The organism is Rhizorhapis sp. (assembly GCF_035276005.1).
Classification (GTDB): domain Bacteria; phylum Pseudomonadota; class Alphaproteobacteria; order Sphingomonadales; family Sphingomonadaceae; genus Rhizorhapis.
The window spans coordinates 1-55,921 of record NZ_DATEMB010000006.1; the positions used below are offsets into that span (position 1 = coordinate 1).

Genomic DNA, 55,921 nt, shown 5'->3' on the forward strand with positions numbered 1-55,921 from the left:
ATCAAGTCGAATGCTTCTTCAACAAACTCAAACGCTTCCGACGCATCGCCCTGCGGTGCGAAAAAACTCTCACCGCCTTCATGGGCTTCGTCCATCTCGCCTGCGCCATGATCTGGCTACGCTGAATGCAGACAGCACCTAAAGTGTCGGACGTGCCTTATTATTCGTCATTCGTGAAGGCGGAAAGCCATCCATCCGCTTGGCCTTAGGTCTGAATGGGAGACGTTGGATCCCCGCTTTCCCGGGGATGACGGTTTTTTTGTTGAATCCACACTGATCATCCCGGGATCAGCAACTCCAGATACCGCTCCGCCGACCGCTTGGTAGTGAACTGCTCCAGCCAGGATTTGGGCACAGGCTCGGGCCGCTGGCGCAGGCTCGCCAGCATCGCGTCCGCCAGCCGCCGGGCGTCGCCGACCGGAACCAGCCTGCCATATTCGCCTGCATTCAGCACTTCGGTCGGGCCGAAGGGACAATCGGTCGAAACCACCGGCGTTCCCAACGCAATCGCCTCCACCAGCACATTGGATAGGCCTTCGCAGATGGAGGAAGCAGCCAGCAGCGCGGCCTTTGCCGTATAGGCATGCGGGTTCGGCACGAAATGACGAAGCTGGACGCAATCGGAAAGCTCCAGCGTCGCCACCAGCTCCTCCAGCATCTCCCGCTCCGACCCATCGCCGAAAATCACCAGCCGGCAGGCCATCTCCTCCCGCACCAGTGCAAAAGCGCGCAGCAGGAGCGCGAAATTCTTTTCTGGCTCCAGCCGTCCAAGGCCGAGGATCACCGGCACGTTGCTATCGGTAAACCAGGGATCGTCCACCGTCTGCTGCGACTGTTCGAAAAGCCCGCCATTCACGATCGGATTGTAGATGCACCGCACCCGTACCCGTTCGATCCCGATCGCGTCGGCAAGGTCCCCGGCAGTGCCATTGGACACTGCGACGACGGCATCGGCCTGGGGATAGAAAAGCCGCGCGAACAGCAGGAACCATCGCCGCGCCTGCCATGGGGAGGCGAGCTGCCGGTTGATTGTTGGCGTATTATGCTCCGTCACCACCACGCGCATATCGACGCCGGAGAGGCGCCGCGCGATGATCGCGAAGATATTGGGAAAGAAACCTGCGCAAAGAAGCGACTTCGGCTGCTCCTGCTTCAGGAAATGATAAAGCTTGGTGAGCCGCGCCCAGGGGCTGTGCGCGCCAAGCACTACATAGCGCACCTGCTCCGGGAACCGGCTGCGATAGGGCGAATAGACATTGTCGAAATCGACCGCCAGCGCGACGCTGCGTCCCCCGGCCAGGAACTCCTCCACCAGGTTCAGCATCACCTGATCCGTCCCGCCATTATAGAGGGCCCTGACATAGACCACCACATCGGTCCGCTTTCCTGCACTCATGGCGGCCTCAGGCGCAGTCGATGACGGCTTCGGCGACGTGGTCCACGTCCCCATCCGTCAGGTTGGAATGCAGTGGCAGGCGAAGCAGGCAGGCCGTGAAGCGGTCGCTGTTGGGCAGCATCCTGCCGTCATGGCGGCTATGGAAGAACTGGCTGCGATGCAGGCCGGCATAATGGGTAGCGGTCTGTATGCCGCGGCCTTTCAGTGCCTCGATGAGGTCCGATCGGTGCTCGGCGCTACGGCACACGAGGTAGAAGGCATGGCCATTGCCGCAACATTCCGCAGGGACATCCGGTACGGCTATGTCCCGTTCCTCCATCGAGCTGCGCAGCCAGGCCATATAGCGGCGGAAGATCGCACGCCGCCGCGCCTGCACATCCTTCACCGTCTCAAGCTGCGCCCACAGGAAGGCGGCGTTAAGCTCGGAAGGCAGGAAGGATGACCCGATGTCCACCCAGCCATAGCGGTCGATCTCACCACGGATGAAGGCTGAACGATTGGTTCCCTTCTCCCGGATGATCTCTGCCCGATGTGCATATTCTGCATCGTTGACGACGATCATCCCGCCTTCGCCGCAATTGATGTTCTTCGTCTCATGAAAGGAGAAAGCGGCAAAGGTGCCGAAGCTGCCTGCTGGCCGGCCCCTGTAGGTGGCGTCAAGCGCCTGTGCCGCATCCTCGATCAGCATCGCGCCCGCATGTGCCGCGATGTCCCGCAGCCGATCCATTTCGCATAATATGCCGGCATAGTGCACGGCCACGATTGCGCGGGTGCGGGGACCGATCAGCGCTTCCACCTGTTCCGGGTCGATATTGGGATTGTCGGGCTGGCTGTCGGCGAACACCAGCTTCGCCCCCCGCAGGGCAAAGGCATTGGCCGAAGAAACGAAAGTATAGGCGGGCACGATCACCTCATCACCCGGCCGGATGTCGGCAAGGATGCCGCTCATCTCCAGCGCATCGGTACAGGATGTCGTCAGCAGCACCTTGCCATAGCCATAGCATTCCTCGAAAAATCGCTGGCAGCGCTTGGTATACGGGCCGTCGCCCGCCAGCTTCCTGCTATGGATGGCGGCCGCGATATGGCCCTGTTCGCCGCCGGAGATATTGGGTTCGTTGAAGGCGATATGATTGGCCCGGACTGGCGGGGTGTATGGATTGAGGATGGACGCCATCACAAGGCCCTTTCCATGCTGGAGACGCCCTGGCGCTCGCTCACCACTTGTTCGAGGATCTCGATGATCCGCCGGGCTTTGCTGTCCCAGCCGAAATAGCCCTCCAGCACTCGCCGCCTTGCACCCTCCCCAAGCGAGCGGCGCAGCGCGGGGGAGGCGGCCATCAGGCGCATGGCCTCCGTAAAGCCGTTCACCATGAACTCTTCCGAACAGGGGGCGATCAGGAAAGCGCAGCTATCGTCCAGATATTCGCCGGGCCCCATCCAGTTGGTGGCGACGATCGGCAACCCTATCGCCATCGCCTCCAGCAAGGCCAGGCCGCCGCATTCCCGGAGCGAGGGCATCACATAGACATCCGCCTTGCGCAGCAGGCTGATATAGCTTTCCAGCGGCACACGCCCGTGCAGTCTGACGCTTTCTCCAATGCCTTCGGATTCCACCAGCAGGCGGATGGTCTCGAACAGTTCGCCATCGCCGATCAGGTCAAGCTGAACGCCACCCTCCCGCGCCAGCGGCGCGAATGCCTTGACGATATATTCGGCGCCCTTCCAGTCGACCAGGCGGCCGCAAAAAAGGAAACGGGTGACCTGCGGGTCGGCGCATGGCTGGTCATAATCCTTGGGGTCCCAACGCTCGATGTCGACGCCGCTTTCGACCACTTCATGAATCTGCCCCCGCACGCCCGGCGGTAGGGCCCGCGCGGTCCGCTGATTGCCCACGACGAGCGCGTCGGCACGGAGCTTTCCCGGAATGAAGCGGTGCAGCATCACCGCCAGCTTGCGCACGGCGCTGATCGTCCAACCGACCATAGCGCCGTCCATATGCCTAAAGGCCGGCGGCAACTCCAGGCCGCCGCACATGGGGCCGATCACCACGGGCACGGGAAAACCGTACATGAAGCTCAGCGCCTTGGGCGAGATCGGCACCGGCTCGAAAACAACATCGCTCTCATGCTCGTCGATCACGCGCCGCGCGACTTTCCGAAGCCGCATCTGCGTCAGCACATGGATCGCCTGATTGAAGACAAGATCCTCGATCCGGTACGGGACATATTTCCCTGCCGCGAAAATCAGCTTCTGCAGCCAGCCATCCTCAATGAAATGGACGCGCTGGAACAGCTCGGGGGCCATGTCCTCCTTCAGCTGCTCGCGCACACGCGCATGGCAGATCGCCTGCACCTCAAGTCCCCGCCGGACGAAATGCTCCAGATAATAGAAAGGCACGCTGGTCTCGCCGCTTTGGCGAAGCGAGATATTCTCCGCCACCATCAGCACGCGCAGCGGCCTTTTTCTCCGTTCCGGCTCGGTCCTGGCCGCCGTCCCGCTCCCTTGGGCCGAAGATTGCTGCCGGGCCGCAACGGCGGAATCGCTCCACATGGATGGGCCTCCCATTTGCCCCGGATTTCCGGGGGATCGGATCTTACAAGGGCAAGAATATCAAAGCGGAAGCTGCCCCCGATATTGGTTGAATCCCGCTGGTAAGAGAGCCCTGCGGCATTCCGGGTCAGGGCAGGAGCGTTGCCTTCCGAGGGGCTGCTACAGCCGCAGTCGCCGCTGCAGTACCGGCGGGGCCCATTCCCGCAGCAGATGGTCAAGCATCACTTCCCAATCCCGCTTGTCCGCGCTGTTGGGGCGTGGACGGAAATTTGTCGTGCGGTCGGGCGCTTTCCACGCCCCATCGGGCACCGCATAATAATAGGTGGCGATGGAACGCCGCGAACGGTCCTCCGGACAGGTCAGCGGATCAGGATGGCCGTGATAGCTGTTGAGATCCGTCGTGAAGATGACGGCGCGGCCGAGCGCCGGCAGCACCTTTTGCCGGCAAGCCGCCATGTCCCTGTCCCACAGTTCAAGCGCGCCGCCATAGGATTCCTCCCAATCCTCATTAAGGTAGATAAGAAGGTTCAAGCGCCGTTCGACATTCATGACGTGGTGGCGGTTGAAATCGGCATGAATGCTTAAATGCCCGCCGCGCTTGGTCTCATGCAGGCCCGCGCCGCTGAAATAGGGATCGGCGATCAGCCCCCCTATGCCTGTCATCTCCGTAAGGAATGTCAGAAAGGCTTGCGAATTCAGTTCCGCAAACAGGTTCCGCACGGCAAGCCCCGTGCATTCCTGGGGATGGAACTGATATTTGAGCCGTTCCTGATCGCGCATGAAATGGAATTTGCCCGCGCTCTCTGGAAAGTCGCGGATGATCTGCCGCAGCAGTCCTGCGTCCAGGAAATCGTTGATCACGATATGCGGAAAAGGATCTGCATTGCGGTAGCGCTCGGCGCAGCTCCTGCCCGCCTCCCGGCATTGCGCCTCATCCAGGCTCAAATATCCGCCGCTATTGCTCAGGTTCAGAAAAGCCATGCGAGCTGCCTCCCGCGGGCGATTAAGCGCCTTTGCAGGCTTGGCGGTCAAGGCGATGAAATACCCTCCCATTTTCCCTGATCGACAGCACTGGGAGCGGAAACGATAATCTTGCTCAAATTGGCCGATTTTTGCTGAGGACGCCTGCATGCATGTCGCCTATCTGTCTCCCACCTGGCCGCCCGCGGGCGCTGCCAATGGCGTTGTCACCTATGTATCGGCGATGCGAAGCTATCTGCTTTCGCAGGGGCACAAGGTGTCGATCCTCTCGCAAGGCAAGCTTTTTGCCAGCGACGGCAGTGTTCGTGACTTCGATGCGGAAAGGGGTCGCTATGCCCGGTACATGGCCCGGATCCGGGCCAGGATCGACAGTCACTTGGGTCATCGGCCTGGGTCGGCAAGCGCGATCGCCGCTCAGTTCAACCGGGCCTGCAATATGGCACCCATCGACCTTATAGAGATGGAGGAAAGCTTCGGCTGGTCCCGCGCGGCGCAGCGGCGGCTCGATATACCAGTGGTGACACGGCTGCACGGCCCCCATGCGTTGATGCCGAAATTCCCCACGCCCGCGGCAGAAGCCCGGCGGTCCCGCCATCGCATATCAGCAGAAGGCCGCGCCATCAGGGGAGCGGCCGCGCTTACAGCGCCATCGCAAAGCGTCATGGACGCCGCTTGCTCGCTCTATGGCCGCCCCGCCTTCCGGGGAGAGGTGATTCCAAACCCCGTGGCTGTCGCCGATGCGGGAAAACGCTGGCAGGTGCAAGAGTGCGAGAAAGACCTCATTCTCTTTGTCGGCCGTTTTGACCGTCTGAAAGGAGCCGACATGGTATTGGCGGCTTTCCAGCGTCTCGTCGAAAAACGACCGGCGGCGCGGCTGGTGATGGCAGGCCCGGATTATGGGCTGACGCTGGACGACGGGCGCACTCTCGGTTGGAATGCCTATGCTTCCGAATATCTAAGCCCCGAAGCGCGGGCGGGCATCAGCTATCTCGGTGTCCAGACACCCGAGGAGATCGCCATTCTTCGCCGCAGAGCCAATGTCACGATCGTTGCGTCCCGGTGGGAGAATTTCCCCTATGCCGCCATCGAGGCAATGGCCGTGGGCAGCCCGCTCATCTCGACCGACTGGCCTGGCAGCGCCGACCTTGTCGTTCATGGCCAAACCGGCTGGCGCACGCCCCTTGGCCGTCCCGAACTGATGGCGGACCGCATCTGTTGGCTTCTTGCCAATCCCGCTGCCGCGAGCAGGGCTGGCGCTGCCGCCTGGAACCAGTGCCGCCGGGCCTATTCTATAGAAAGCGTGGGCGCGCGCACCTTGCATTTCTACGAAGAGATACTGTCTAGGCGCTGCCGGCGTGACTGACGCGCGGGCATTAGGGCCGGTCGAAGGTTCGAGGCGTATCGGCGGGCTGCTGGAACAGGCGCTCGCCTTTGCGAAGCGGGACACCAATGTGGTCATCGCCACGGTGGTCATAGCGAACCTGCTCCGCGCCGTCAGCACGGTCCTGCTGACCCGGCTTCTCGTTCCCGAGGCCTTTGGCATCGCGGGGATCATCGGGATCATCGCCTTTATCATGGCGATGATGTCCGATCTGGGCTTTCAGGCCTTTGTGGTGCGCCATGCCGACGGAGACAGGCAGGAATTTCGCGACGTCGTATGGACGATCCGTCTTGGACGGTCGGTAGTGCTGACCTTGCTGATGATGGCGCTTGCCGAACCCCTCGCGCTCGCAGCCGGTAAGCCTGAGATAGGCCCTGCCATTGCCGTCTCTGCGCTCATGTTCCTGATCGATGGTTGCTCGGCGCTGACGGTTATTACCGCCTTGCGCGAACGGCTCCTCCTCCGGCTGAGTACGGTCGAGACATTGGCGGCGATCGTTCAGCTCGCGGTGGCGGTGGTGCTTGCCTTTGCATGGCAAAGCTATTGGGCGATCGTGATTGCCCCGCTGATCGGCGGCCTCGCCAAATCGGTCCTCAGCTATCTTTGTTTCAACGATGCGCGCCGCCGCTTCCGCTTTGACACGCGCTACGCCCTGGAGCTCTGGAACTTCGCGCGCTTCGTGATCGGGTCCAGCATCATCAGCATGTTGCTCACCCAATGCGACAAGATCATATTGGCGCGGCTCTTCACGCTCGACATGCTCGGCTATTATATGCTGGCAACCAATCTGGCGTTGGCGCCGCTCGCCTTTACCACGGCCTATAGCAGCCGTGTTCTCTATCCTAATCTCGCTCGCGCCTGGCGCGAGAATCCGGGGGAACTCCAGTCAGTATTTTACGGCAGCAGGCGGCGCATCTCCTGTCTCTATATGCTGGCGGCGGGCGGCCTTGCCGGAACGGCTCAACTCGTCATCGCCATTCTGTACGACGACCGCTACGCGGACGCCGCTACCTTCCTGCAACTGCTTGCCATCTCTCCCCTGCTGGCCCTCAGCAGCGGCAGTGCGAATGAGGCCTTGACGGCCTCGGGGCGAGTGCATGTGACATTTCATGCCAATATCGCAAAACTGTTGTGGCTGGGACTTGCCGGACCCGCCGCCCTCCTGGTCTTCGGTCCCATCGGGCTGGTTGCTGCGGTGGGGAGCATGGAAGCACCTGCATTATTCTATAGCTGGTGGCAGCTTTGGCGCGCTGACCTGCTCCGGGTGACAGAAGAGCTTGCCTATCTGGCTGTTGGGGGCGCAGGCATTCTTCTGGGACTCGCCCTCGAGGCAGCTTTATTGCCCTATCTGTGACGGTCTTGCGGTCACGGGAACAGCTGCGCTCAACTTGGCCGGCATCGGCCGACTGGCGCCGCGCATGCCGTAGATCGCAGCGGAAAATCCGAAGAAAAGGAACAGAAACACGGCCGGCCGGCCGCCAAAAGAAGTGAAGAACAGCATCTCCATCATGCTGGCGAGCCCGCCGCAGATCAGAGCAGCGGGCGCCAGATCGGCCGGAGAGCGCCTCAGCAGAGGCAGGCGCATCCACAAAAGGCCAATGAAGATTGCAAAGCCGCCGGTGAAAATGATGAGGCCGATCACCCCTGAAATAAGGGCGATGAAGATATAGGTGTTCACAAAGTCGACAATGCCCTCGCCCTGACGAAGGTCATCCAGCCTGATCATCGCCTCCGGCAAGGAATAGCCGACGATCGGGCTTTCCTTGAACTCTTCCATGCCCCGTTCAAAGAGTCTTTCGCGATAATCGACCGTGTCCATGGACCCGCCGCTCAGGCCCATAGTCTCGGATATATAAGAACTATTGTGAGCCAGCGTGAGCAAAATCCCCCCCGCCAAAGCCACAAGAACGCAGCGCCGAAACAGAAGGTAGATGCGGCCGCGATAAAGGTCCGCCACCAGGAAGGCGATCAGCAGTCCAATCCAAGCCCCCCGAGACTGGGGAGCCGACAGACCGGCAAGCAGCAGCAACAATATTGCCAGATAATGCAGCTTTGACCGGAAGGCCGGCCGGGACAGCCACGCAGCCAGGAAGCAGAAAACCAGCACCATGGCCATGGACGTCGACTCCAGGAACGGCCCCCCAGCGCGCAATACACCGCCCCGCATCTTCACCAGCAGCAGCGTCATGATGCCATGCCTGTCGTACAGGCTGTTGTACATGGGCCAGCCGGTTCTCACCTCGTAAAGCAATATCACAGAGATGATGACGGCCGCGCAGGCGAGCCAGACCATGCACAGCCGGACATCATCCATCGTCCTCACGCTGCGGCTGATCACGAAATAGGGGACGGCATAGTCGAGCCCAATGTTGATCAGCACGCGGACGAAATTCGTGACCGTCGTGTCCCGCGCAAGACCGGTCACCAACAGCAACAGCACCAGCAGCACCGGAATGTCGAGCGGCCGGAAGCCCTCCACTTTTCCGTCCGTGAAAAGCAATAGCCTCAGCAAGGCGCCAACCGTCAGCGCGTCATGCACTCCGAACTCGAACAGCTTTACGCCGCCCAGCATCATGGATGTGTCGAGCCCCGGAAGCAGCAGCAGGCTGAACAGGTACAAGGGCGCAACCTCTGCCGCCCTTCGCGCAAAAAGAGGTACCATCCCCAGCATGATGGCATAAAGGGCCCAGATATTGGGCACCCCCCAGGCGGCCAGCGGCATGGCAAGCGCCACGATGATCGGGCGGTATCCCAGCGTCCGCTTCATGACGGGGCTCAGGCAATAGTAGAAGATGGCGAAGGCCATTGCTGAAAGGAGGGCCAGGAAAAGCGCCGTTTTAATGAAGGCATAGGAAAGAAGCGCCGCCAGCAGCGCCAGGACCGTCAACATGGCGGATGCCACGCCCTGCGTCATTGGCCAAGCTCCTTCAGGAACTGCCGCACTGCCCGTTCCTTGGGCGCTTGCGCCAATGGCTGCCCGGCATATTCCCTGAGGCCCCAGGAGCCATATTCGCTGATGGGGGTTGTTGACGCATAAAGCATCAGGAGATCGCCAACACGGGACTTCCAGCCCGTCAGGTAGCGGTCATAGACGGCAGCCATCCTTGGGTCGCGCTGGACGCGATAGGCAAGTTCCATGTTCGTGGTGACAAGGTGCTGGCCGCCCTCATAGGTGATGAACCGCTTGCCATAGCTTGCCGCGATCGCCCTGTTCTGGGCCGCCCAGCCGATCGTCTCGTCGACCGCCGCGCCGAGCCTGGAAAAGACCCAGTCCACATCATCTGCATCGCGGCCATCAAGATCGAGATGGATATAAGGGGCGGTCGCCAGCGCATCGACATAACGCGCTGTGTCCTCATATTCGAGGATCATCTTCGCCAGATCAGGGTAGACGTTCAGACTGGATACCACCCGCACCAGCTTCCCTGGCCGGTCCGCGAATATGCGGGTCCATATCTGAAGCGCATTGCGTGATTTCTGCGCATAGCGGCGCATCTGCGCCTTGGTCGGGTCGCCGTCCGGGTCGAGCCGGAACTTCAGTCCTTCCTCCCGCGCCTGCTCCGCCGCCTCGAACATGTCATTCCAGACTTCATTGCCCAGCTCGACATAGACGGTGCGCTCGGGCGCGATCCTGTCGTGCACCAGACGGGCGAAATTCTCGATATAGCTGTTATCGGCATTGTAGGGCATCAGGAACCAGGGATCGACCCGCGCCTCGTTGGCAAGGGCGATCATGTTCTCTATCGCGACGCCTTCCTTGGCGATCTGCGAGGAGTCCGTGGCGCCGGTTCGCCGCGACCAGTCGCCCCCGCGATTGCCATTGGTTTGTTGCCAGTCGAGAAAGCGGATCACCGAAAAGCCCTGCAGGAAGCCGATGAATTCGGGATGGTAGAGTTGCGTCGCCGGACGGTCCTTTTCGCGGCAGTCGATATTGCGCAGCGGATCGGCGGGATCGGTACGGTCAAGCTGGATCCAGGCGCCCTCATCCTCTCTGCCCTGGGAGACCAGGTCGAACTCGACAAACTGGGTTCCCCTGTCCGTTTCCTCCGCGATCCCGCCGACGGAAATTTCTCCCTTGCCAAGGAAATTGCAGCGCACGGCGATGCGATGGAAGGGCGAGGGCGGCAGGATCAACGGGCGCGGCGCGGCTTGGCCGGGCTTCAGATATTTGATCCAGCCATTGGCGTCGAGCTGGCCGTCGTCCATCCGGCTCCAGCCATCTCCCTCCGCCGTGAACCATTCGCTCTGCGCGATCAGATTGGCGAAAACCTGCTGCCGGTTGAAGGTCTCCGGTCCGAACAGGTTTACGCCGACGCGCGTGGGGGGAACCGCGCCGGGGGGTGTGACTGAAGCGGAAAGCGACGATGGCTGTGGCGCCGCGGCAAGGATCAGCGTTCCTGTCGTCACAAGCACCGGAAGGACCATCGCCACCGCCCGCGCTTTCGGACGGGCTCGGGCGATCCTGGGCCCCGGCTGTTGCGTCAGGCTGTGCACCAGTCCGCGCAGCCGGCGCTGGATGGGCTGGTCCACCCAAAAGAAGACGAGCACCGACAGGATGATGCAGCCCGTCGATAGCAACAGCGCGAGCGCGACCTCCCAACTGACGGGCCATTCTCCCGGCAGCAAGCGGTCGCCAAGCTGCTTTGCGAAGGTGATGACTGGCCTGTGCGTCAGATAGAGCGCGAAGGACGCTTCGCCGAGTATTACAAGCCAGCGCCGCTGCAATGCCCGCGATACGGCGCCCCCGCCTTGAGCGAACACCAGCACGAGAGCGGCCATGGCGGGAAGATAGGCGAGCTGCCAGCGGAAGGGCATCGGCAGATCGGCCTGATGCAAAAGGATCATCAAGGACGGGATCAGCAGGGCAAGGGCCACTTCCATGAAAGTGCCCGAAAAGCGCGGGAACGTCCCGGCTCTTGCCGCCCGGTAAATCAGCATCCCCACCATGAAATCGATGAGCCGGGTAGGCGGATTAAGGTAGAAGAACCATTCCGCCATGGCCGACGGTTGGTTGCCCTTCGCCACCCAAAAGGCTGCGGCTGCGCCCACAATGGCTATGCCCGACACTGCCAGCACGGCCAATATGCGCGTGCGGAGCACCACCAGGAGCGGAAACATCAGATAGAAGAAAATCTCGCAGGAAAGGCTCCAGCTCGGCGCATTCAGTGAATAGTGAACGCTTGGCTCCGGCACAAAGGCTTGCAGCAGCGACAGGTTCAGCAGAACGGCCGGCCAGGGCGGCGCATCATTTTTGATGACGAGCAGCCAGACGAGAAAGGGCAGGGCGACAAGCCAATGGAGGGGCAGGATGCGCACCATCCGATAGGCGAAATAGGCGCGCGCGCTGATCTGCCGCTCATATATCCTGTCGCCATAAGCGTGCGAAATGATGAAGCCCGACAGAATGTAGAAGAAGGACACTCCGACATAGCCTTCGTGGAACAGGCCGTCATAAAGCGCCTTGACCGTCCTGTTCTGACTTTCGCCAAGAAACGCCAGATGCGACAGAAGGACTGCGAGTGCCGCGAAAAAGCGCAGCGAGGTCAATTGGCCGATCGCGCGCGGGCTTTCTACCGTCGGCATGTCGTCCGGGGAGGTTGCACCCCGCACCTTACGACTCTCCCGCGCGAAGGAGCGGATTGGCCTGTCCCTTTTGCCGGAACAGGCGCGGCCACTGCGCCCGGAAACGGGCCCATCGCACCCAGGTCCAAAGCGACCCGTCCTGACTCAATCCCAGGTCCCGCAGATAATTGAGGTAGATGGGAACGAAGGTTTCGCTGACATAGCGGCTGCAGCTCTCAGGGTCGGGAGCACGGTAATTTTGCAAGTATCGCTTTGTAAACCCCCATGCTTGCTGCTGGAGGACCGCGGCGGTGTCTGGCGCCATTTCGGGGGGGAACCATGCCTGCAGGGGTGGACTGCGATAGAGGAAAGCGTAGCTCACCAGGGCCACATAATAGCTGCCAGCCGGGGTCAGATGCACATCGTCGCGGAACAGACGTTCCATGGTCGCCTGGGAGTTGGCTCCACTCAAAGGCTTGAGGCCCCCGTCGGTGGTCGCCCGATCCACAAGCTCTGCAAGCGCCAGCCCGGCGGGGAGCGGAAGGATACGGCCCGGATAGCCCTCGTCGGCAAGCGAATGGTTGACCCCCTCGGCAAGACATGCCCAGACGGGGGATGCGGCCCGCTCATAGGATATCCAGCGGCCCGGATCGTTCCGATCCATCACGCCCAGCCAGGACTGATAGAGAAAGGTTTGCGCGGAAGGATTTGCTTCAACCGCCCGCCTATGAAAGCTGCGCAGATGCGCGGCGGTGTCGTTCCAGACCAGGTTGTCGAGCAGCGTATGCTGCTCCGTTACCAGCCATGTGTCATAGGGTTGTGGCTGCCTGACTGCGCGGGCCATATCTACCGGCGCCCCATCGCGGTCCATGCCCAGCCGGTGGTTTTCGACCCGTTCCTTCAGCGTTGAGCCAAACTGATTCTGCACGTTCCAGTGGAGAGAATGGCCGAGGCTTTCCGCTATGGCCGCAAGCTGCTGCGGAAAAGGCGCGTCGGTCAGGCTGTGGCCGGAAATGAAGAGGCGCTTTGGCGGCCTGGAAAAGGCGGGCAGGGCGCGGCTGGCTTTCAAGGTCTCGGCAGATGCAAGGACTTCTGCGCGCATGGGATGGGAACTCCCCGCTATTGCCAGCGTGATCATCATGACCGCCACCAGCATGATGCCTCTGTAACTTCGCCCCCTTGCGTCCCTCACCGCTTGTACCGCGCATGATAGGGGCAAAGGTGCCGGGGCTCCCGCCGGCGGTCGCTCTTTTCGCGCCAGGCGTTGAAGATCGGCAGGATCAGCGGCCCGTCCACCAGATAGCGGCGCCACAGCCGCTGCGGATTGGACAGCAGGCGGAACAGCCATTCCAGGGCAAGCTGCTGAAGCCAGCGGGGCGCGCGCTGCTGATCGCCGCTCAGGAACTGAAGGCTGGCGCCGATGCAAAGCGCAATGCCCGTGGCCTCGCCAGACCGGGCAATGCGATAGGCCAATATTTCCTGCTGGGGCGAACCAACCGCGAGAAACGTGTAGCGCGCATGAGCGTCGATGGCGAACCGCGCGGCCTGCTCAAGAGCGAGCGGATCGGACGCAAATCCCATGGGCGGATTGTGGTGGACCAGGTTCCTGAGGCCATAATTCTGCCGCACGCTTTCGATCATGACCGGATCGCCGCCCACCACGGCGATCCGGTCATCCGGGCGAACGACCTGCTGCAGAAGATCTGCCGTAAGGTCGCTTCCCGGAATGGGTAGAAGCGAGCGCCCGGTCCAGGAGGCGAGGAGGGCCAGAATCCGGCTGTCGCACAGATTGAGCCAGGCGGACCGGTACATCGGCCAGAGGTCGGACCTCAGCCTCTGGATACGCACAATATGGTCGACATTGGGCGTCACCACATAGGCAAAGGGAGCGCCAGCCGGACGTTCAGCCAGGATCTTGAGGACCTGCGACTTCGCCAGCGGAGAGAAGTCCATATCCAGGAAATCCGTGCCGCCCGCATTTTTGCTTGAAGCAGAGGCCGCCGCCGATCGAGTCGCCGCAGCCAATTGCCTGTCCGCCCTTCGGACAAGGCCCTCCGCAACTGGAGCCGATGTAGCCACCACGCCCTCCGTCTTTTCAGAAATGGCCTTCGCTGGAGCCCCTCCGCTCTTGCCCGAAGGAAAGTTTCGTACCTCAGCTTAAGCGGACGCCCCGCCAAAATCATTTCGACAAAGCACCAATCAAAATTCCGTGGGTGGGTTTGCCTTCTCCGGCACTGCCGGAATTGGCCTTGGCGTCAGGAGGGGCGGGGATACCCAAGTTGAGTAGGAGAAATCACCACGCAAGAATTGGGCCTGTCCTTTCCGACTGCTCCGCAACCCCCTGATGAAGCTAAACTAAGCGCCTGCTTATTAGGGGATGGGCAATGAACAAGTTGAACCAATTCGACCTTTCGGTGAAACTCGCCTTATGCTGCGCAGTCGCGTTGCCGGGACATCTGTCTGCCCAGGCACTGCCCGCCGCCGTGCAAAGCGCGCCGGAAAGCGAATATCGCATCAATGTGGGTGACGAGCTGGAAGTGCTCGTCTGGGGCGAGGACCGGATGCAACGCATGGTCCGGGTGCAGCCCGACGGCAGCTTCGCCTTTCCGTTGGCAGGAACCATCATTGCCGCCGGACTCACGACGCAAGATGTCCGCATGGAAATCCAGCGCCAGCTTGCCGACAAATATCGCAACGGTCCGCCCGACGTCACCGTCACGGTGCGCGAAGCGGCGGGTATGCGCTTCTATGTCGTGGGCAAGGTTCGAACGCCCGGCAGCTATGCGGCAGGCGGGGAAATCAACATCCTTCAGGCGCTCAGCCTTGCCGGCGGCCTTGCCGAATTTGCCGACGTGAAGGGCGCGGTGATCCTGCGCAAGACGCCGCAGGGCCAGGTCATCGAACGTGTCCAATTGGCTCGGGTCCTGAAGGGAAGCCGGCGCCTTGATCCTGGTACGCTTGCGACGCCGCTGCCAGTGCTCAGGAGCGGTGATGTTCTCGTCATTCCCTGATTGGAGCTTGGGGGGCTTGCACCGGGGGGCCGGGCGGCGGGGAGGGCTGGTGGTGCTCGTGGGCGCACTATTCCATGCCTCCCCCGCCATGGCCGAGGTGGAACCGCGCCTGACCGTCGATGCCAGCGTCTTCCTCTCGTCCAATCCCTTCCTGATCGCGGGTTCGAACCTTGACACCGCTATCGGCGAGGCGTCCGCCCGCCCGGCGGTCCGCATCACCTCTGATAGAGGCTCCTCGCTGGAGCTGTCGGGGGTCCTCACCCAACGCATCTACAGCCGCAAGCGGTACAAGGATGTCCTGATCGGCAATGCCCTTGCCGACGGCACCTATCGCCATAGCGAACGGCTTTCCGTTCTGGCCTCGGCAGGATTTGACCGGGGCATATTGGCCGACCAGTTGACCTCCGGCGTCGATGCTGCATCGGGCGGCCAGGGATTGAGGGAAGACGTTACCGCTCGGTTCGGCCTTGAGTGGCAGCCCAACCGCCATCTCCAGATCTATCCGGAGGTAACTTACGTCAAGACGGACTATACGGGTTCGGCCACCGCTTTCCTGCGGGATACCAGCATCATCACCCCACGCCTGACCCTCTGGCGGCGAACGAGCCCCTACACCAGGTTGGGCGGGCGCGTGCAGGTGGAATTCAATTCCCCTGAACATGAGGCCCGGTTCAAGACCGTCTCAGCCTTGGTGACCCTGGATCAGCGCCTTGCTGAGCATTGGCAACTGACCGCCGAAGCTGGCGCCGAACGTGTCGAGGCCCACAACCTTACCTTTCCTGGACTTCCGCCCATAAGGGAAAGGGCGCGCACGCGCTTTGCCGGCAGGGTGGACCTTTGCCATGAAGGACAGAGGCTTACCTTATGCGCCAATGCGTCGCTCGCTTCCGAACCAAGCGGATTTGGCGGGTCCGAACGGCGGCTGGCGGGGTCGCTGTCCGCCACGCACCGGGTTAGCGAGCGAGTGACGCTTGTTGCGATCGGCGAATATCAGCATGCGCGGCTGCAGGGGGCGGATTTGTCCTCTCTTGATGCCATGCGCGCTGAAGCGCGTGTCGAATGGAATGCGGCGCGCAACTTCCGCATTGCAGGCGTTGCCGAATATCGGCGGCAGGACCTGCTCACCGGCGAACGGGTCAAGGCTGGCTTTGTCGGTTTGCGGCTAAGCTATGATTGGAGGAGGAGGCCATGAGCGAAGAAGTTGGCGACATGCCCACCAGCTTTGTCACGCCAAGTGAGCTGCTGGCTATTTTGTACAGGCGCTTCTGGTGGATTACCACTCCTGCGCTGCTTGGCACGGCCGCAGCAGGCGCAATGACCTTGTTCATCGAGCCGCAATATCAGTCGACCGCCAATCTCCTGATCGCGTCGCAGGAAGTGCCAACCACGCTGGTGGCCTCGCCCTTTGATACCTATGCTGACGAGCGCATCGCGAAGATACGCCAGCAGATTTTGAGCCGGGCCAATGTCGTCCGGCTGATCAAGGACCTGAACCTCTATCCCGAAGAGCGCGAGGCGCTGCCGAGCGAAGAGGTGCAGAACAGGATGCGCAGCGCGGTCGGCGTGAATCTGGTGAGCGCCAGCGACACCAATAATGCGGGCCAGGGCGCCAGGACCACCATCGCCTTCAGCCTTTCCTTCACTTATGGCGACCCTGCCACCGCTCAGGCCGTCGCCGACCGGCTGACCCACATGTTCATTGGGGAGGATAAGCGGCAGCGCATCGAGCAGGCATCGGACACGGCTCATTTCCTTGCCCGGCGTGGCAATGAGCTTCGGGACCGACTGGTGGAGCTGGATCAGAAGCGGCGCGAGATTCAGGCCCGCTATAGCGGCGCTCTGCCAGATCAGGTCGCATTGAGCGCCCAGTCCAGTTCTGCTTTGAGGGCGGAGATTTCCCGCATGGATGCCGAAGCCCAAGGCATCATGCAGCAGAACAGCATATTGGCGGCGCGCGGCGCGGAACTGACGACTACGGCCAACGCAACGCCGGAGTCGGTCCGGCGGGCCGAAGACAGGCTGCTTCAGCTTACGTCGGTCTACACGGACGAGCACCCGGACGTGATGGCTGCACGCGCAGCACTCGCCGCCGAGCGTGCTGGCCGCCGCCGGAATGCCGCGCCGCAGGGCGTGGCCGTCATTTCCTCCGAAATCGCTGCGGGACGGAACCGCGTTACCTCGCTCAGCCAGCGCCGGGCACATCTGATTGCCACGGTGGGAGAGATCGACCGCATCAGCGCGCTTGCGCCGCAGGCGGCTTATGAGCTCAACAATCTGGAACGCGATTATGATAATCTGAAGCAGCAATATCAGGACATCCGGGAAAAGCAGCTCGAAGCCCAGGTTGCCGCAAATCTTCAGCGGGAGGGCAAGGGAGAGCATTTCTCGATCGTCGACCCGGCCAACTGGCCCTTGCGCCCTATCAGTCCCAATCCCAAGCATCTTGTCGTGCTCGGGCTGGCCGGTGGTCTGGCGCTCGGCGCCGGTCTGGTCCTCATCCTCGAAATGCTCGGCGGGCTTATCAATGGGCAGGCAGCGATCCAGCGCCTTACGGGCGTCCGCCCCCTCGCAGTCGTGCCGATGCTGAGCGCCGACGGGCCGGCGGGAATAATTGCACTTCTGCGCAGACTACTGCCCGGCGGGGCCAAGATATAGGAGCAAAGCAATGGCGACCGGACTGAACAGGATCCTGACCTCCACCTTGTCCTCCACCGACGAGCTTCAGGGGCGGACCGATGGGGAAGGCTGGCGGCGCCACACAGTGCGGCTCGACCGCGCGCGGCTGGTCGAAAATGGCATTTTCGGTTTCGACAATCTCGATCCCAGGGCACAGAGCTTTGTCTTCCTGCGGTGGCAGTTGCTGAACGGGTTCGTCCGCTCGGGCGGCCGCGTGCTGGCGATCACCTCTACCCGTCCCGCTGACGGCAAGACCTTCATCACCACCAACCTCGTTGCGGCGCTCAGCCGGGTGCGGCCGACGATATTGCTGGACCTCGACCTGCGCCGCCCTGCGGTGGGCTGGCGCTTCGGCCTGTCTGTGCAACGCGGCATGGACGATTATCTCGCCGGAGAGGCCGAGCCCTGGGACGTGCTGCAAAATGTCGAGGACCTCAATCTCGGCATCGTGCCGGTTCGGGTGCCCCAGCCCCAGTCGCCCGACCTGCTGGGCAGGGAGGCTTTGCCGCAACTGCTTTCCACCCTGCGCGCCCGCGGGGACGATCCGATCATCATAATCGATACGCCGCCGGTGCTGGTGGTGGACGACATCCTGCTCTTTGCCCAGCATTTGGACGGCGTCGCGATGGTCGTCGAGGAAGGCAAGACCCGCGCAGAGGAAGTGCGGGAGGCGCTGCGGCTGATGGAGGCGATCCCGCTTGTCGGGACCGTGCTCAACAGGTCGATCTTCAGCGGGCGGAGAAGGGATTTCGACCAGTCCTACTATTACAGGTGAGGGGCCACCTGGAACAGGAATCGTCCCGGCGGGTTCCTTCGGAGCAAGCAGGAAGGAAACTGACATGGACATGGTGGAACGCATCGCCCGCGTCCTTGCGGGCCAGCATTTCAGCCGCAATGCGGAGGGTGCCGCGCCTCCCGGAACCGCAGTGGCCGAGATTGTCGACAAGCAGTGGCCCGGCTATGTCGATGATGCCGTCGCCGTTCTGAAGACGATGCGGGAGCCTGACGCCGCCATGCGCGCGGTGGATTTTGCCCCCAATGGGACCTGGGAAAGGATGATCCAGACGGCGCTCGGCCGTCACGCCTGAGGCGTTCGGGATCGCGTATGTTCGCCGCAGGCACCCAACCGCTATTCCGCCGCTTTCACCTTCAGCGAACGGACAGCGGCCAGCGTATTCTTCACATGATCCGCCGGATTCATGTCGCTATGGACATAGACGACCCGGCCGCTGGGCGAAATTACATAGGAGGTACGGTTGGACATCCCCTCCCGCTGTGGCAGTGTCACATCATAGGCCTTGATGACCGCAGGCGAGGCGGATGCCACCGCAAATTTGTTGCGGCACGCCTCGATCGAAAATTTCTGAAGCTTTTCAATCGGATCGGCAGAAAGGCCGACCACCCTCGCGCCCGCCTTGCGGAAGGCGTCGCTCGCCTCGGCAAATTCATGCGCCTCGACCGTACATCCCGGCGTGAACGCGGCCGGGAAGAAATAGAGCACGACCGGTCCCTTGCGCAGCTCGCTCGACAGGTTCAGCTTGAAGGTCTTTCCCGCAAGCGCACCCTGCGTGGTGAAGTCGGGCGCCTTGGCGCCCATGGCGAGCGAGGCGAACGCCTGCGCTGGCAGCAACAGTGCGGAAATGGCGAGCAGGCCGGTCAGCTTCTTCATCGGGTCCTCCTGGCGCCAGCATAGCCATGCTCCAGCGACGCTGTCCAGGCCTCGCGCTCTGCCCCCGTCAGGGGGCGGTTGGAAATTGCCTTACCAGATGGTCGCAGACCGCCGGATGGAGAGGAACCGTAAAGGCGCAGCCATAGGTGAAGCCCTCATGCCATTTGATCTCTGCCTCCAGCCCCTGAAAGCCGGGGACATTCAGCCATAGCCGCGTCCCTGCATGCATGGAGAAAGGAGTTTCGAAGCGAAAGCCGCTGATTGAAAGATCGATGACATCGACATTGAAGCGGACTTGCCGGTGGCCGCGAATGCTGGCCTCGATCTGCACCTTCCGGCGCTCGGCCCATCTCACTCCCCGATCCTGATTATGCGGCAAACGCGCCATGTACCCCGGCCCTTGTGATTCGGAGGAAAGATGGCCCAAATCCTTTAAGTTGAGGTAAAATGAGCATCTTTCTTACCCGGTTAGAACCGCTTGGGCCGCCAACCGGCCCGTCTGCGCCGCGCCGTTCATATAGCCAGGACAGGCATCGGACAGATGTTCGCCGGCAAAGATGAGGGGCCCCGCCGACGCCCGCTGCGTTGCCTGCCCCTCTTCCTCCACCCAGAACAGGCCGGCGAAGCGGGTAAGCTGGCCGGGACGAAAACAGGAATAGGCCCCGCGCGCGAAGGGATCGCTGGCCCAGTCCGTCCGCCGTTGCCATGGTGCCGCCGCGCCGGAAAGTTCCGGCAGCGCATCTGCCACCGACGCTTCGAAGGAGCGGCGCAGAGCGGCCACGTCCGCCTCCCTTGCCGCCGCACATTGGCCTGCGCCCATGAACCAGGTGAGCAGGCCCGTCTCGCCCTCTCCGGCGGTCGCGTCCCAGACTTCGGAAAAACCGCCTGGCAAGGGCCAGCAATCGCCTGTAGCGCCCATCTGCTGCCATGGCTGCCCCTGATAGGCCGCATTCAGTTTTTCATTGCGGCCTAGATCCATTTCAGCGGCAAAGGCCCGCCAGGGCGCGGGCAGCAGTCCGCCAAAATCAATGCCTCGCAACAGCGGCGGGGGGACGGTCAGGATCACCCGGTCCGCTTCGTCATATTCGCCATTGGCAAAGCGCAGCTTCACCCGATCGCCGTTCATCTCCAGCGCGGCAAGCGCATGTCCCGTGCGTATTCGCGCCATGAGATCGCGGCTGAGCGCCTGCACCAGACCGCCCGAACCGCCGCGCAGCACGAAACGCTCGTCGCTGGCCCCGATCAGCTCGACATGCTGGCCGTCGGCCACCGGAAGGTTGAAGATCAGCTCAAGCGCCGATGCGTCGCCCGGTTCCTGCCCATATTCCGTCCGCACCGTCGCCTCGAGCAGGGCACGGACATAGGGCTTGGCAAGCGCGTCCGTATGCCGGTCGAGATATTGCGCAACCGACAAGGCATCGAGCGCAGGCGCTGCGGCCCCATAGTCCGCGTCGAGCGCTGCGGCATCGGCGCTGATGCGGGAGGCGAGGGGCCTCAGATCCTGCACCAGTTCAGCCTCCGGCACCAGCCGCCCTCCATCAAGGATCAGGGTGCGGCCCTTCAGCCCGGAACGGTCGATCAGCGGCAGGTCATAGTGCCGGGCGAGCGCCAGCATGTCCGCATGATCGCCATTGATGAACTGCCCGCCATCGTCGGAGGGCACCGGCCCGCTGCTGGAAGTAAAGACCCGGCCGCCAAGCCGCCCCCGTGCCTCATAAAGCCGCGCCGGGACGCCGGCAGCCGTCAGCTCCTTGAGCGCGACAAGGCCGGAAAGGCCGCCGCCGATGATCGCCACGCGCATATCGGTTCTGGCGCGAGCCCCGGCTGGCGCGAGAAGCGGCACCGCCGCGCCCGCCGCCATTCCGGCGAGCAGTTTCCGGCGGCTGATCCCGCCCGATCCCCGGACGGGCGAAGGCATGGCCTTGTCGGAAAGGTTGGCGCGCCGCGCCGCTTCCATTGCTCGCCACAATCCGCTGCCCGTCCGCATATCGCCCCCCGCCCTTGTTCTTGCCGGTTTTCAATCCTAAAGCGCGTGCATGACAAAACCGCAACCCAAAGACTGGATTCTCGGCATTTCCCCCTATGTGCCGGGCAAGGCCGCCAGCGATGACGGGCGCAAGCTGGTGAAGCTGTCCGCCAATGAAAATCCCCTAGGCACCAGCCCCCGGGCGCGAGAGGCATTTCTCGCCGCCACCGCTGACCTTGCCACCTACCCGGATCCCGGCGCCGCGCTGCTGCGGGAGGCGATTGCCGCGCAATATGGGCTGGACGCCGGCCGGGTGATCTACGGCACGGGCTCGGACGAGCTGCTGCATCTGGCCGCCAGCGCCTATGCGGGTCCGGGCGATGAAGTGCTGTATGTGCGCTACGGTTTTTCGGTTTACGACATTGCGGCACGGCGCGTGGGGGCCATCCCGGTCGTCGCGCCGGACAAGGATTATGCCACCGACGTGGATGCGCTGCTTGGCTGCGTGACGGAACGGACGAGGGTGGTCTTCCTTGCCAATCCGAACAACCCGACCGGCACATTTTCTCCGCGCGAAGAAATCGCCCGGCTGCACGCGGCCCTGCCGCCCCATGTGCTGCTGGTCATTGACCAGGCCTATGCCGAGTATCTGGACCCGGAGGAGGATGATCTGGGGCTGGAGCTTGCCCAAAGCGCCCCCAATGTCTTTGTCACCCGCACCTTCTCCAAAATCTACGGACTGGCGGCGGAGCGGATCGGATGGGGCTATGCGTCGGCGGAGGTGATCGGCGCGCTGCACCGCATCCGCGCGCCTTTCAACGTCACCACTGCCGGACAGGCTGCGGCGGCGGCGGCGGTGGGCGACATCGAATGGGTGGAGGCCAGCCGGGCGCACAACCGCGAATGGCGCGAATGGCTTGCGGGCGAAGTGGAAGCGCTTGGCAATCACGGGCTGAAGGTGGTGCCCAGCAAGGCCAATTTCCTGCTGCTGCTGTTTGAGGGCAAGCTGAGCGCCGAAGCCGCCTATCAGGGCTTGATGGAGGCAGGCTATGCCACCCGCTGGCTGCCGGGTCAGGGGCTTCCCGGCGCGCTGCGCATCACCATCGGCACAGAGGCGCAGACCCGCGACATCGCCCGCCTGCTTCGCGGCATGGCGGAGGGACAGGGCTGATGCTTCCCTTCTCGCGCGTCGCGATCATCGGTCTTGGCCTCATCGGCTCTTCCCTGGCGCGCGCCATCGAGGCGCAGATGCCGAGCGTGCGGGTCACAGGACATGATGCGAGCGCCGAGGTGCGGGAGATCGCCGGGCGGATCAAGCTGTGCGATGATGTGACCGACACGCCGGGCGCCGCCGTGATCGACGCCGATCTGGTCATCCTGTGCGTTCCGGTGGGCGCGATGGGCACGGCAGCGGCGGAGATTGCCGCAGACCTGCCCGCAGGCGCGGTGGTGAGCGATGTGGGATCGTGCAAGGCAGAGATATTGGCCGCGCTGGAGCAGGCCCTGCCCGGCCGCACCATCATACCTGCGCATCCCGTCGCGGGGACCGAGAACAGCGGACCAGAGGCCGGTTTCGCGAGCCTCTTCAAGGGGCGCTGGTGCATCATCACCCCTCCGGCCGCAGCCGATCCCTTGCCGGTCGAGCGTCTGTCCGAATTCTGGCGGCGGCTGGGCGCCAATGTGGAGACCATGGACGCCGGGCATCATGACCTGGTGCTGGCGGTTACAAGCCATTTGCCGCACCTTATTGCCTATACCATCGTCGGCACGGCGAGTGATCTGGAAGACGTCACCCGGTCGGAAGTCATCAAATATTCGGCAGGCGGCTTTCGCGATTTCACCCGCATCGCGGCCAGCGACCCCACCATGTGGCGCGACGTGTTCCTGGCCAACAAGGAAGCCGTGCTCGAAATGCTGCAACGTTTCTCGGAAGACCTGTCCGCCTTGCAGCGCGCCATCCGCTGGAATGACGGCGACGCCCTCTTCAACCTATTCACCCGCACCCGCGCCATCCGCCGCTCGATCATCGAGGAAGGCCAGGATGATGCCGCGCCCGATTTCGGGCGCACGCATGAGTGAGGGGGATTCCTGACGATGAGTTAGGCGCGTCAGACGAGAAAGGCGGACTGATGGCTTGGTAGCAATGCGCAACTTCACGCCGTTTAGTTGAACTTTCCGTGCACTTGAAAGCGGACATTGGCGTAAGCACCCCTCATAGGATGCAGCGATCCGGCGCCGTGGATGCCCTCAAGGCTGCGACCTTCGCAAAACATCCACGCTTGCCCTGAACGCGGTGGGACGTCTCTATATTGGATCGCCAAAATCAGATGCCGTCCGCATCGTGATCCAAAAGAAGCCACGATGAAGATGTTCAAACTGGCATTCAATCAGCGGTGACAAGACAGCATTCACGGGCTAGGTTTCCATTGGGGGAGCAGCATCATGGACTTTCGCAATATCGTTATCGTCGGGCTACTGGCCTGTCTTGTATGGTTCGGCAGCGCGATTATCCGACTTGAGCAGTTCCATTATGCTGCGATGTTGGAAGCTTGCCCCCTCATGCAGAATGAGCTTGATCGGGTGAAGTGGATCACTTGCCTTGAGCGCAAGAAAGATCTCCGCGCATCGCCCCTCTATGACCTCGCATATGGCTTGGACATTCTCTGATGGCAGATGAGGACACGCATTTGATCCTAAGGATCGAGACGAAGACGCCAATCGATTTAAATGACTTCGTCGCTGCTTTCGTTGGATTCGGAAATCAGTTCGAGCGCTTCCATGACGGCGAATATCCTACCGAACAGGGTAACGCTCGCTTCTACGTGCGTGAGGTTCGGGCAGGTTCCATCATCGCAGAACTCGTGCCCTATATTGGCGTCACTGCCCCGGTTCTTATCGGTGGTGGGCTGGCTGGCATCAAGCACGCCAATGACCTCGCCAAGTTCGTAGAAACCTACGGCGGCAAACTCCGCAACTACTTCAAGAAGGGTGGCCGCGAACCGAAAGCCTCCAAGGGAGATCTGGCTGACTGGCTGCGCACCGTTGAGGCAGTCGCACATGATGCTGATGGCTCGCTGTCATTGGCGGTCTATGAGAATGGCGAGCAGCGAGCGGCATTCGTCTTCGACACGAAACAAGCACGAGAGGCTGAACAAAACCTCCTTGAACACAAAATGGAACTCGATAAGACCACCGACGCGGATCACACCCGCGTGATGATGGTGTTCACGAGGACGAACGTAGCTCATGCAAAGACCGGTAAGCGTTCAGGCGAGTTGGTGCAGATCGACAAGATCCATCCTCGTCCCCTACCGATCGTCTACGCCTCCACATTGGCGGAAGAACGCATAAGGCATGAGATCGCGGACGCTGATGAGAACGTCTACAAGAAAGCCTTCGATGTCGATGTTAACGTGGAGATGAGATCGGACAGACCGATCGCTTACCGACTCATTGCAGTGCATGATGTGATCGATCTGCCGGATGAAGAGGGTTACTAAGGCATGGAATGTCCGACTTTAGTCGGCACCTGCCCGCTGAATTGTGTGCTGACAAACCGCAGCTATCCTGCCTTCTCCTTTCCAAACCCGCCTGTCCGGATACGGCAACAAAGCCGACATCAAGCGGGATGAGGGTAGGGAATGATCCGTCATTTCCTCTGCGCGTCTGCGCGAGAAATCCTGCGTGCCTTTGTTCGCGCTGACGCGCAGGGGGCGCAAGGGCCGCAAGCACAATATCCTCTCCGCGCTTCCGCCTCTCCACGTGGCCGTGAAGATGCCGTCTTGAACGGCTGCACCGGCCTTAGCCCCGGTAATGGTTGGTTGGGTGAAAGGTGGCCGTGAAGCTCCCTCTCTCCTTCAGGGGAGAGGGTTGGGGAGAGGGGACTGTAAACAGTCCCAAAATGGTGGGAGGCTCTATTCCCCACTCCCGGCTCAACTCCACTTCGCCGCCCTCTCCCCCGAAGGAGAGGGGGCCGAAGCGGCCCAAAGGTATCCACAAACAAAATGGCCCAAAGAAAAAGGGCGGAGCCGGTGGCTCCGCCCTTATCGGCGAACTCCGCTGACCTAAAGGTCAGAAGGAGCCATATTGCTCATTGCCGATGAAGCCCAGCTTCGTCACGCCGCTGCGCTTGATCTCCGCAAGCACCTGGTCGACGATGACATAGCGGGTCTGCGCGTCCGGCTGGAACTGCAGTTCGGGCTCCGGCACCATTTTCACGGTCTGGTCGAGATACTGGCGCACGGTCACCAGATCGACCGGCGAGCCGTTCCAGGTGATGACGCCAGCAGCGTCGATCGCCAGCTTGTTCTTGACGGGATCCACGACATTCTGCGGAGGATTGACCGATTCCTGGGGAAGGTCGATCTTCACCGCGTGGGTCTGGATCGGGATGGTGATGATGAACATGATGAGGAGAACGAGCATGACGTCGATCAACGGCGTCGTGTTCATTTCCATCATCGGTTCGCCGTCATCGCGGCCGCCACTCATGGCCATGATCTATACTCCTGAACTTCTTAGAGCCGCATGCGGTTGGCGCCGGGTTCAGGTTCTGAGATGAACCCTACCTTGGCGAAACCAGCGCGCTGCATGGTGTAGACGGTGCCGCCGATGCAGCGATAAGGCGTATTGATGTCGCCGCGGATATGCACTTCGGGCATGTCCTCTGGCGTCATGTTCTCAACACCGCCCGCCTTTTCAATGTCGGCCGTCAGCTTGGCGACCGCACGATCCAGCAGCTCTGACGAGTTGACCCGGGTCATGTTCCAATAGACCGCACAGGCGCCATTGGATTCTGTCGTTATGGAAAGCGACACATTTTCGGGCTTCGTCGACGTGGGTTCAAAAGCTACCTTGGGCAGCTGAAGATCGACCGTCTGGATAACGACCGGGACCGCGATGAGGAAGATGATGAGCAACACCAGCATGACGTCCACAAGGGGCGTCGTGTTGATGTCGGACATCGGGGTTTCATCGCCGCCTTCGGATCCAACGCTCATTGCCATTGATCAAATTCCTAACTCTTCCAGCATTCTTCGCCTGCGCACGGGCCTTTTCGGCTTATGTGCGGGATTGGCGGAGAGGGCCGGCTTTGCACCGGCCCTCCCGAACAATCAGGCTTTCTTGGCGGCAGCAGCGGGAGCCGCAACTGCGGGCTTCGCGGCGGCAACCGTGCCGGTGTTGGTCGGCTTCACCTGACCGCCCGACACCATGTAGCCAAGGACGTCAACGGAGAAGGCGTTGAGGTTCTCGGAGATCGACTTGTTGCGGCGCTGCAGCCAGTTGTAGGCAAGCACCGCGGGAACGGCCACGGCCAGACCAAGTGCGGTCATGATGAGCGCTTCACCGACGGGACCCGCAACGGCGTCGATCGATGCCTGGCCAGCCGCACCGATCTTGATCAGCGCGCGGTAGATGCCGATAACCGTACCGAACAGACCGATGAACGGAGCGGTCGCGCCGACGGTCGCGAGGAACGCAAGGCCGGTGTTCAGTTTCGAGTTGATCGCCGCTTCCGAACGGGCGAGCGAACCGTGCAGCCAGTCATGCGCTTCGACGGGATCGGTCAGCTTGGTGTACTGTTCCTGGGCAGCGATGCCGTCGTCGACCAGCTGCTTGTAGGCGCTGTTCTTTTCCAGCTTGGCTGCGCCTTCCTTCAGGCTGGCATTGCGCCAGAAGGTCTGACGGACCTTCTTCGCCTGGTTGATGATCTTCTGCTGCTCGATGAGCTTGGTGAACAGAATGTAGAAGGACGCGACGGACATGCCGCAAAGGATGATGAACACGGTCCAGGCAATGACGCCGCCCTGCTCAAGGGCTTCCATCAGGCCATAGGGATTCTCAGCGGCCGGGGCGGCGGCTGCAGCTGCAAACTGGATGAACATTTTCAGTAACTTCCTCTAACAATATGTTGGGCAAAAAGGCCGGCCCGGAGAAAAGTCCGCCAGACCGGCCTTCGAAATCAACGTGGTATCTGCCAAACCACGCGGCTGGCGTAGCTGCTCGGCATGGGATTGCCTTGGGTGTCCTCGGCGGGCTTGAAGCGTGCACGGCGCATCAGCATCTTGCAGGCTTCGGCATCGAGGTCGCCATGACCGCTCGACGAGGTGATCTGACAGTCAGTCACCTTGCCGCCGGCATCGATCGCCAAGCGGAATCCGGTGGTACCCGCCCGTTCCTCGCGCAGAGCACGGGAAGGATAGTCGTCCGGCGTCACCCACGATCCGGGATTGCCACGCGGGGTGGCACCCTTTGCAGCCTGCTTGGGCGGCGGCGGCGGGGGCGGGGCAGCGACCGGCGCGGGCGTGAACACCGGCGGCGGCGTCCGGACGGTCGTCACGGGCGGCGGCGGAGACGGTGTCTGCACGATGGGCGGCGGCGCTACGACGGGCGGCGGCTCGATCGGCTGATCAGGCGGCGGCGGCGGCGGCGGCTCCTCAGGTGGCGGCGGCTCTTCCTCCACATCGATCACATTAAGCTGCTCGGCCGCCTTTTTGACATATTTCATGCCAAGGCCTGTAACAAACGCATAACCGAGGACAGCATGGATAAGGGCAACGATGACGATCGAGGCCGCGCGGCTCGAACTCATCGAGTGGTCAGCATAAGCCATTCAGAAACGACACTCCTTAACTCTGCTTCCAAAAAAAGTGAGTGCCTCTTGAAAGGTGAAGCGGGAGAACCACATCCATCTTTCGCCGTGCACCAGAAAATTTTGTTAGATTATTTTTTTAATCCTCTATCGCGCCCCGGCCTGGTACGCAAACGCTTTATCGACGCGCACGCTTCCACGGCCGAGGGCTAGCGGCTAGGAGAATTGTGTGACAGTTTGATGCCCCTGGCAAGTCTCAAGAGTAACCATGATCCAAAAACTCCTGACCGCATGTTCGATTTTTGGCCTGATTTTCGCCGCAATTCCCGGAAATGCGCAGGTTTCTGCCGCCGGGGGGCTGTCTTATGCCGATCTGGCCGATCTCGCAGCGGACACCCCGCTGGTGATCGAGGCAGAGGTGCGGAAGGTCGCAAGGGTGAAGGCCGAACGGGCGGCCGGACTGGCGCAGGGGCACCTGCGTTTCTATGTCGAGGCACGGGTTCAAAAGCTCGTCCGGGGCCGCAACGGCATCGGCCGCGACATCAGCTACATTGTTGATTTGCCACTTGATTCCAGGGGCAAGGCGCCCAAGCTGAAGAAGCGCCATGTGCTGCTGTTCGCCCGTCCTGTGAGTGGGCGGCCGAGCTTCGTGCAACTGGTCGCACCCGATGCACAGATCGACTGGTCGCCCCAAAAAGAGGCGATGGTGAAGGCCATTCTGGTTCAGGCTGTTGCGCCGGATGCGCCTCCGCGAATCACTGGCGTCGGCGGTGCTTTCTATTCCGCGGGCTCCATTCCAGGCGAGGGCGAAACCCAGATATTCCTGAAGACGGCGACGGGTGATCCGGTGTCGCTGTCGATTCTCCGCCGGCCTGGGCAGGACCCCCGATGGGCGGTGGCGCTGGGCGAAATTGTCGACGAATCGGCCAGTATTCCGGCCCCAGGAAGCTTGCTTTGGTACCGTCTTGCCTGTTCCCTTCCGCGACAGTTGCCTGAGCAGTCGCTCGCCAATCTTCCCCCCGACGACGCCCAAATGGCGCGGGCCGATTATGGCGTCGTGATCAGCGGCCTCGGCCCCTGCGGCCGGACCCGCGGCGCAACCCAGCCAAGTTCCGGCGCATCTCAATCATAGCCTTGGATTTCGGGCCCTGCGCGGCTATCAGCGCCGCCATGGATTTATGAGCGGGGATCGAATGTCTGGTGAAAATGCATTGCGGATTGCAATCGTGGGCCTTGGCACTGTGGGCGGCGGCGTCATTCGCCTGCTGGAAACGAACCGGAACCTGATTGCAAGGCGTGCGGGCCGGCCCATTATCATCACGGCCGTTTCCGCTAGAGACAAAACAAAGGACCGCGGTGTCGACATTTCTGCCTATGAATGGGTGGACGATATGGGCAGTCTTGCCGCCCGGGACGACATTGACGCCGTTGTGGAGTTGATCGGCGGCGCGGACGGACCTGCGCTGACGCTGGCGCGGCAGTGTCTGGCGGCGAACAAACCCTTTGTCACCGCCAACAAGGCAATGATCGCGCACCATGGCCTGGATCTTGCCCAGGGTGCGGAAAGAGCAGGCGTGGCGTTGAAATATGAAGCCGCGGTGGCGGGCGGCATTCCGGTGATCAAGGGGCTGCGCGAAGGCGCGGCGGCCAATGAGATCAGCCGGGTCTATGGCATATTGAACGGCACCTGCAATTACATCCTCACCACGATGGAAAAGGAGGGCCGCGCTTTCGCCGACGTGCTGAAGGACGCACAGGAGCTTGGCTATGCCGAGGCCGATCCCACCTTCGACATTGACGGGATAGACGCAGCGCATAAGCTTTCCATCCTGGCGAGCCTGGCCTTCGGCACGGCGCTCGATTTCGACAATGTCAACGTGACCGGCATCCGCCATGTCATCGCCGCCGATATCGCCGAAGCGGCGGCTCTCGGCTTTCGCATTCGCCTTGTCGGCATGGCCGAAACGGGTGCCGACGGGCTGTTCCAGCAGGTGCATCCCATGCTGGTGCCGGCAAATCATCCGCTGGCCCATGTGGACGGATCCTTGAACGCGGTCGTCGCCGAGGGCAATTTCGTCGGCCGCCTGTTCTTCCAGGGCGCGGGCGCGGGCGACGGCCCGACGGCGTCAGCGGTGGTCGCAGACCTTATCGACGTGGCGCGTGGCGAATATGGCCCTGCCTTTGCCATGCCGGTCAATTCGCTCGACCGCATGGCGAAGGCTGATGCCGGGAAACGGACTGGCCGCGTCTATCTGCGCTTCAAGGTTGAGGACCGGCCGGGCGTCCTTGCAGAGATCGCGGCTGCGACGCGCGATGCCGGTGTTTCGATCGAAAGCATGATCCAGCGCGGCGAAAGCAGCAATGGCGGCGTCATGGTTGCGATCGTCACGCATGTCGGCGAACTCGCCTGCATCAGCGACACGCTGGAGCGGCTGAGCGGCTCGGAAAGCCTGCTCGACCAGCCGATGTTGATGCACATATTGGACTGAACGGCGGTAGGTTCCAAACTCCGTCATTCCCGCGAAAGGATGGATTTCCGCGTTCGCGGGAATGACGGAGAAGAGGAGTCCTTGCTGTCCTCAGCCGAAGGCGACGCTTTCGAACCGGACTGCTTCACCGACTGCTTGGTTGGCGAGCTGGTCTTCCCACATCACCCGGTGACCCCGCACGAAAGTTCCCACTGGCTTGCCGGTAAGTTCCATGCCGGTAAAGGGCGACCAGCCGCAGCGTGAGGCAAGCCAGTCCTCCGTCACAGTCCAGCGCCGCTTCAAATCCACAACGCTGAAATCCGCGTCATAGCCTGCCGCGATCCGACCCTTGGTCACAAGGCCAAAGACGCGCTGAGGACCGGCGCTGGTCAATTCGATGACGCGCTGCAAGCTGGTTCTGCCGGCTGCGACATGGTCAAGGAGGAGGGGAAGCAATGTCTGGACCCCTGGCATGCCGCTGGGGGAGGCAGGGTAGGCCTTTGCCTTTTCTTCCCGTGTATGGGGCGCATGGTCGGAACCGATCACATCGGGCACCCCCTGGTTGAGCCAGTGCCAGAGACCGTCGCGATGCGCAGCCGAACGGATGGGCGGATTCATCTGCGCGAGGCTGCCAAGGCGCGGATAGGCATCTTCCCCGGCGAGCGTCAGATGCTGCGGCGTTACCTCGCAGGTGGCAATATCCTTGTGCTGCGCGATCAATTGAAGCTCGTCGGGCGTGGTGACATGCAGGATATGGATCCGCCTTCCGGCGGCACGCGCGAGCCGCAGGATGCGCTGGGTCGCGAGCATCGCGCTTTCATCGTCGCGCCAGACGGGATGGGAGGAAGGATCGCCTTCGATCCTCAAATCCTTGCGGGTATTCATCCGGCCTTCATCCTCGGCATGAACGGCGACCCGCCGCTTGCCAGATGCAAGGACCGCTGCCAAAGCCCCATCCTCCGCGACCAGCAGGCTCCCGGTCGATGCGCCCATGAAGATCTTGACGCCCGCAGCCCCCGGCAGCCGTTCAAGCTCCGCAAGTTCCGAAGCATTGGCGGTCGTCGCGCCCACATAAAAGGCATGGTCGCACCACATGCGATGGTGGCCCCGCTTCACCTTGTCCTCGAGCCGGCCGGCGCTGTCGGTATTGGGGCTGGTGTTGGGCATTTCGAAAACGGCCGTGACGCCCCCCAGCACTGCGGCGCGGCTGCCCGATTCAAGGTCTTCCTTATGCTCCAGTCCAGGCTCGCGGAAATGCACCTGGCTGTCGATGACGCCGGGCAGGATGTCGAGGCCGGTGCAGTCGATGATGTCGCCCGCATCGCCAAGCGCGGACCCAAGGGCCGCGATCTTGCCATTGCGCACTCCGATGCTGATTTCGGCCGGGCCGCCGGGCGTGTGCACGATGCCGTTCTTGAGGATGAGGTCGAACGTCTGGGTCATCATCAATTCTCCGTTCGTCCCGAGCGAAGAGGGGACGGCAAGCAGTGCATATGTCTCCAGTCACGGGACATTGGCGGGTTGGAAATTGCTGCGCCACCCCTTAACTGTTTGCCATGTCCGAAACCACCCTAATCGACCGCGCCCTCCTCCGCCTTTCAGGAGAGGAGGTTCGGCCTTTCCTGCAGGGGCTCATCACCCAGGATGTATTGACGCTGAAGGGGGGGGAGCCGCGCTGGAGCGGGCTGCTGACGCCGCAGGGGAAGGCGCTGTTCGATTTTCTTCTGTGGGCCGATGGCGAGGATGTGCTGATCGATTGCGAGAAGGATCAGGCGGACATGCTTGCGCGGCGATTGTCGCTGTACAAGCTGCGGCGCAAGATCGGCATTGCGCGGGACGAAAGCCTGGCGGTGCACTGGTCCCCGGAAGCGAAGGATCGGCCCGCCGATCCCCGGCTGCAGGAATTGGGCCGTCGCTGGCTGGCTCCTGCGGACAGCGCTGGAGCTGGCCACGCCGCTGCCTGGCGCGCCCATCGCTTGTCCCTGGGGGTAACCGAGGGCGTTGCCGAGCTCGGATCGGACCAGACCCTATGGCTTGAGGCGAACGCCAGGGAGTTGAACGGCGTTGATTTCCGTAAGGGATGCTATGTCGGGCAGGAAAATACCGCCCGCATGCATTACCGTGCCAAGGTGAACCGCAGGCTGGTGGTGCTGCCGCTCGAGCAAGCGGATGGGAAGCGTCAACGGCTTGCGATCCCGCAGCTTGGCCTTTCCATAGAGCTTCGGCGCGTGGAGGATTTAGGCGGTCTAGCATTGCCCGGCTGGCTCGCCGATGCTGTCGCCGCCGAGCAGGCTGAGGGCTGAAACCCGATGCGTTTCCTGCTGCCCTTCCTCCTGCTGATCCTTGCCGCACCTGCTTCCGCGCAGCAGTATCGGATCGTTGCCAGCTATCCCCATGACAGCGCCGCCTATACCGAGGGGCTCTTTTATCTTGGCGGGTCGCTCTATGAGAGCACGGGCAAGGAAGGGCAATCCGAGATAAGGGAGGTGCGGCTGGAGGACGGCAAGATCCTGCGCCGCGTCTCCCTCCCGCCGCAATATTTTGGCGAGGGCATCGTCCCCTGGAAGGGCGAGATTTTTAGCATCACGTGGCAGCATGGCCTTGGTTTTCGCTGGGGCCTGCGCGATTTCCGTCCCAAATCTTCCTTTCGCTACCGGGGCGAAGGCTGGGGGATGACACAAGATGGCAAGCACATCATCATGAGCGACGGAACGCCCGAGTTGCGGCTGATCGATCCGGCAGACTTCCGGGAAGTGGGGCGCATCAGGGTGGTCGATCAGGGTAGGGCGGTGAGCCGCCTCAATGAATTGGAATATGTGAAGGGAGAAATCTGGGCGAATGTCTGGCTGACGCCCCGCATCGTCCGCATCGATCCTGCAACGGGAGAGGTGAAGGGCTGGATCGACCTTTCGGCGCTCGTCGAGGCACAGGGACAGGAAGACACGGACTCCGTGCTGAATGGCATTGCCTATGATAGCGAGCAGGACCGCCTGTTCGTGACGGGCAAGAACTGGCGGCACCTCTATGAGATTGACGTGGCGGATTGAGGAAGGCCGCGGCCTGCCTTCGCCCCGGCCAGATGATTGGACAGCCGCATGAGTGGCAATTGGACATTTTCGATCGACCGGGGCGGCACCTTCACCGACATAGTCGGCCGCGCGCCCGATGGGGGGCTGCACGTCACAAAGCTGCTCTCCGACAATCCGGAACATTATGCCGATGCCGCCGTCGCTGGTATTGAGCGCCTGCTCGCCGGCCATGGCGGGACGTTGGGCGCGGTGCGGATGGGAACCACCGTCGCGACCAACGCCCTTCTGGAGCGCAAGGGGGAACGGGTGGCGCTTGTCACCACGCGGGGGTTCGGCGACGCATTGCGGATCGGCTATCAGGCGCGGCCCGACATCTTTGCCCGGCACATCATCCTGCCGTCCTTGCTTCATGAGGAAGTGATCGAGGTCGAGGAGCGGACCGGCGCGGCAGGGGAGGTGCTGCAGCCGCTCAATGAGGCCAAGGCCCGCATGCAGTTGCAGGCCGCTTTCGACAAGGGCTTTCGCGCCCTTGCCATCGTGCTGATGCATGGCTGGCGCTGGACCGCGCATGAAGCGCGCCTGGCGCAGCTTGCGCGGGATACCGGCTTCACGCAGATATCGGTCAGCCATGAAGTTGCGTCGCTCGTCAAGCTCGTTGGCCGTGGCGACACCACGGTGGCCGACGCCTATCTTTCGCCCGTGCTTCGCCGCTATGTCGATCGGGTGGTGGCGGCGCTTGGGGAGGACACGCAGCTTCTCTTCATGCAGAGCAATGGCGGTCTGGTCGGCGCCAGACGGTTCCGGGGCAAGGATGCCATCCTTTCGGGACCGGCGGGCGGCATCGTGGGCATGGTACGGACCGCCGCGGCGGCCGGTTTCGACCGGATCATCGGCTTCGACATGGGCGGCACCTCGACGGACGTATCCCATTATGCCGGGCGCTATGAGCGGACCGATGAAGCCGTGGTGGCGGGGGTGCGGATCAGGGCTCCCATGCTGCAGATTCATACCGTCGCGGCGGGCGGCGGGTCGATCTGCCATTATGATGGCGGCCGCTTCCGGGTGGGGCCCGATTCCGCCGGAGCCGTGCCTGGGCCCGCCTGCTACCGGCGCGGTGGTCCGCTGACCATCACTGATTGCAATGTCGCGCTGGGCAAGATCAGGCCCGAATATTTTCCCAAACTGTTCGGGCCCGGCGGGGATCAGCCGATCGATGCAGGGGTCGTGACAGCAAAGCTGTCGGCGCTGTCCGACGAGATCGAGCAGGCGAGCGGCGAGCGCATGTCGCCGCAGGAGATTGCGCAGGGGTTCCTCAGCATTGCCGTTGAAAACATGGCCAATGCCATCAAGAAAATCTCGGTGGCGCGCGGGCATGATGTCAGCCGCTATACGCTCGCCTGCTTTGGCGGGGCGGGCGGCCAGCATGCCTGCCTGGTGGCGGATGCGCTGGGCATGGAACAGGTGATGATCCACCCGCTCGCCGGGGTGCTGTCGGCTTATGGCATGGGCCTCGCCGACTTGCGGGAGCTGAGGCAACGCACGCTCGCCGAGCCCCTTGGCGTCGAGATCCAAGCGGAACTGGACGCGCTGGCTGCCGAAGCAAAGGCCGCCATCGAAGCGCAGCATGTGCAGACCAGCGGGATCGAAATCTTTCGCCGCTGCGCGCTTCGTTATGACGGGAGCGATACCGCGCTGGAGACAGAGGTGGCCGGGCCCGAGACAATGAAGGCCGAGTTCGAGGCGCAGCATAGGGCGCGCTTTGGCTTCATCCTGCCCGATACGCCGCTCGTCGTTGAGACGCTGATAGTGGAGGCGGTGGGCCGGGCCGGCGAGGATAGTGGGCCTCTGCCGGTGGGCCGAGGCGAGAGGCAGTTGCTGCAAGCCGGGCCAATGGCCATTTATGACCGGGCCGCAATGGCGGCGGGCGCGCGGCTGAGCGGCCCGGCGCTCATCATCGACCCCACGGCAACAACGGTGGTCGAACAGGGCTGGCAGGCGGAGGTGGATAGTGCGGGCAATCTTGTCCTTACCAGAGCCGTGCCCCGGCCCTTGCAACAGGCAGCGGGAACGCAGGCCGATCCCGTGCGGCTGGAGATTTTCAACAATCTCTTCATGGCAATCGCCGAGGAAATGGGTGTTGCCCTTCAGAATACGGCAAGCTCCGTCAACATCAAGGAACGGCTCGATTTTTCCTGCGCCCTGTTCGATGGCGAAGGCGCATTGATCGCCAATGCGCCCCATATCCCCGTGCATCTGGGCTCAATGGGCGACAGCATCCGGACCATCATCGCAACACGCGGCTTGGGTGCCGATGGTTCTCCCCGCGATGGCCGTGGTTTTAAGCGGGGCGATGCCTATGTGCTGAACGCGCCCTATGCCGGTGGCACGCACCTGCCAGACATAACGGTCGTGGTGCCGGTTTTCCTTGCAGAAGGGGAGCAGCCCGACTGCTTCGTTGCGGCGCGTGGCCATCATGCCGATATTGGCGGCAAGACGCCCGGCTCCATGCCCGCCGACAGCCGGACCATCGACGAGGAAGGCATCCTTGTCGACAATATGCTGCTGGTCGATGCGGGCAGTTTCCGGGAAAGCGAAATACGCGCCCTGCTCGCTAGCGTCCCCTGGCCGGCACGCAATCCCGACCGGAATATTTCGGACCTGAAGGCACAGCTCGCCGCCTGCACCCGTGGCGCGGCGGAGCTGGGGCGGATCGCCCGCGAATATGGGGCTGAGGTGGTCCTTGCCTATATGGACCATGTCCTTGACCATTCAGAGGAAGCAGTCCGGCGGCTTCTGCTTCGGCTGGAGGATGGGCAGTTCCGCTATGCCATGGACAATGGGGCCGAGGTGGCCGTTGCCGTTCGCATCGACCGCAGGCGGCGTTCGGCCCGGATCGATTTCACCGGCAGCAGCCCGCAGCTTCCGGGCAATTTCAATGCGCCTCGCTCCATTACGCGCGCGGCTGCGCTTTATGTCATCCGCACCCTCATCGACGATCCCATTCCGATGAACGACGGCTGCTTGCGCCCTGTGGAACTGATCGTGCCGGAAGGATCGATGCTCAATCCCTTGCCGCCTGCAGCGGTCGTGGCGGGCAATGTCGAAACCAGCCAAGTGGTTACCGATGCCCTGTTCGCCGCTATGGGCGCGCTCGCCCCATCGCAAGGGACGATGAACAATTTTACCTTTGGCAATGAACGCTATCAATATTATGAAACCATTGCGGGCGGTTCAGGCGCTGGCCCGGATCATGACGGCACTTCGGCGGTGCAGACCCATATGACCAACAGCCGCCTCACCGATCCGGAAATATTGGAAAGCCGTTTCCCGGTTCTGCTGGAGGAATTTTCGATCCGTAAAGGATCAGGAGGCAAAGGCCGGCATTGCGGCGGCGATGGCGTTGTGCGGCGCATCCGTTTCCTTGAGCCCATGGCAGCCGGCATCCTCTCCAACCGGCGCAGGATCGCTCCGAAGGGCCTCAAAGGGGGAGAGGACGCAAAGCCGGGGCGCAATCTCGTGATCCGCGCCAAAGGGGATGTGGAGGATGTCGGTCCTCTCGCATCCGTCACCATGGCGGCAGGCGATCAGTTCGAGATCCATACGCCGGGCGGTGGCGGCTTCGGGTGAAGCGCCCCTGTCCCGCTCCGGAACAGGGCATGGATTAACCATCATTTGGACTAGCGGCAAAAGTTAAAAATCCGTTAACAAGTCGTCATGAAACGGCGACTCGTTCTTACCACCGAATCCGCCCGGCACCCCTTCCGGCGCTCGCTGCCCCCCACGTTGTTTTTGGTGGGCAAGAAGGACAAGCGCACGTCCGACGACCAGGACTGGAAGCTCTTTGCACTCAGCTTCTCCGCCTTCTTCACGGCCTTCTACAGCTTCATAGCCTGACGGGGATCGCCAACCGCTCAAAGTGAATTGCGTCTCGCAATGGCCGCATAGACGGCGGCGCTGGGCTTGGGGACGCGTTTGAAGGTGACCGGATCGAAGCTGTGCAATCCGAATTTTACGCGATAGCCAAAGATCCACTCGAAATTGTCGATCAGCGACCAATGGCAATAGCCCGCAACCCGAACGCCCTCGTCCATCGCTTTTTTCAGACCGTTCAGAGCGGCTGGAATGAGTTCGGCGCGGATGCGGTCGTCGGTTGTGCCAACGCCATGCTCCGTCACTAGAATGGGCAGTTTCGCCTGTGAATATGCGTAGCGAACGGCTCCTTCCAACGAGGGTGGATAAACCTCATTGTCGAGATAGTTGACCTTGGCCCCGGGTGGCGCCGGCAAGCGGCCTTTTTCGGTCCAGACCATCCGTTCATAGTTCTGGACCCCCATGAAGTCGTCCCCGCGCGCGGCATGCAGCCAGTCGCCGTACATTTCCGCGCGTTTGGCCTCGAGTTGGCTGTTGGGGCCTGCCGCCTGATCGTCGAACATGGCGAGCGAAACGCCGACCGGCAGATCGCCTCGCGCCGCCTTGATGGCCGCGCGGCCAGCCTTGTGCCCAGCGATCAGCAGCGCCTGCATCGCATCGACATCTTCCATATTGGCCACATTCATCGCCACGAACTTGGGCGTAAGCGACCGGCGCGCGGCTTCTGCGAGCATGGCGCGCTGACCCTCGAAAATATGGGGCGGCAGTTCCAGGCTTTTCAGGACGCGCAGGATATTGGGCTCGTTGAGCGTCAGCGCATAACCGATGCCATTTGCAAGATGCCTTGCCGCGCGGTCGCAGAAGCGGGCGAAGAGCTGGGGGGCTTCGCCGTTGGTCCACCCTCCCTTGGCCGAAAACCAGCGAGGCGCCGTGAAATGGTTGAAGGTGACGATCGGGGTCAGTCCGCGAGCGCGGCATCCCTCGATCATGCGCTTGTAGTGATCGAGCATCGCGATTGAAAAAAGGCCCGGCTCGGGCTCTATGCGCGGCCATTCGAGGGAGAAGCGATAGGCATTGAGGCCCATGTTCTTGGCGATATCCATGTCCAGCGGCCAAAGGTGAAAGCTGTTCGCCGCGTCACCCGACGGCTCTTCATAGGCGGTTGGTTTCAGATGTTCGAGAAACCAGCTGTCGCTGCCGACATTATTGCCCTCGATCTGGTGCCCGGCGGTTGACGCGCCCCAGAGGAAGCCCTTTGGAAATGCGCCGTTCCCGCGATGCCTTGGTGCCGCACCCCAGGCTGGTAAGGCAGCCATGGCCGCACTTGCCCCGATAAAGCTTCTGCGGTCGATCATGATCCTCTCCCGAACGGCATCGCGGCTGCTCACTTGATCCTTCATGCCACAACCCGCCCGGTCCAGCAGCAATTGTTGCTATCCTGCCGAACGACCGATCGATGTCATGGTGCGGGAGATCATGTGGTTCTGCACGTCTATACGAATGGCGTAAAGCCGCGCCAGTTCCCGATGCACCCGTCGCGCATGGGGGCATTGCGCCTGTTCAACGCATTCCAGTTCCTTCCGATAGCGCTGATATAAATAGTCCAGTTCCGCCATGTCTCCGCTCCCACCCGAGTGTCAGATGACAAACGGATGAGCCCGGACCTTTAATCCCGTCATTCGGCGCATCATGAAATCCAGCTTGCAACCAGCGCAACGGCGCACAGAAAGGTGATGAGCGTCGTGGTCCAGCCCAGGAAGTTGGTCCAGCGGCCATTGGTGCGGGCTCCCACCACCTTCCGGCTATTGGTCAGCAGCATCATGATCAGCAGGAGAGGCGGCACGGAAAGGCCCTGGACGATACCCGACCAGACAAGCGCCCGCACTCCTCGAGCATGCCAAGCATGACCCGGAACATCGTGCGCGCCGCCTCGGGAAGCGACGAGCCCATTTCCTCTTCCAGTAGGTCGCCGAGCAGTGCCACGTAGGACCTGCCCTTGAGACACCTCGCGCAGGCGTCTCTCGACTTCAGCGAAAGCTGAAGTTTATGCCTTGCAGGCAGTCGAGGGGCTCGGGACGAACGGAAATCGATCAATCTGAATGAAACAGTCTCTAGACGTCCAGATTGGCGACGCTGAGAGCATTGTCCTGAATGAACTCGCGGCGCGGTTCCACGACATCGCCCATCAGGCGAGTGAAGATCTCGTCCGCAACATCGGCCTGATCGATTTCCACGCGAAGCATGGAGCGATTGGACGGGTCCAGAGTCGTTTCCCACAACTGTTCCGCGTTCATTTCGCCTAGACCCTTGTAGCGCTGAATGGACAGGCCCTTCCGGCCAGCCTGCAGGATCGCATCCAGCAGTTGCGAAGGACGGGTGACAGTGATGCCCTTCGATACCACTGTTGGCGTTTCCTCTTCGCCCTCTTCGTCGGAGGCCTGCTGTACGGCGGCGGTTTTTGCAGCTACCAGGCGGCTCGCCGTCTCGTAACTTTCGGCTTGTTCGATCGCCAGTGCATGAAGCTTGCGAGCCTCCGCGCTTCCAAGGAAAGTGGCTTCGATCATGTGATGATCCGTGACGCCGCGCCACAGCCGCTCGAAATGGAAGCCCCCTTCTTCGGACATGCGGCCGGTCCACGTGCCCTCCTCATCATTGGTTTCCATCCAATGCACGGCGGCCTTCAGCTTTTCGTTGCGGGCGGTGCGATCCAACTCGGGCGCGAGCGCCCCGCCAAGCGCCAGCGCCTCTATGATCGCGGGGTCATAGCGGCGGGGCACATAGCGCATGAGCGTGCGCATGCGCCGTGCATGTTCGACCAGGCTGCGCAGATCCTCTCCCGAGCGCGATCCCTGGGCGGTGTCGAGCCGCATGGCCTCTATGCCATTGTCGACGAGATATTGATCGAGCGCTGCCTCATCCTTGAGATAAACCTCCGACCGGCCGCGCGCTGCCTTGTAAAGAGGCGGCTGGGCGATGAAGAGATGCCCATTCTCTATGATCTGCGGCATCTGCCGGTAAAAGAAGGTGAGCAGCAAGGTTCGGATATGCGCGCCATCGACGTCGGCGTCCGTCATGATCACGATCTTGTGGTAACGCAGCTTCCCGATGTTGAAATCATCCCGGATGCCGGTGCCCATCGCCTGGATGAGCGTGCCGATTTCCTTTGAGGACAGCATCCGGTCAAAGCGCGCGCGTTCGACATTCAATATCTTGCCCTTCAATGGCAGGATCGCTTGATAATGCCGATCACGGCCCTGCTTGGCGGAGCCGCCGGCCGAATCACCCTCCACCAGGAACAGTTCGGACTTGGCGGGGTCCCGTTCCTGGCAGTCGGCGAGCTTGCCGGGCAGCGAGGCGATGTCCATCACGCCCTTGCGGCGGGTGAGTTCGCGGGCTTTGCGTGCGGCTTCGCGGGCCGCGGCGGCATCGATGATCTTCTGGACGATCGTCTTGGCATGGGCGGGATTTTCCTCCAGCCATTCAGCCATCTTGTCCGCCATCAGGCTTTCCAGCGGCTGCCGGACCTCCGATGACACGAGCTTGTCCTTGGTCTGGCTGCTGAACTTCGGATCGGGCAGCTTCACCGAGACGATGGCGGTAAGTCCCTCCCGCATGTCATCGCCGGTGAGCGACACTTTTTCCTTTTTAAGCTGGCCTGACTTATCGGCATAATTGTTGAGCGTGCGGGTCAGCGCCGCGCGGAAAGCGGCAAGGTGCGTGCCTCCGTCCCGCTGCGGGATATTATTGGTGAAGCAGAGGACATTTTCATAATAGCTGTCATTCCATTCCAGCGCGACGTCGATGCCGATGTCATCGCGCTGGCCGGTGATGGCGATTGGGTCAGGCATCAGCGGCTGCTTGTTGCGGTCGAGCCATTTCACGAAGGCCGCGATCCCACCCTCATAATATAGCTCAACCGTCTTGTGTTCCTCGTGGCGGGCGTCGGTGAGGAACAGGCGTACGCCCGAATTGAGGAAAGCCAGCTCGCGATAGCGGTGCTCCAGCTTCTCGAAATCAAATTCGGTGATCTTGAAGGTGGCAGGCGAGGGCAGGAAGGTAACGCGCGTTCCCTTCCGGTCCGTGTCTCCGGTCACCTTGAGCGGCGCTTCGGCATCGCCATGGCGGAAGCGCATGAAATGCTCCTTGCCGTCGCGCCAGATGGTGAGGTCCAGCCATTCCGACAGGGCATTGACGACCGATACCCCGACACCATGCAGGCCGCCGGAAACCTTGTAGGCATTATCGTCCGAGGTGTTCTCGAATTTGCCCCCGGCGTGAAGCTGCGTCATGATGACCTCAGCCGCCGACACGCCCTCTTCCTTGTGAATGTCGGTGGGAATGCCGCGGCCATTATCCGTTACGCTGACCGAACCGTCCGGATTGAGCGTGATCTCGATGCGGTCGCAATGACCCGCCAGTGCCTCGTCGATGGCGTTGTCCGAAACTTCGAACACCATATGGTGGAGACCCGATCCATCGTCGGTGTCGCCAATATACATTCCGGGACGTTTGCGGACCGCATCCAGCCCCTTGAGGACCTTGATGCTGTCGGCGCCATAGCTGTTCTTTTGCGGTTCGTCGGTCATGAAAAGTCTATAGGCAAGGCAATGGCAAAACCCAAGTCAAATTAGGGGAAAAGCAGCCGCCGAGCCAATGCGTTACGCGCTCCTGCCTTCCTTGCAGAGGCGCAAGTCACTGATGCTCCTCGCCTTCCTTCCCTCCGTCCTTCTTTTCCTCGCGCGTCTGCGCCTTCCGGCGCCGCAGATTCTCCCGCAGCGCCTCCGCCAGCCGTTTTTCCCGTTCCTCGTCATTCTTGCTCATGGCCGGTCAAATAGCGATTTTCTCCGCTTTTGGGCAAGCCGCCTTGACAAGCCCGGCCCGCTGTGGCCATAGGCCCGCTCCACCGCCGCCTTCCACAGGACTCGGGCGGTCAAAATGGTCATGCTGCCGTAGCTCAGTGGTAGAGCGCATCCTTGGTAAGGCTGAGGTCGTGAGTTCAATCCTCACCGGCAGCACCATTTTTTCATAACATCGCTCCATCGAGATCCGTGATCAGGGTCAAGCCTGTGGCGTATTTGCCGCAGGCCGGGCGAAACAAGCGCAATGAAGAAAAAAAGAAAAAATCAGTACTGGATTGGTTGAATCCCTTCCCCCATAGGTGGTTCATGCCGTTACGAAATTCGTTCCCGCCCTTTCGGCAAATATTCCTACTGAACAGAAGTGCGGCGTTCCCCGAGTGCTTGTTCCTTCGTTCTACCGGCTGAGATCCGCATGCATATTGACCTTGAGAATGGCGGACCCGAGCAGATCCACGCGGATGTGGCCATTATCGGCGCGGGTGCGGCTGGGATCAGCATGGCTCGACGGCTTCTGGCCGGCGGTCTTAGTGTCTTGCTTCTGGAAAGCGGCGGACTTGACTATGAAAAGAGTTCAGCCGACCTGAACGCTGGCGAAATTGCCGGTCTTGACTATTATCCCCTCGATCATGCGCGATTGCGCCTGTTCGGCGGCACGACCGCCATCTGGGGAGGCAGGTGCGCCTTTCTCGACCCCATAGATCTGCAGCCGCGGCCCTGGGTGCCTCATTCCGGCTGGCCTATTTCCTATGAAGAGCTCCGCCAATATTATGATGAGGCGGGCGAGCTGTTTGGATTGCCTGCGGCTATGCCGGACGGCCGAAGGGTGCAGGCGGCCGGGATTCCTCTGCCGCGCTTTTCCGAGGAGGAACTGCGCACGCCGCTATGGATCTTTGACGGTCAATTCGATCGTTTCCGTTTCGATCGCTGCCAGGACATTTTCCAGCATCCCCGCTGCACCGTCCTGACCCATGCCACGGTCCGGGAGATTGTCGCCGAACCATCGGGGCTGGCTATTGAAAGGCTGGACGTCGCCAATCCTGGCGGTCGCCAGCTACAGGCCTTTGCCAGCAATTATGTTCTTGCGGCGGGCGGGATCGAAAATCCCCGGCTCCTGCTTGCCTCGCGTTCCGTGATGAAAAATGGCTTGGGCAATGATCAGGATCTGGTCGGCCGCTTCTTCATGGAGCATCCCCATGCCCGGGGCGGGCGCGTTGCTGACGGACAGGCCTGGTCGTTGCTCGCCGCCTTCGCCAAGCGGCGTCTTGGCAGATGCACCATCGCTCCACTGATCGCGGCTGCTCCTGCGCTTCAGCAGCGGGAAGGGCTGCTGAACACCTCGCTGACGATAGCCCCCCGCCGCCCCATTGATGGCAAGGAAGCCTGGGCCATGCGCGCCTATCTTCACGCCAAGCATAGTTGGGCGCCTGATCGTTTCGGACGTACGCTGTGGAAAAGCACGAAACAGGCGGTCGGCTGGCTACAGCGGCGCAGCGATCCACTAAGGCCCTGGGCTCTCAACCGGCTGGGGCGTCTCGACCTTGCGCTGGTGGTCCGGGCGGAGCAAGCGCCCAATCCTGACAGCCGCGTCACGCTTTCGCGGGAATGCGACGCCCTGGGCATGCCCCGGGCAATGCTTGATTGGCGGACAAGCGCATTGGACGTGGAAAGCGTCGCGGGCTTGGTGGCGGCTTTTGGAAGAGAGACTGCCCGGCTTGGTCTGGGCAGGGTTGAACCAGCGGAATGGCTTTCGCATCCTGACCGCAATTGGGTCACCGATCCGTTGATCAGCGCCCATCCGATCGGCGGCTATCATCATATGGGCACAACCCGGATGGCGAGCGATCCGCGTAAAGGCGTGACAGATGGCCAAGGCCGCGTCCATGGCATCGACAATCTCTATGTCGCGGGAAGTTCGCTTTTTCCTACATCAGGTTGGGCCAATCCGACGGTGACAATCGTAGCGCTGGCGTTGCGCACCGGCGATGTCCTGATCAGGAAGAAGGCGAATGAGCTTCGTTCTTCAGGACTGGAGGCGCGTCCGCCGGAAATGGCGGCGGCGGTAAGTCGCGAAAGTGTCAGCCCTGCGGGAGGATACCGACCGCCGCGACCATCGTGAGCAGCACGGCGCTGCCGAACAGAAGGCCGCATAGAAAATAACCGGCTAGCCGCAGCTTGGGCGAATGCGGACGGCTATGCCGCGCATTGCGGGAGGCGCTGGAAAAAATGAACATGGTGATAAAGCTGACAGCAAAAGCGGCGAATCCGAGCATAAAAGTCCAACAATTTGAGTCGCTGACCCAAAGCCATAAAGATTGTGCCAGTGCAAGCGCCTGGTGAGGCGATCAGCACGCCTATCCATCGATTCGCCGAATCCGCATATGGGCGGATTCAGCGGTCAAACGCATGCCTTTCATAGCGAACGCCCAGTGAAGAAACCGTAAAGGGAACATGCCTAACCGAAAAACGTTGTTTCTCTGAAACTAGAAATAATGTCAGGAGTGGATCATGTATATCGGTATTGGAACGGCTTTGCTGATATTGCTTCTTTTGGTGATATTGTTCTGAATTTTAAGGAAAGCATAAAAAATAGATTCATTTTTTCCTGCCATTTCTGGCGGGATTAGCTGTGGCGTCGAAGGAAAAATTGACAGTTACAGCCGGTGAGATTCCCTGAGCAGTAGGCCCCGTTCCGATATTGTGGCGGAGGCGATCGACTTCGGCTGAGCCTGTGACTTTCCGGCGCTCTCCGCTGCCTGACAGCGCGAATCGAAGCGTCTGTGCCGCTGAAACGCTTTTAAGACTGAGCGTCCCTTCCGCCTGGTAAGTGGACGTCCCGGTCTTGCGCACATTGTCTGACCGGAACACCGCCTTTGCGAACTGAGCGGCAGAAAAAAAGTCGTCGCCCTTCACCATGGTGTTCTGAGTGGCGTCGGACATGGTGACGCTGCTCATATCCACATCAATCTTGATGGTGGCGGTTTCGGGTTTCTCCGGGTCCATCACAATGTCGCCCGACCAGTCCGCAAAGCTGCCCCTGTAGCTGTCGGAGCCATAGGTTGCGGTGAACTCCAGCCGGCCGCCGGGCTGAATTGTCCATGCAGGCGGCGGACCGCTAGCGTCTTCCGATTGTTCCTCAACCTTCTGTTCGACATCCGCTGCAGCCACTTCATTCCCCAGGGGCTGCGCCGCCGCGAGGCTGTTTTCCTGAGGAACCGGAGCGGGCATGGCCGCAACTTCCTTCGGCAGCGGTGCGGTGGAAGGGGAGGGCGCCAGCATAGCGCGGCCGGCCACCCAGCCCAGCGGGAGCAGTGCCACCAGCAGCACCGTTACCAGCCAGGAAGCCGCGGGCGTCATACGATAAATCAGCCTGTCGCGCAGCAGCCAATGATGCCTGAGAGCGCCCAGCACATGCAGGACGATGAGCGCGATCCCCAAAACCGCCATCACCTCATGCGCGCCCGATGAGATCGGCCCGAAAGCATCGGGCAAGGGCAGGTGGGACAGGGGCACGACACCGAACAACAGCGTCGGGACCTTGATCTTCGCCGTCGAGACCAGCATCCAGCCGGTAAGCGGCGCACCAAGCATGAAGGCATAGAGCCCCACATGCACCGCCGCTGCCAAGGTGCCGGGCAGGCCCTTCTCCACCGGCTGCGGCCGGGGCAGAGCAAATCTGATCCCCAGCCGGAGCAGCGTCAGGAGAAGGATCAGAATGCCGACGGATTTGTGGAGCTGATATTGCGCGAAAGCCTTGGCTCCCAGATCCTCAAGGCCAAAACCGACCGCTAGCTGAAAGACGATAATCGCGGCGATCAGCCAGTGAAGAATGATGGCGGCAATGCTGTATCGCGCGACCGGCGCGGCGGGATCATGTGGGACCATGCTGCATTACTAGCATTTCGTTTCGAACGGTCCATTCCAAACCACAGGAGAATTTAAGTCATTGACGCCAAGTGCTTTCCGGCCGCAAATCCATCCATGCAGTTCTTCTCGGACAATGCCGCGCCTGCTTGCCCTCAAGTGATGGAGGCGATCGCAAGCGCCAACCGGCAGGACCGGCCCTATGATAGCGACCGCTCCAGCAAGGAACTGGACGGCGCCTTTTCGACGCTGTTCGGGATTGAGGTTCGGGTCCTGTGGGTCTCTACGGGCACAGCCGCCAATGCACTTGGCCTTGCCGCGCTGTGCCCGCCGCATGGGGCCATATTGTGTCACCAGCAAGCGCATATCCAGGAGGATGAATGCGGCGCCCCTGAATTCTATACGCATGGAGCAAAGCTGCTGACCTGCCCCGGCGAGGGCGCGAAGCTGACGCCGGAAGCGGCGCGCAAAGTGCTGGCTACCGTCCGCGATGACGTGCATCAGGTGCGGCCGAGCGCGCTTTCGATCACCAATGCCAATGAATATGGACTGGTCTACACGCCCGATGAAATTGCGGCGCTAGGCGAGCTTTGCCGCGAGCGGGGTCTCGGCTTCCACATGGACGGCGCGCGCTTTGCCAACGCCGTCGCTTATCTCGACGGTGATCCGGCGGATGTGACTTGGCGGGCCGGAGTGGACGTGCTGAGCTTTGGCTTTGTCAAGAATGGCGGAATGATCGGCGAAGCGCTGGTCTTTTTCCGGCCGGAACTTGCCGCAGAGACGGCATATCGCCGCAAGCGCGGCGGGCATCTTCTCTCCAAGGGGCGTTATCTGGCGGCGCAGATATTGGCGATGCTGAAAGACGGCCTTTGGCTCGCCAATGCGCGGTCGGCCAATGCCGCGGCGGCGCTTCTTGGCACGGCGGCGGGTTCGCGCTGCCTTTACCCGGTGCAGGCCAATGAGGTCTTCATCCGCGTTTCCAGCGATGAAGCCGCACGACTGCGGGCCGGCGGTTTCGATTTCTATGACTGGGGCGACGGCGCGGTGCGGATGGTGACGAGCTGGCACCATCGGGCGGAGGATGTTCAGCCGCTGGCTGATGCTATCGCCGCCTTATGAGGACGGAGCGAACGCTGGCCAGCGGCGTCGCCATCCCATTTGCGATCGTAACGCTGATCTGGGGGTCGACCTGGTTTGCGATCCGCGACCAATTGGGTGTGGTCCCTGCGGCCTGGTCCGTCGCATATCGCTTCTTCATTGCTGCCGCTGGAATGTTCCTCCTCGCCCATATGCGGAGCCTTCCTCTGAAGCTGGATCGCGAAGGGCTGATTTTCGCCTTTTGGCTGGGGTTGACGCAGTTCATGCTCAACTATTATTTCGTCTATCTGGCGGAAGAGTTCCTGACATCGGGCATCGTCGCGCTGCTATACGCGCTGCTCATCATCCCCAACAGCCTGCTCGCGCTTCACTTCTTTGGGGAGCGGTTGAGCAGGTCCTTCCTGATCGGTTCGGCCATAGCCCTTGCGGGCGTTGCCTTGCTCCTGCTGCATGAATATCGCGCTTCGCGCGTGTCGCCGGATATGGTGCTGCTTGGCATTGGCTATTCATTCATCGGCATCCTCGCTGCTTCCATATCGAATGTGATGCAGGGCGCTCATGTGGCGCGGCGGCTGCCGATGATAACGCTGCTCGCCTGGTCGATGCTGATCGGGGCGGGCATGGACGCGGCGGTCGCGCTGATCGTGGACGGGCCGCCGGTGGCCGACGGCCGGCCGGGCTATTGGATCGGGCTGCTTTATCTTGCTTTGGCCGGCAGCGTTGCGACCTTCCCGCTCTATTTCCGCCTCATTCAGGTGATCGGCGCGGGCCGGGCTGCCTATGTCAATGTCCTGGTCCCGGTGCTCGCCATGCTGCTGTCGACAGCGTTCGAGGGGTATAGCTGGTCCGCGCTTCCGGCGGCAGGGGCGGTGCTGGCCCTTCTGGGAATGATCATTGCGCTGCGGGCAAAGGCAAGATCCTGAAGGCGTCAGAACAGGCTGGCGAGCCCTTCCTTGAAGGTGCGGTATCGGGGTGTCCAGCCAAGCAGCCGTTTCGCCTTTCCATTCGCCACCCGGCGGTTCTCGGAATAAAAGGCGCGCGCTTGCACTGACAGATTTGCCTCTTCGAGCGTCATCAGTGGCGGAAATGAGACGTTCAGTAGGCGGCATCCATGCTCGACCACGGTATTCTGGCTGGCGGGCAGGTCATCCGCCAGATTGTAGACGCCGGGCGGTCCCTGCAATCCGGCCAGAACCCCCGAGACGATATCCTCCACATGCACCCGGCTGAAGACCTGACCCGGAATGCCGATCCTGTGCGCCTTGCCTTCTCTGATCCGGTCAAGCACATTGCGCCCCGGCCCATATATGCCGGGCAAGCGAAAGACGCGCATGTCGCGGCGCAACGCTTGCCAGGCCAAGTCGGCGTCCGTCCGGGCGCTGCGCCTTCCGAGGCCGATGGGCGCGCTTTCATCGACCCAGGCGCCTGCACTATCGCCATAGACCCCAGTGGATGAAAGATAGCCGGTCCAGATCGCCGGGGCACGCGCAATGGCATCGCCATATTGAAGGAGCACAGGATCGCCGTCCTCACCGGGCGGCACAGAGGAGAGGATATGGGTGGCGCCCGCGATCAGGTTGTGCACCGCTTCGCGATCTTCGAAAGCCACGGCATTTCCATCAGCCGCACGTCTTGTCCCGCTCACGCGCCAGCCAAGGTCCCGCAGCCGCTCCGCCAGCCTGCTGCTGCTATAACCTAGACCGAATATCATCATGTGCAGCATTGTTGTCTGGCCCTATATTTCTTGCCTTGGGATCGAAAGACCCTCCCAAGTTATTGTGCGCGAGCGCGCGGCAAAGTAGGAAAAAATAATGGCCGACATCCAGAACACGCAAGCCCCGAATCCCCCTGTTATTCGCCGCGAGGATTATCGCCCGCCCGATTGGCTTGTGCCTCACATCGCGCTGGACTTCATCCTGGACGCTGCAGTCACGCGCGTGCGGGCGGTGCTTAACGTGACCCGCAATGGCAAACATGGCCGCCCGCTGCGGCTGGACGGCGATGGCCTGGTGCCGTTGTCGGTCAAGGTCGATGGCGTGGAGCGCGATCAGAATGGATGGACGCTGCAGGCTGGCGCGCTGGTGCTTGAGCTGCCGGGCGACACGCATGAGATCGAAACGCTGGTCGAGATCTGCCCGCAAACCAACACCCAGCTCATGGGCCTTTACGCGAGCGGAGGGCTGCTCTGTACCCAGTGCGAGGCAGAAGGGTTCCGCCGCATCACCTTCTTCCCCGACCGGCCGGATATCTTGAGCAAATACCGCGTTCGCATGGAAGCGGACCGGACGGCCTTTCCGGTCCTGCTGGCCAATGGCGATCCGGTGGAAAGCGGAGATCTTTCGGAGGGCCGGCACTGGGCGCAATGGAATGATCCTTTCCCCAAGCCCTGCTATCTCTTCGCGCTGGTGGCAGGCGATTTGAAGGTCAATGCCGACAGCTTCACCACTATGACAGGCCGCAAGGTCCAGCTCGGCATCTGGGTGCGGGAGGAGGATCTTCCCCGCACGCACCACGCGATGGCCGCGCTCAAGCACAGCATGGCCTGGGACGAGAAGGTCTTTGGCCGCGAATATGACCTCGATGTGTTCAACATCGTCGCTGTTTCGGACTTCAACTTCGGTGCGATGGAGAACAAGGGGCTCAACATCTTCAATTCGCGCTACATCCTGGCTGACCCGGAGACCGCGACCGACGCTGATTATGATGCGGTCGAGGGCGTGGTGGCGCATGAATATTTCCACAACTGGTCCGGAAACCGCATCACTTGCCGCGACTGGTTCCAACTGTCGCTGAAGGAGGGATTCACGGTCTTTCGCGACCAGCAATTTTCCGCCGACATGGGATCGGCCGCGGTAAAGCGGATAGAGGATGTTCGCGTGCTGCGCGCCGCCCAATTCCCGGAGGATAATGGCCCGCTCGCTCATCCTGTGCGGCCCGAATCCTATATGGAGATTTCGAACTTCTACACCGCCACCATCTACAACAAGGGCGCGGAGCTTATCCGCATGATGGCGCTGATGCTGGGGCCGGAACGCTTCCGCCGCGGCACCGACCTTTATTTCCAAAGGCATGATGGGCAGGCCGTCACCTGCGAAGATTTTGTTCAGGCCATGGAGGATGGCGGACAGATCGACCTTTCACAGTTCCGCTTGTGGTATGAGCAGGCAGGAACCCCGCGGGTGAAGGCGCTGTTGTCGCACGACGAGGAGAGCGGGCGCGCAACGCTGTCGCTTGAGCAGAGCATTCCGGCAACGCCGGGTCAGGACGTGAAGCGGCCAATGACCATCCCCGTCCGCATCGCCCTGTTCGACCGCGCCAGGGAGGACCATGCGGGCGAGCGGCTGCTGCTGCTGACCAAAGATCGCCAGGACTTCGAGTTCGAGGGACTGGCTGGCGCTCCGGTACTGTCCATCAACCGGGGTTTTTCCGCGCCCGTCATTGTCGACACCAACCGCAGTCAGGAGGATCTGGCTTTCCTGTCGGCCCATGACGACGATCCCTTCGCCCGCTATGAGGCGATGCAGCAATTGATGGTGAATGTGCTGGTGGCGGCCGTGGCAGGCCATCCGGCGGACGATGCGCCAGTGATTGAGGCGGTGCGGCGGACGCTTGCCGATCCGGCGCTTGACGATGCGTTTATCGCCGATGCAGTGACTTTGCCCAGCGAGAGCTATCTGGGCGACCAGATGAGCGTCGTCGACCCGGACGCCATTCATGCCACGCGCGAAAAGCTGCGCCGCAGGATCGGTCAGCGGTTGGAACGGGAATGGCGGGCAGCCCATGCCCGCACCGCAGCCAACAGCTTTTCCCTGTCGCCCTCCGCAAAGGGGGCCCGGCGGCTGCGCAATGCGGCGCTGGCCTATCTGAACGCAACGGGCACAGGAGAGGCGGCGGGTCTCGCTTTCGCGCAGTTCGAAAAGGCAGACAATATGACGGAGAGGCAAGGCGCGCTGTCCGTCCTCGCCAATGGGTCCAGCCGGGAGCGGGAAGCGGCACTCGACATCTTCTATAACCGCTACAGGAAGGACGCGCTGGTCCTCGACAAATGGTTCCAGACACAGGCGCTCGTGGCGCGGGAGGATGTGGTGGACCAGGTCGCGGAACTTGCGACGCACAAGGATTTCACGCTCGCCAATCCCAATCGGGCGAGGGCGCTTTATGGCGCCTTTGCCGCCAACCAGTTCGGCTTTCACCAGTTTTCGGGCCGGGGTTATACGCTGCTGGCCGATGCCATCATTGCGCTGGATAAGCTCAACCCCCAGACCGCCGCGCGGCTTGTCCCGCCCTTGGGGCGCTGGCGGCGTTTCGGCGAGCAGCGCGGCCAAAAGATGCAGGCGGAACTGCGCCGCATTCTCGCCACGCCCGGGCTGTCGAAGGACGTTACCGAACAGGTGAGCAAGAGCCTGGGGTGATCCCTGCGCCTTCCGATTTCACGCGCGCCGTTCTAGCGGCAGGGCGCGGGCATCTTCGGAATGTTCGGGCGGGTAAACAGCTTCCCGCGCTCGGCCCACATCACCCCTAAAAGACCGCCTGTTCCGCAAAGCAGGAAACCGAGCGCGAGCGGCAATGTAGTGCCGTCGAACAGGGATCCTATGAACGCACCAATCAGCGCCGATAGCAAGGTGGTCAGGCATGCCTGGAACGAAGAAGCCGCTCCGGCGCCGCGGGCGAACGGCTCCATCGAGATCGAGCTGAAATTGGATCCGCACAAGGCAAAGCAGAGAAGGGCGCTCGATTGCATCGCAATGAAGGTCCACACCGTTTCCCAGCCGGAAAGGATGATCCCGACATGAATCGCCGAAAGCAGGATGAAGGCCATCAGTGATCCCTGGCTAAGCCGCCGGGCGCCCATCCTTTCGACAAGCCTGCTGTTGAAGAAGCTTCCTATTGCGATGAAGCCCGCTATCGCAGCGAAGGCAAAGGGAAAGACTTCCGGTTCGTGAAAGACATCGAAAAAAATCTGCTGCACCGATGTGATGAAGCCGACCAGAGCGCCCATGCTGACGCCGCTTGCGAGCATATAGCCGAAGGCGGAACGGTGGGTGATGATCTGGCCGAAGGTCGCCGCGACATCGTCCAGACTTATGTCGATGCGGTTGGCGTCGGTCAGAGTTTCGGGCAGCCGGAATATGGTCCACAAGGCCATCGCCGCCCCCAACACAAGCAGGGCTCCGAAAATCCATCTCCAGCTCGCGATATAAAGGATCACCTGACCCAGGGTGGGCGCAATCACCGGCACGATCATGAAGACGATGAAAATGACGGACATGATGCGGGCCATCCGGTCACCGACGAAAAGATCCCGCACGATGCTGACCGCGACAACGCGTACTGCGGCGGCGAAGAAGCCTGCGGCGGCGCGCCCGGCCAGCATCATGGCAAAGCTGGTGGCCACCGCGCAGGCCAGTGTCGAGACGAGATAGAAGGACAGCGTGACGACCAGCACCGGCTTGCGCCCATAGCGGTCCGAAAGCGATCCGTAGAAGAGGGACCCCACCGCCATGCCCAGGAAATAGGCGCTGATGATCCATTGCCGGCTGTTTTCCTCGGCGATGCCAAGCGCTTCGCCAATCGCCGGAAGTGCGGGCAGCATCGGATCGATGGAAAGCGCGTTGAGCGCCATCAACATTGCGATGAGCGTGATGAATTCGACGAACCCGAGCGGTAATGCTGCTCTGTGCTCCCTTTCGGCAGTCATGTTATCGGCCCGCTGCATTGCAGCGGCTATGGCTGCAATGGCAGGAAACATCCAGTAGAAATTGAAAGAATATCCGCGCTGCCGGCCGGCTGCTCATGTCCAGTCAAATCGCGGCCACCCCCTGACCTGCGCCAGCTTCGCAAGTGGCGCATGGGGGTTGGCGGCAAAGCCTTCATCGGCAAATTCCAGCATCGGGGCATCGGACACATGGTCGGAATAGGCGCGGATGTGGCAAGCCGCCCGGCTGATTCCCTGCCCCGCCATCCAGTCCTGGATCATGCGCAGCTTGGCGGCGTCGTAGCAATTTTCTCCGGCGATTTTGGCCCGCACATAATCCAGATCCTGGCTTAGATGGTCTGTCGCGATGACGGCATCGAAGCCGAGACGTTCGGCAATCGCCTCCACATAAAGACGGTAAGAGGCCGTCGCGAGCACCAGCCGGTATCCCGCCGCGCGGTCCTCTGCGATCTGTTGAAGTGCGCCCTTGCGGACATTATGCGCCAGCACCTTGTCTGCATAGCTTTCGATGTGCGGCTGCAGCCTTGCCCGGCGCACATTGTGGCCGATCATCAGCGACTGGTTGATTTCCTTGAGCCGTGAGCGCGGGATCATGCGCAGCACATAGGCCAGCATCACGAAGGGAATGAAAATGGCGAGCGCCAGCCGCCACGGCGCCAACTTCTTCCCTACATGCAACAGGAAGGGCGTGTAGGTGCCCTTTACCGTGATGGTCCGGTCCATGTCATAAATCGCCAGCCTGGTGATCGGCTTTGTCATTGGGACGTCCAGAATTTTCGTTTCATTCCTGCTCCTTGAACAAGATTCCGCCGCTTTGCGCTTGCCGTGCCATCGATAATATCCCACTGTCCACCGCAAATGACGAACAGGGCGGACTATTACGAGGAAGTAATGGACGGCAGCCGGATGATCCGGCTGACCGGCAATCTGTCCATAGCCTATCTAAACGATCTGCCCGACCGGCTGGCCGGGCTGGAGGGCGAGGTCGCCGCTCTGGATCTTTCCGCGATCGATCATATCGATACGATCGGCGCGTGGGTCATACACCGCACCGCCCGTGACCGGAGCGCCAGGGTCGAGGGTGCGGACGCCGACGCGCAGCGCCTGATCGACGAGGTTAGCAAGGCCGGGCAACCGATAGAGCTTCATCCGCCGCAGATTTCGCCCTTTCGCCGGGTGCTGGGCGAAATCGGCGAAGCCACTTCGGTTGCGGGCCAGACGCTGCTTGGCCTGCTCGGCTTTTTCGGGGCGACACTGGTTGCCTTCTGGAACGTCATCCGCCACCCCCGGCGTTTCCGCATCAATGCGGTCGTGCAACGTTTCGAGGTGGTGGGCGTGTCGGCGCTCGGCATCATTGGCCTGATGAGCTTTCTGATCGGCATCGTGATCGCCCAGCAGGGTTCGGTGCAGCTTCGGCAGTTCGGGGCGGAGGTGCTGACGGTCAACCTGGTTGGCCGGCTGACCTTCCGGGAATTGGGCGTGCTGATGACCGCCATCATGGTGGCGGGGCGTTCCGGGTCCGCTTTCGCAGCGCAGCTTGGCACGATGAAGCTCACTGAGGAAATTGACGCCATGCGGACCATCGGCGTGTCGCCCATGGAGGCGCTGGTGGTGCCCCGCGCCCTTGCCGCTGTCGTGATGATGCCGCTGCTCGGCTTCTATTCCTCGGTCATCGCGATCATCGGCGGCGGATTTCTATGCGCGGTGTCCCTGGACATTCCGCCAGTCACCTTCATTCAGCGGTTGCGCGAGGTGGTGCCCATCACCGACCTTTATGTCGGGCTCGTGAAGGCGCCTGTCTTTGGCATCATCATCGCCATTTCCGGCTGCTTCCAGGGCATGCAGGTCAAGGGCAATGCGGAGGAAGTGGGCCTCAGGACCACCGCTGCGGTGGTGCAGGCGATCTTCCTTGTCATCGTTCTCGACGCCTTCTTCGCCGTCTTCTTCACATGGGTCGGCTGGATATGACCGAGGAGGAAGAAAAGGCGGCGGCCGAAGAAAAGCGTATCGAGCATGCCCTTGAGGAAAATGACGTTGCGATTTGCGTGCGGGGCCTGCGCAACAGCTTCGGCGACCAGGTGGTCCACGAAAATCTCGACCTGGAGGTCAAGCGGGGCGAGATATTGGGCGTGGTGGGCGGATCGGGCACCGGCAAGTCGGTGCTGCTCCGTTCAATCATCGGCCTTCAGATACCGGATCGGGGGGATATCGAAGTCTTCGGCGAGCCGATGGTCGGAAGGGCCGATGACGAGGTGCTCGCCATCCGCAAGCGGTGGGGGGTGCTGTTTCAGGGGGGAGCCTTGTTTTCGACGCTGACGGTTGCCGAAAATATCGAAGTTCCGCTGCGCGAATATTATCCGCAGCTCAGTCCTGAGCTCCGGGACGAGATCGCGGCCTATAAGGTGCGCATGGCGGGCCTTCCGCCGGAAGCGGGACCCAAATTCCCGGCGGAGCTTTCCGGCGGCATGAAGAAACGGGCAGGGCTTGCGCGGGCATTGGCGCTGGACCCGGATCTGCTGTTTCTCGACGAACCGACGGCAGGGCTCGACCCCATCGGCGCTGCAGCCTTTGATGAGCAGACCCGAAGCTTGCAGCGGACATTGGGGCTTACAGTCTTCCTCATCACCCATGACCTCGACACGCTCTACGCTATTTGCGACCGGGTCGCGGTGATCGCTGACAAGCGTGTGATTGCTGTAGGTACGATTGACGAATTGCTGGCGACCGATCACCCCTGGATACAGGAATATTTCAACGGCCCGCGCAGCCGGGCGGCCAAGGCCGGTTCGCAAGGTCCGGCAGTGGACGGAAACGGCAAGGCCGGTCATAAGCAGCAGCCAAAGGGCGGTAGGGACTGATGGAAACAAGATCCAACCATATCCTGGTCGGCAGCGTCGTGCTGGGCCTGCTGGCGGCGGTGATCATCGCCGCCTTCTGGTTCTCCCGCATTGGGGAGGGGGCCCAGAAAGAATATGACATCTATTTCAAGCAGTCGGTCAACGGGCTCGCCAAGGGTTCCAGTGTCACCTTTTCCGGCGTGCCTTCAGGCCAGGTGAAGGAAATCGAGCTCTGGAAATCCGATCCGAGTTTCGTGCGCGTGCGGATCGCCGTCAAGGATGACCTGCCGGTCCTGCAAGGAACGACAGCCACCATTCAGGGCGTTGGCTTCACCGGTGTTTCGGAGATCCAGCTTGATGGCGCGGTAAAGGGCGCACCGCCCATCACCTGTCCCATTG

General features: G+C 61.7%; 51 protein-coding genes, 1 tRNA gene and 1 pseudogene. 26 read left to right on the forward strand and 27 right to left on the reverse strand.

Going from position 1 to position 55,921, the window contains the following annotated elements; translation table 11 throughout:
• A pseudogene (locus tag VJS46_RS01520) lies at window positions 1–125 on the forward strand (IS5/IS1182 family transposase); the annotation flags it as partial.
• 152 nt (window positions 126–277) lie between these two features.
• Here the strand turns inward: VJS46_RS01520 and VJS46_RS01525 are convergent.
• From VJS46_RS01525 to VJS46_RS01540, 4 genes are all read right to left on the reverse strand, one after another.
• Window positions 278–1,396, reverse strand: a complete 1,119-nt coding sequence (locus tag VJS46_RS01525) for a glycosyltransferase (protein WP_324057578.1) — start codon at window positions 1,394–1,396, stop codon at window positions 278–280.
• 7 nt (window positions 1,397–1,403) lie between these two features.
• Window positions 1,404–2,570 (reverse strand): dTDP-4-amino-4,6-dideoxygalactose transaminase, encoded by a 1,167-nt coding sequence (gene rffA / locus VJS46_RS01530; protein ID WP_324057579.1) that lies wholly within the window; start codon window positions 2,568–2,570, stop codon window positions 1,404–1,406.
• Window positions 2,570–3,946: a glycosyltransferase family 4 protein gene (locus VJS46_RS01535; protein WP_324057580.1), complete on the reverse strand. Its 1,377-nt coding sequence runs from the start codon at window positions 3,944–3,946 to the stop codon at window positions 2,570–2,572. Before VJS46_RS01535 ends, rffA begins: the two co-directional genes overlap by 1 nt.
• A gap of 159 nt (window positions 3,947–4,105) precedes the next feature.
• The gene (locus VJS46_RS01540) at window positions 4,106–4,927 is read right to left on the reverse strand and encodes a 2OG-Fe(II) oxygenase (protein WP_324057581.1); all 822 of its coding nucleotides are present in this window, start codon (window positions 4,925–4,927) and stop codon (window positions 4,106–4,108) included.
• A gap of 148 nt (window positions 4,928–5,075) precedes the next feature.
• On the opposite strand from VJS46_RS01540, the gene VJS46_RS01545 reads away from it, so the two are divergent.
• A complete protein-coding gene (locus VJS46_RS01545) occupies window positions 5,076–6,290 on the forward strand; it encodes a glycosyltransferase family 4 protein (RefSeq protein WP_324057582.1) in 1,215 nt (404 codons plus the stop codon).
• Entirely contained in the window at window positions 6,283–7,662 is a 1,380-nt protein-coding gene (locus VJS46_RS01550; RefSeq protein ID WP_324057583.1) for an oligosaccharide flippase family protein, read from the forward strand. The genes VJS46_RS01545 and VJS46_RS01550 overlap by 8 nt, the downstream gene beginning before the upstream one ends.
• Here VJS46_RS01550 and VJS46_RS01555 read toward each other — a convergent pair.
• From VJS46_RS01555 to VJS46_RS01570, 4 genes are all read right to left on the reverse strand, one after another.
• Entirely contained in the window at window positions 7,645–9,222 is a 1,578-nt protein-coding gene (locus tag VJS46_RS01555) for an O-antigen ligase family protein (protein ID WP_324057584.1), read from the reverse strand. The two genes, VJS46_RS01550 and VJS46_RS01555, sit on opposite strands and share 18 nt — an antisense overlap.
• Window positions 9,219–11,918 (reverse strand): acyltransferase, encoded by a 2,700-nt coding sequence (locus VJS46_RS01560; RefSeq protein ID WP_324057585.1) that lies wholly within the window; start codon window positions 11,916–11,918, stop codon window positions 9,219–9,221. The genes VJS46_RS01555 and VJS46_RS01560 overlap by 4 nt, the downstream gene beginning before the upstream one ends.
• A 1-nt stretch (window position 11,919) precedes the next feature.
• Entirely contained in the window at window positions 11,920–12,972 is a 1,053-nt protein-coding gene (locus VJS46_RS01565) for a hypothetical protein (protein WP_324057586.1), read from the reverse strand.
• Between the two features lie 86 nt (window positions 12,973–13,058).
• Entirely contained in the window at window positions 13,059–13,949 is an 891-nt protein-coding gene (locus VJS46_RS01570) for a WecB/TagA/CpsF family glycosyltransferase (protein ID WP_324057587.1), read from the reverse strand.
• 305 nt (window positions 13,950–14,254) lie between these two features.
• On the opposite strand from VJS46_RS01570, the gene VJS46_RS01575 reads away from it, so the two are divergent.
• The 5 genes from VJS46_RS01575 (at window position 14,255) to VJS46_RS01595 (ending at window position 18,645) form a co-directional block, all read left to right on the forward strand.
• Window positions 14,255–14,881: a polysaccharide biosynthesis/export family protein gene (locus VJS46_RS01575; protein ID WP_324057588.1), complete on the forward strand. Its 627-nt coding sequence runs from the start codon at window positions 14,255–14,257 to the stop codon at window positions 14,879–14,881.
• On the forward strand, window positions 14,862–16,073 hold the full coding sequence (locus tag VJS46_RS01580; RefSeq protein WP_324057589.1) for a hypothetical protein: 1,212 nt from the start codon (window positions 14,862–14,864) through the stop codon (window positions 16,071–16,073). Before VJS46_RS01575 ends, VJS46_RS01580 begins: the two co-directional genes overlap by 20 nt.
• Window positions 16,070–17,536: a GumC family protein gene (locus VJS46_RS01585; RefSeq protein ID WP_324057590.1), complete on the forward strand. Its 1,467-nt coding sequence runs from the start codon at window positions 16,070–16,072 to the stop codon at window positions 17,534–17,536. The genes VJS46_RS01580 and VJS46_RS01585 overlap by 4 nt, the downstream gene beginning before the upstream one ends.
• Window positions 17,537–17,546: 10 nt before the next feature.
• Window positions 17,547–18,332 (forward strand): CpsD/CapB family tyrosine-protein kinase, encoded by a 786-nt coding sequence (locus VJS46_RS01590; RefSeq protein ID WP_324057591.1) that lies wholly within the window; start codon window positions 17,547–17,549, stop codon window positions 18,330–18,332.
• Between the two features lie 64 nt (window positions 18,333–18,396).
• Entirely contained in the window at window positions 18,397–18,645 is a 249-nt protein-coding gene (locus VJS46_RS01595; protein WP_324057592.1) for a hypothetical protein, read from the forward strand.
• Window positions 18,646–18,686: 41 nt separating this feature from the next.
• On the opposite strand, the gene VJS46_RS01600 is transcribed toward VJS46_RS01595, so the two are convergent.
• From VJS46_RS01600 to VJS46_RS01610, 3 genes are all read right to left on the reverse strand, one after another.
• Window positions 18,687–19,226, reverse strand: coding sequence for a peroxiredoxin (locus VJS46_RS01600; RefSeq protein ID WP_324057593.1), 540 nt, complete (start codon window positions 19,224–19,226; stop codon window positions 18,687–18,689).
• Window positions 19,227–19,293: 67 nt separating this feature from the next.
• Window positions 19,294–19,614, reverse strand: a complete 321-nt coding sequence (locus tag VJS46_RS01605) for a PilZ domain-containing protein (protein ID WP_324057594.1) — start codon at window positions 19,612–19,614, stop codon at window positions 19,294–19,296.
• 72 nt (window positions 19,615–19,686) lie between these two features.
• Window positions 19,687–21,213: a flavin monoamine oxidase family protein gene (locus VJS46_RS01610; protein WP_324057595.1), complete on the reverse strand. Its 1,527-nt coding sequence runs from the start codon at window positions 21,211–21,213 to the stop codon at window positions 19,687–19,689.
• 49 nt (window positions 21,214–21,262) lie between these two features.
• Between VJS46_RS01610 and hisC the strand changes: the two genes are divergently transcribed.
• The 4 genes from hisC to VJS46_RS01630 all read left to right on the forward strand — a co-directional run bounded on the left by hisC (window position 21,263) and on the right by VJS46_RS01630 (window position 24,692).
• The gene (hisC, locus tag VJS46_RS01615; protein WP_324057596.1) at window positions 21,263–22,363 is read left to right on the forward strand and encodes a histidinol-phosphate transaminase; all 1,101 of its coding nucleotides are present in this window, start codon (window positions 21,263–21,265) and stop codon (window positions 22,361–22,363) included.
• A complete protein-coding gene (locus tag VJS46_RS01620) occupies window positions 22,363–23,271 on the forward strand; it encodes a prephenate/arogenate dehydrogenase family protein (protein WP_324057597.1) in 909 nt (302 codons plus the stop codon). Before hisC ends, VJS46_RS01620 begins: the two co-directional genes overlap by 1 nt.
• A gap of 363 nt (window positions 23,272–23,634) precedes the next feature.
• The gene (locus tag VJS46_RS01625; RefSeq protein ID WP_324057598.1) at window positions 23,635–23,859 is read left to right on the forward strand and encodes a hypothetical protein; all 225 of its coding nucleotides are present in this window, start codon (window positions 23,635–23,637) and stop codon (window positions 23,857–23,859) included.
• Window positions 23,859–24,692, forward strand: a complete 834-nt coding sequence (locus VJS46_RS01630; RefSeq protein ID WP_324057599.1) for a hypothetical protein — start codon at window positions 23,859–23,861, stop codon at window positions 24,690–24,692. Before VJS46_RS01625 ends, VJS46_RS01630 begins: the two co-directional genes overlap by 1 nt.
• A gap of 571 nt (window positions 24,693–25,263) precedes the next feature.
• Here the strand turns inward: VJS46_RS01630 and VJS46_RS01635 are convergent.
• From VJS46_RS01635 to VJS46_RS01650, 4 genes are all read right to left on the reverse strand, one after another.
• On the reverse strand, window positions 25,264–25,689 hold the full coding sequence (locus VJS46_RS01635) for a biopolymer transporter ExbD (protein WP_324057600.1): 426 nt from the start codon (window positions 25,687–25,689) through the stop codon (window positions 25,264–25,266).
• 20 nt (window positions 25,690–25,709) lie between these two features.
• The gene (locus VJS46_RS01640) at window positions 25,710–26,198 is read right to left on the reverse strand and encodes a biopolymer transporter ExbD (RefSeq protein ID WP_324057601.1); all 489 of its coding nucleotides are present in this window, start codon (window positions 26,196–26,198) and stop codon (window positions 25,710–25,712) included.
• 108 nt (window positions 26,199–26,306) lie between these two features.
• Window positions 26,307–27,077 carry a MotA/TolQ/ExbB proton channel family protein gene (locus VJS46_RS01645; protein ID WP_324057602.1) on the reverse strand — a complete coding sequence of 257 codons (771 nt, stop codon included), beginning with the start codon at window positions 27,075–27,077 and terminating at the stop codon, window positions 26,307–26,309.
• 77 nt (window positions 27,078–27,154) lie between these two features.
• Window positions 27,155–27,805 carry an energy transducer TonB gene (locus VJS46_RS01650; RefSeq protein WP_324057603.1) on the reverse strand — a complete coding sequence of 217 codons (651 nt, stop codon included), beginning with the start codon at window positions 27,803–27,805 and terminating at the stop codon, window positions 27,155–27,157.
• Window positions 27,806–28,052: 247 nt separating this feature from the next.
• Here VJS46_RS01650 and VJS46_RS01655 point away from each other — a divergent pair, with 247 nt between their 5' ends.
• Complete coding sequence (locus tag VJS46_RS01655; protein WP_324057604.1) at window positions 28,053–28,916, forward strand: hypothetical protein; 864 nt, start codon at window positions 28,053–28,055, stop codon at window positions 28,914–28,916.
• Between the two features lie 61 nt (window positions 28,917–28,977).
• Window positions 28,978–30,273: a homoserine dehydrogenase gene (locus VJS46_RS01660; RefSeq protein ID WP_324057605.1), complete on the forward strand. Its 1,296-nt coding sequence runs from the start codon at window positions 28,978–28,980 to the stop codon at window positions 30,271–30,273.
• Between the two features lie 90 nt (window positions 30,274–30,363).
• Here VJS46_RS01660 and VJS46_RS01665 read toward each other — a convergent pair whose 3' ends face one another.
• Entirely contained in the window at window positions 30,364–31,695 is a 1,332-nt protein-coding gene (locus VJS46_RS01665; RefSeq protein WP_324057626.1) for a dihydroorotase, read from the reverse strand.
• A 113-nt stretch (window positions 31,696–31,808) separates the two neighbouring features.
• On the opposite strand from VJS46_RS01665, the gene VJS46_RS01670 reads away from it, so the two are divergent.
• From VJS46_RS01670 to VJS46_RS01685, 4 genes are all read left to right on the forward strand, one after another.
• Entirely contained in the window at window positions 31,809–32,555 is a 747-nt protein-coding gene (locus VJS46_RS01670; protein ID WP_324057606.1) for a folate-binding protein, read from the forward strand.
• 6 nt (window positions 32,556–32,561) lie between these two features.
• Window positions 32,562–33,299, forward strand: a complete 738-nt coding sequence (locus VJS46_RS01675) for a glutaminyl-peptide cyclotransferase (RefSeq protein ID WP_324057607.1) — start codon at window positions 32,562–32,564, stop codon at window positions 33,297–33,299.
• 48 nt (window positions 33,300–33,347) lie between these two features.
• Complete coding sequence (locus tag VJS46_RS01680; RefSeq protein ID WP_324057608.1) at window positions 33,348–36,908, forward strand: hydantoinase B/oxoprolinase family protein; 3,561 nt, start codon at window positions 33,348–33,350, stop codon at window positions 36,906–36,908.
• Between the two features lie 87 nt (window positions 36,909–36,995).
• Window positions 36,996–37,175, forward strand: a complete 180-nt coding sequence (locus VJS46_RS01685; RefSeq protein WP_324057609.1) for a hypothetical protein — start codon at window positions 36,996–36,998, stop codon at window positions 37,173–37,175.
• A 17-nt stretch (window positions 37,176–37,192) separates the two neighbouring features.
• On the opposite strand, the gene VJS46_RS01690 is transcribed toward VJS46_RS01685, so the two are convergent.
• The 6 genes from VJS46_RS01690 to VJS46_RS01715 all read right to left on the reverse strand — a co-directional run bounded on the left by VJS46_RS01690 (window position 37,193) and on the right by VJS46_RS01715 (window position 42,094).
• Window positions 37,193–38,506: a family 1 glycosylhydrolase gene (locus VJS46_RS01690; protein ID WP_324057627.1), complete on the reverse strand. Its 1,314-nt coding sequence runs from the start codon at window positions 38,504–38,506 to the stop codon at window positions 37,193–37,195.
• A 78-nt stretch (window positions 38,507–38,584) separates the two neighbouring features.
• Entirely contained in the window at window positions 38,585–38,767 is a 183-nt protein-coding gene (locus VJS46_RS01695) for a hypothetical protein (RefSeq protein ID WP_324057610.1), read from the reverse strand.
• A 71-nt stretch (window positions 38,768–38,838) separates the two neighbouring features.
• A complete protein-coding gene (locus VJS46_RS01700) occupies window positions 38,839–39,036 on the reverse strand; it encodes a hypothetical protein (RefSeq protein ID WP_324057611.1) in 198 nt (65 codons plus the stop codon).
• Window positions 39,037–39,262: 226 nt separating this feature from the next.
• Window positions 39,263–41,737 carry a DNA topoisomerase (ATP-hydrolyzing) subunit B gene (gene gyrB, locus VJS46_RS01705; protein WP_324057612.1) on the reverse strand — a complete coding sequence of 825 codons (2,475 nt, stop codon included), beginning with the start codon at window positions 41,735–41,737 and terminating at the stop codon, window positions 39,263–39,265.
• 106 nt (window positions 41,738–41,843) lie between these two features.
• Window positions 41,844–41,972: a hypothetical protein gene (locus VJS46_RS01710; protein WP_324057613.1), complete on the reverse strand. Its 129-nt coding sequence runs from the start codon at window positions 41,970–41,972 to the stop codon at window positions 41,844–41,846.
• Window positions 41,969–42,094, reverse strand: a complete 126-nt coding sequence (locus VJS46_RS01715; protein WP_324057614.1) for a hypothetical protein — start codon at window positions 42,092–42,094, stop codon at window positions 41,969–41,971. Before VJS46_RS01715 ends, VJS46_RS01710 begins: the two co-directional genes overlap by 4 nt.
• Between VJS46_RS01715 and VJS46_RS01720 the strand changes: the two genes are divergently transcribed.
• Window positions 42,095–42,169, forward strand: a tRNA-Thr gene (locus VJS46_RS01720).
• Between the two features lie 253 nt (window positions 42,170–42,422).
• Window positions 42,423–44,126, forward strand: coding sequence for a GMC family oxidoreductase (locus VJS46_RS01725; RefSeq protein ID WP_324057615.1), 1,704 nt, complete (start codon window positions 42,423–42,425; stop codon window positions 44,124–44,126).
• Here VJS46_RS01725 and VJS46_RS01730 read toward each other — a convergent pair.
• Entirely contained in the window at window positions 44,086–44,280 is a 195-nt protein-coding gene (locus tag VJS46_RS01730; protein WP_324057616.1) for a hypothetical protein, read from the reverse strand. The genes VJS46_RS01725 and VJS46_RS01730 overlap by 41 nt on opposite strands.
• A 322-nt stretch (window positions 44,281–44,602) precedes the next feature.
• The gene (locus tag VJS46_RS01735; protein ID WP_324057617.1) at window positions 44,603–45,892 is read right to left on the reverse strand and encodes a cytochrome b/b6 domain-containing protein; all 1,290 of its coding nucleotides are present in this window, start codon (window positions 45,890–45,892) and stop codon (window positions 44,603–44,605) included.
• A gap of 96 nt (window positions 45,893–45,988) precedes the next feature.
• Here VJS46_RS01735 and VJS46_RS01740 point away from each other — a divergent pair, with 96 nt between their 5' ends.
• Both VJS46_RS01740 and VJS46_RS01745 read left to right on the forward strand, forming a co-directional pair.
• Window positions 45,989–46,990: a threonine aldolase family protein gene (locus VJS46_RS01740; RefSeq protein ID WP_324057618.1), complete on the forward strand. Its 1,002-nt coding sequence runs from the start codon at window positions 45,989–45,991 to the stop codon at window positions 46,988–46,990.
• On the forward strand, window positions 46,987–47,892 hold the full coding sequence (locus VJS46_RS01745; protein ID WP_324057619.1) for a DMT family transporter: 906 nt from the start codon (window positions 46,987–46,989) through the stop codon (window positions 47,890–47,892). The genes VJS46_RS01740 and VJS46_RS01745 overlap by 4 nt, the downstream gene beginning before the upstream one ends.
• Window positions 47,893–47,897: 5 nt before the next feature.
• Here VJS46_RS01745 and VJS46_RS01750 read toward each other — a convergent pair whose 3' ends face one another.
• On the reverse strand, window positions 47,898–48,692 hold the full coding sequence (locus VJS46_RS01750) for an SDR family NAD(P)-dependent oxidoreductase (protein ID WP_324057620.1): 795 nt from the start codon (window positions 48,690–48,692) through the stop codon (window positions 47,898–47,900).
• An 88-nt stretch (window positions 48,693–48,780) separates the two neighbouring features.
• Between VJS46_RS01750 and pepN the strand changes: the two genes are divergently transcribed.
• Entirely contained in the window at window positions 48,781–51,381 is a 2,601-nt protein-coding gene (gene pepN / locus VJS46_RS01755; RefSeq protein ID WP_324057621.1) for an aminopeptidase N, read from the forward strand.
• Window positions 51,382–51,413: 32 nt separating this feature from the next.
• On the opposite strand, the gene VJS46_RS01760 is transcribed toward pepN, so the two are convergent.
• Together VJS46_RS01760 and VJS46_RS01765 are read right to left on the reverse strand one after the other, a co-directional pair.
• A complete protein-coding gene (locus VJS46_RS01760) occupies window positions 51,414–52,718 on the reverse strand; it encodes a multidrug effflux MFS transporter (RefSeq protein WP_324057622.1) in 1,305 nt (434 codons plus the stop codon).
• A 42-nt stretch (window positions 52,719–52,760) separates the two neighbouring features.
• Entirely contained in the window at window positions 52,761–53,444 is a 684-nt protein-coding gene (locus VJS46_RS01765) for an HAD-IB family phosphatase (RefSeq protein ID WP_324057623.1), read from the reverse strand.
• Between the two features lie 99 nt (window positions 53,445–53,543).
• On the opposite strand from VJS46_RS01765, the gene VJS46_RS01770 reads away from it, so the two are divergent.
• The 3 genes from VJS46_RS01770 to VJS46_RS01780 all read left to right on the forward strand — a co-directional run.
• Window positions 53,544–54,653, forward strand: coding sequence for an ABC transporter permease (locus VJS46_RS01770; RefSeq protein ID WP_324057624.1), 1,110 nt, complete (start codon window positions 53,544–53,546; stop codon window positions 54,651–54,653).
• Window positions 54,650–55,543, forward strand: a complete 894-nt coding sequence (locus VJS46_RS01775) for an ABC transporter ATP-binding protein (protein ID WP_324057628.1) — start codon at window positions 54,650–54,652, stop codon at window positions 55,541–55,543. Before VJS46_RS01770 ends, VJS46_RS01775 begins: the two co-directional genes overlap by 4 nt.
• On the forward strand, window positions 55,543–55,921 hold a 379-nt coding region (locus VJS46_RS01780; RefSeq protein WP_324057625.1), incomplete at its 3' end, for an MlaD family protein. The genes VJS46_RS01775 and VJS46_RS01780, both read left to right, overlap by 1 nt.

Coding starts and splice junctions, on each gene's coding strand:
- VJS46_RS01525 (WP_324057578.1), bottom strand. CDS start 1,396: ATGAGTGCAGGAAAGCGGACCGATGTGGTGGTCTATGTCAGGGCCCTC.
- rffA (WP_324057579.1), bottom strand. CDS start 2,570: ATGGCGTCCATCCTCAATCCATACACCCCGCCAGTCCGGGCCAATCAT.
- VJS46_RS01535 (WP_324057580.1), bottom strand. CDS start 3,946: ATGTGGAGCGATTCCGCCGTTGCGGCCCGGCAGCAATCTTCGGCCCAA.
- VJS46_RS01540 (WP_324057581.1), bottom strand. CDS start 4,927: ATGGCTTTTCTGAACCTGAGCAATAGCGGCGGATATTTGAGCCTGGAT.
- VJS46_RS01545 (WP_324057582.1), top strand. CDS start 5,076: ATGCATGTCGCCTATCTGTCTCCCACCTGGCCGCCCGCGGGCGCTGCC.
- VJS46_RS01555 (WP_324057584.1), bottom strand. CDS start 9,222: ATGACGCAGGGCGTGGCATCCGCCATGTTGACGGTCCTGGCGCTGCTG.
- VJS46_RS01565 (WP_324057586.1), bottom strand. CDS start 12,972: ATGCGCGCAGAAGTCCTTGCATCTGCCGAGACCTTGAAAGCCAGCCGC.
- VJS46_RS01575 (WP_324057588.1), top strand. CDS start 14,255: ATGAACAAGTTGAACCAATTCGACCTTTCGGTGAAACTCGCCTTATGC.
- VJS46_RS01580 (WP_324057589.1), top strand. CDS start 14,862: ATGTTCTCGTCATTCCCTGATTGGAGCTTGGGGGGCTTGCACCGGGGG.
- VJS46_RS01585 (WP_324057590.1), top strand. CDS start 16,070: ATGAGCGAAGAAGTTGGCGACATGCCCACCAGCTTTGTCACGCCAAGT.
- VJS46_RS01590 (WP_324057591.1), top strand. CDS start 17,547: ATGGCGACCGGACTGAACAGGATCCTGACCTCCACCTTGTCCTCCACC.
- VJS46_RS01595 (WP_324057592.1), top strand. CDS start 18,397: ATGGACATGGTGGAACGCATCGCCCGCGTCCTTGCGGGCCAGCATTTC.
- VJS46_RS01600 (WP_324057593.1), bottom strand. CDS start 19,226: ATGAAGAAGCTGACCGGCCTGCTCGCCATTTCCGCACTGTTGCTGCCA.
- VJS46_RS01605 (WP_324057594.1), bottom strand. CDS start 19,614: ATGGCGCGTTTGCCGCATAATCAGGATCGGGGAGTGAGATGGGCCGAG.
- VJS46_RS01610 (WP_324057595.1), bottom strand. CDS start 21,213: ATGCGGACGGGCAGCGGATTGTGGCGAGCAATGGAAGCGGCGCGGCGC.
- hisC (WP_324057596.1), top strand. CDS start 21,263: ATGACAAAACCGCAACCCAAAGACTGGATTCTCGGCATTTCCCCCTAT.
- VJS46_RS01620 (WP_324057597.1), top strand. CDS start 22,363: ATGCTTCCCTTCTCGCGCGTCGCGATCATCGGTCTTGGCCTCATCGGC.
- VJS46_RS01625 (WP_324057598.1), top strand. CDS start 23,635: ATGGACTTTCGCAATATCGTTATCGTCGGGCTACTGGCCTGTCTTGTA.
- VJS46_RS01630 (WP_324057599.1), top strand. CDS start 23,859: ATGGCAGATGAGGACACGCATTTGATCCTAAGGATCGAGACGAAGACG.
- VJS46_RS01635 (WP_324057600.1), bottom strand. CDS start 25,689: ATGGCCATGAGTGGCGGCCGCGATGACGGCGAACCGATGATGGAAATG.
- VJS46_RS01640 (WP_324057601.1), bottom strand. CDS start 26,198: ATGGCAATGAGCGTTGGATCCGAAGGCGGCGATGAAACCCCGATGTCC.
- VJS46_RS01645 (WP_324057602.1), bottom strand. CDS start 27,077: ATGTTCATCCAGTTTGCAGCTGCAGCCGCCGCCCCGGCCGCTGAGAAT.
- VJS46_RS01650 (WP_324057603.1), bottom strand. CDS start 27,805: ATGGCTTATGCTGACCACTCGATGAGTTCGAGCCGCGCGGCCTCGATC.
- VJS46_RS01655 (WP_324057604.1), top strand. CDS start 28,053: ATGATCCAAAAACTCCTGACCGCATGTTCGATTTTTGGCCTGATTTTC.
- VJS46_RS01660 (WP_324057605.1), top strand. CDS start 28,978: ATGTCTGGTGAAAATGCATTGCGGATTGCAATCGTGGGCCTTGGCACT.
- VJS46_RS01665 (WP_324057626.1), bottom strand. CDS start 31,695: ATGACCCAGACGTTCGACCTCATCCTCAAGAACGGCATCGTGCACACG.
- VJS46_RS01670 (WP_324057606.1), top strand. CDS start 31,809: ATGTCCGAAACCACCCTAATCGACCGCGCCCTCCTCCGCCTTTCAGGA.
- VJS46_RS01675 (WP_324057607.1), top strand. CDS start 32,562: ATGCGTTTCCTGCTGCCCTTCCTCCTGCTGATCCTTGCCGCACCTGCT.
- VJS46_RS01680 (WP_324057608.1), top strand. CDS start 33,348: ATGAGTGGCAATTGGACATTTTCGATCGACCGGGGCGGCACCTTCACC.
- VJS46_RS01685 (WP_324057609.1), top strand. CDS start 36,996: ATGAAACGGCGACTCGTTCTTACCACCGAATCCGCCCGGCACCCCTTC.
- VJS46_RS01690 (WP_324057627.1), bottom strand. CDS start 38,506: ATGATCGACCGCAGAAGCTTTATCGGGGCAAGTGCGGCCATGGCTGCC.
- VJS46_RS01695 (WP_324057610.1), bottom strand. CDS start 38,767: ATGGCGGAACTGGACTATTTATATCAGCGCTATCGGAAGGAACTGGAA.
- gyrB (WP_324057612.1), bottom strand. CDS start 41,737: ATGACCGACGAACCGCAAAAGAACAGCTATGGCGCCGACAGCATCAAG.
- VJS46_RS01710 (WP_324057613.1), bottom strand. CDS start 41,972: ATGAGCAAGAATGACGAGGAACGGGAAAAACGGCTGGCGGAGGCGCTG.
- VJS46_RS01715 (WP_324057614.1), bottom strand. CDS start 42,094: ATGACCATTTTGACCGCCCGAGTCCTGTGGAAGGCGGCGGTGGAGCGG.
- VJS46_RS01725 (WP_324057615.1), top strand. CDS start 42,423: ATGCATATTGACCTTGAGAATGGCGGACCCGAGCAGATCCACGCGGAT.
- VJS46_RS01730 (WP_324057616.1), bottom strand. CDS start 44,280: ATGCTCGGATTCGCCGCTTTTGCTGTCAGCTTTATCACCATGTTCATT.
- VJS46_RS01735 (WP_324057617.1), bottom strand. CDS start 45,892: ATGGTCCCACATGATCCCGCCGCGCCGGTCGCGCGATACAGCATTGCC.
- VJS46_RS01740 (WP_324057618.1), top strand. CDS start 45,989: ATGCAGTTCTTCTCGGACAATGCCGCGCCTGCTTGCCCTCAAGTGATG.
- VJS46_RS01745 (WP_324057619.1), top strand. CDS start 46,987: ATGAGGACGGAGCGAACGCTGGCCAGCGGCGTCGCCATCCCATTTGCG.
- VJS46_RS01750 (WP_324057620.1), bottom strand. CDS start 48,692: ATGCTGCACATGATGATATTCGGTCTAGGTTATAGCAGCAGCAGGCTG.
- pepN (WP_324057621.1), top strand. CDS start 48,781: ATGGCCGACATCCAGAACACGCAAGCCCCGAATCCCCCTGTTATTCGC.
- VJS46_RS01760 (WP_324057622.1), bottom strand. CDS start 52,718: ATGTTTCCTGCCATTGCAGCCATAGCCGCTGCAATGCAGCGGGCCGAT.
- VJS46_RS01765 (WP_324057623.1), bottom strand. CDS start 53,444: ATGACAAAGCCGATCACCAGGCTGGCGATTTATGACATGGACCGGACC.
- VJS46_RS01770 (WP_324057624.1), top strand. CDS start 53,544: ATGACGAACAGGGCGGACTATTACGAGGAAGTAATGGACGGCAGCCGG.
- VJS46_RS01775 (WP_324057628.1), top strand. CDS start 54,650: ATGACCGAGGAGGAAGAAAAGGCGGCGGCCGAAGAAAAGCGTATCGAG.